Raw genomic sequence first — 57671 nt, forward strand, 5'->3', positions numbered from 1 at the left:
GCTTGTAATCCGTTGTTCCGTGTCAGTGGAGGCGCATTATAGGGAGTTATTTCAGGCTGACAAGGGGAAATTTAAAATAATCTTCCGAGTGCGTATTTTTTATTCTTTACGTTTATTTTAACGACGTTTTGTTGGTTAATTGGGCTATTTCCCGCGCGAATCTCGCAACCTGTTCCCAATCGGTATACACCACTTCTTTATTCGTATCCGTTTCACCACCTGACATCTTCATTATCAGTTGGATCATAACGCGGTCATACCAGCGATAGCGGGGATACAGCAAAGCACCCGCAATGACTGCACTGTGATCTGGTCGCCACGGCGAACTCATCAGGAACTTACGCGCATAGCTGTTGGTTTGCGGCGTACGTTTCTCCGGTTTACGGGCAACGAGGTTTACGGAGTAGAACGCACTCGGCATCGAATTCAGCCGTGTGGCATGCTTTTTCACAAACTCCTGAAAAGAAGCATGGTAATGACCATAGCGAATCGAGGCGCCAATCACCACGCTGTCATAATTTTGCCAGTCCGGCTCCGCGGTACGATGCAAATTAACAACATCTGCCCAAACGCCCAGCTCTTTGAGTTCAGAAGCCAGATATTCCGCGATTTCACGCGTTTGTCCGTCCCGGGAAGAAAAAAGAATCAGTGTTTTCACGTGTTACTCCATTATTCACGCCAGAAGGTAGGGGTAAAGAGCACCAGCAGAGTAAAGACCTCCAGACGACCAAACAGCATATTGGCAATCAGGATCCACTTCGCCACAGGGTTCATACTGGCAAAGTTGTCGGCAACAACCCCCAGTCCAGGCCCCAGGTTATTCAACGTTGCCACAACAGAGGCAAACGCGGAGAAGTCATCAACGCCGGTCGCAATAATCGCCAGCATACTGATAATAAAGACCAACGCATAGGCAGAGAAGAATCCCCATACGGCTTCAAGAATTCGCTCCGGCAACGCACGGTTACCCAGTTTGATACTGTAAACCGCATTCGGATGAACCAGTCGTTTCAATTCGCGGTTGCCTTGCTTAAACAGCAGCAGGATACGAATCACCTTCAAGCCCCCCCCCGTCGACCCGGCACAGCCGCCGATAAAAGCAGAACACAGCAGCAGCACCGGCAGGAACAGCGGCCAGCGGGCAATACTGTCCGTGGTAAATCCGGCAGTCGTCGCCATCGATACCACCTGGAAAAAGGCCTGGTTGATCGTCGTGAGCGCCGAGCCATAGGTATTGTGTATCCACAGCACCAACGTACAGACAGCCACCAGCGTCAACTGCACGCCGATGAACATGCGGAATTCCGGATCGCGCCAGTAAACCTTCAGACTACGCCCACTTAATAAAGAGAAGTGCAGACCATAGTTACAACCGGAGATCAGCAAGAAGATAGCAATAATCGTATTAATCGTGGGACTGTCGAAATACCCCACGCTGGCATCGTGTGTGGAAAAACCACCGATGGCAATCGTGGCAAAACTGTGCCCAATGGCGTCAAACGCGGGCATCCCGGCAAACCATAGCGCCAGCGCGCACGCCACCGTCAGTAATACATAGATAAGCCACAGCGTTTTCGCCGTTTCGGCAATACGCGGGCGCATCTTATTATCTTTCAGCGGCCCCGGCATTTCTGCCCGATAGAGCTGCATCCCACCCACGCCAAGAATAGGCAGGATAGCCACCGCCAGCACGATGATCCCCATCCCGCCGAACCATTGCAGCATCTGGCGATAGAAGAGAATCGCGTGTGGCAATGAATCCAGCCCCACCAGCGTCGTCGCACCGGTAGTGGTCAATCCGGAAAAGGATTCAAAAAAAGCGTCGGTTATCGTCAGGTTAGGGCTTTCCGCAAAGATGAACGGTAGCGCACCCACGCTGCCCAGAACGGTCCAGAACAAAACGACAATCAGAAATCCTTCGCGCGATTTCAGCTCGCCCTTCTCTTTACGGTTTGGCCACCACAGCATGGAGCCGATCGCCAAAGCAACGAAGAAAGTTTGGGTGAATGCACGCCCTGCCCCGTCACGGTAGATGAGCGCTACCAGTCCAGGGATAATCATTGTCCCCGAGAATAAGATGACCAGTAGTCCAACGATTCGGGTGATGGCGCGAAAATGCATCTCTGCCGCTTCCTTAGTTCTTTAAAATGAGGTGGGGATTATTCTTCAATCGCTAACAATTGCAATGAACCACGACTAAAATCCGCCAGTTTTGCCGAAAACTCATCCACTTTGGCAAAAGGAAGCGCCACCCTGAGTCGAACAAAAGCCTGGTAATCACTGGCAACAACTTTACCGTCAAACTGCCCCAGCAAGGCTTCAATGCCTGCCAGCTGACCGTACTCACACTGCAAAGTATATTCGGTTAATGGCGTCTTGCGCTGTGTCGTTAACTGGCGCAACGCCTGATTCACACCGCCGCCGTAAGCTTTTACCAACCCTCCAGTACCGAGAAGGATACCGCCGTAGTAGCGCACGACTACAGCGGTAATCTCACCGACACCGCTCCCCATCAGTTGCGCGAGCATCGGTTTACCTGCCGTACCCGCCGGTTCGCCATCGTCTGAAAATCCCAACTGCTGCGAGTCATTGGGCGCACCCGCCACCCATGCCACGCAATGGTGGCGGGCGTCCGGGTGTTCCGCTTTGACTGACTCAACAAACGCTTTTGCCGCTTCTACGCCGTCCGTATGGGCGAGCAGCGTAATGAAGCGGCTTTTTTTGATCTCTTCGACGACGCTAACCGGCGCCGCAGGGATTAACCAACTGTCCATTACGCCAGTTTCAAATCCCGCGTCATGTTTTCGATATTGTTTTCGTGGACCACCACGTTGTCTTCAATACGAATACCGCCGAACGGTTTCAGGGCTTCAATTTTCTGCCAGTTGAAGTGTTTGCTGAACTGCCCTTCACGCCATGGCGCCAGCAGAGATTCAATGAAGTAAATGCCCGGTTCGATGGTCAGAACCATGCCCGGTTGCAATACGCGGGTGCAACGCAGGTAAGGATACTTCGACGGCGCGGCCAGATGGGTACCACTGTCATCCTGCATAAAGCCAGCGACATCATGTACCTGCAGGCCCAGCGGGTGACCAATGCCGTGTGGCATAAACGGCCCGGTAAGATCGTTTTCTACCATCGCCTCTTCACTCATATCGGTGATGATTTGATGCTTACGCAGCAGCTTCGCGATGCGCTGATGGAACTGAATGTGGTAATCCACGTAGCTGGTACCTGCTTTCATGGTGGCAATCAGCGCCAGCTCTTCGTCGTTAACGTCTTTCACCAGATGCGCATAGTCGTTGTCGCTTTTCGCCGACCAGGTACGCGTCAGGTCTGCCGCATAGCCGTTGTATTCCGCGCCAGCGTCGAGCAGGAAGCTGCGGATTTCAGACGGCGCCTGATGATCCAGCTTGGTGTAATGAAGAACCGAAGCATGCTCGTTAAGCGCCACGATGTTGCTGTATGGCACGTCGGTGTCGCGGTGACCGGTGGCAGTCAGGTAAGCGAGGTTGATGTCAAACTCGCTCATTCCGGAACGGAACGCTTCTTCTGCTGCACGGTGTCCATTTACCGCCATTTTCTGCGCTTCGCGCATACAGGCCAGTTCGTAGTCCGTTTTATAGGCACGGTAATAATGCAGGTAGTCAATCACCCCTTTCGGGTTGATGTTGCTGGCCGCGATGTCCAGTTGCAGGGCACGTTCCGGAACCGGGCCAATGTAACCGATATTGCCGCGAGCAGCTGGCAGTTGGCTACCGATACCATCCGCTTTCGGCAGCGCGATGATCTCGATTTCTTCCGTCCAGAAAGAGGTAGGCAGCGGCTCAACGTTGTGCCAGTAATCGACCGGCAGGTAGAACCACAGTTTCGGCTTGTTTACGCCATCCACCAGCAACCAGCAGTTAGGAACCTGCGTGACAGGCACCCAGGCTTTGAATTGCGGATTGACCTTAAACGGGTACGGATGATCGTCGAGAAAGACGTTAACAAGTTCGCCTGAGTGAATAAGTAACGCATCCAGCTTGAAGCGCTCCAGCGCGTCGCGCGTCCGTTCTTGTAAGGTAACGATATGATTTTTATAGAGTGCGGCCAGTGATTCCATTTTCTACCCTTCTGTTTTTTTGACCTCAAGTCTCCGCATCTTAGCACATCGCTTTGTGAGTGCGTGATTTCTGCCGAGCGTGATCGAATCGTCATTTCTTTAATCATTCATTTGCATTTTATTAACATAAAACACACACTTCGATTCATCTGGTATGACCAGATCACCTTGCGGATTCAGGAGACTGACATGCTTTACAAAGGCGACACCCTGTACCTCGACTGGCTGGAAGATGGCATCGCCGAACTGGTGTTCGATGCCCCTGGTTCGGTCAATAAACTCGACACGGCCACCGTTGCCAGCCTGGGCCATGCGCTTGATGTGCTGGAAAAACAACCGAATTTAAAAGGGCTGCTTCTGCGCTCTAACAAAGCAGCCTTTATTGTTGGTGCCGATATCACCGAATTCCTTTCACTGTTCCTCGTACCTGAAGAGCAACTGAGCCAGTGGCTGCATTTTGCCAACAGCGTCTTTAACCGCCTCGAAGATCTACCTGTTCCGACCCTCTCAGCGGTAAATGGTTATGCGTTGGGCGGTGGCTGCGAGTGTGTCCTGGCAACCGATTATCGTCTGGCAACGCCGGACCTGCGCATTGGCCTGCCGGAAACCAAGCTGGGCATTATGCCGGGCTTTGGCGGCTCTGTGCGTATGCCACGTATGCTGGGTGCGGACAGCGCTCTGGAAATTATTGCGGCAGGTAAAGACGTTGGTGCTGAGCAGGCGCTAAAAATCGGTCTGGTCGATGGCGTAGTGAAGCAAGACAAACTGCTTGATGGCGCGATCGCGGTATTACGTCAGGCGATTAACGGCGACCTCGACTGGAAAGCCAAACGTCAGCCGAAACTGGAGCCGTTGAAACTCAGCAAAATTGAAGCGGCTATGAGCTTTACCATCGCCAAAGGCATGGTGGCACAGACGGCAGGTAAGCATTATCCCGCACCGATTACCGCGGTAAAAACTATTGAAGCAGCGGCTCGTTTTGGCCGTGAAGAAGCGCTGAATCTGGAAAATAAAAGCTTTGTGCCACTGGCGCACACCAGTGAAGCTCGCGCGCTGGTTGGGATCTTCCTTAACGATCAGTTCGTGAAAGCCAAAGCCAAAAAGCTCACCAAAAATATTGAAGCACCAAAGCAAGCGGCAGTGCTGGGTGCAGGCATTATGGGCGGCGGCATCGCTTACCAGTCAGCCTGGAAAGGCGTGCCGGTTGTCATGAAAGATATCAACGACAAATCATTAACGCTGGGCATGACCGAAGCGGCCAAACTACTGAACAAACAGCTTGAGCGCGGCAAAATTGACGGTCTGAAAATGGCGGGCGTGATTTCCACTATTCATCCAACCCTCGACTATAGCGGTTTTGAGCGTGTGGACGTGGTGGTTGAAGCGGTCGTGGAAAACCCGAAAGTGAAAAAAGCGGTACTGGCGGAAACCGAAGATCAGGTACGCCCGGACACCGTACTGGCGTCGAATACCTCGACCATCCCAATCAACGAGCTGGCCAGCGCGCTCAAGCGCCCGGAAAACTTCTGTGGGATGCACTTCTTTAACCCAGTACACCGCATGCCACTGGTTGAGATCATTCGCGGCGAGAAAAGCTCGGATGAAACCATCGCCAAAGTTGTCGCATGGGCAAGCCAGATGGGCAAAACGCCAATTGTGGTCAACGACTGCCCCGGTTTCTTCGTGAACCGCGTGCTGTTCCCGTATTTTGCCGGTTTCAGCCAGCTGCTGCGCGATGGGGCGGATTTCCGCAAAGTCGATAAAGTCATGGAAAAACAGTTTGGCTGGCCGATGGGCCCGGCTTATCTGCTGGACGTGGTGGGAATTGATACCGCACATCACGCGCAGGCAGTGATGTCCGCAGGCTTCCCTCAGCGTATGCAGAAAGATTATCGCGACGCGATAGACGCCCTGTTTGATGCTAACCGTTTCGGACAGAAAAACGGTCTTGGATTCTGGCGTTATAAAGAAGACAACAAGGGCAAGCCGAAAAAAGAAGAGGATGCCACCGTTGATGATCTGCTGGCAGAAGTCAGCCAGCCGAAACGCGAATTCAGTGATGAAGAGATTATCGCTCGCATGATGATCCCAATGGTCAACGAAGTGGTACGGTGCCTGGAAGAAGGCATTATAGCCAGCCCGGCAGAAGCCGATATGGCACTGGTGTATGGCCTGGGCTTCCCTCCGTTCCACGGCGGCGCGTTCCGCTGGCTGGATACGCTCGGCAGCGCGAAGTATCTCGATATGGCCCAGCAGTATCAGCACCTCGGAGCGCTGTATGAAGTTCCGGCTGGTCTGCGTGATAAGGCGCGCCATAACGAACCGTATTATCCCCAGGTTGAGCCTGCCCGCCCGGTTGGCAGCCTGAAAACGGCTTAAGGAGTCACAATGGAACAGGTTGTAATTGTTGATGCGATCCGTACCCCGATGGGCCGTTCAAAAGGGGGGGCGTTTCGTAACGTGCGGGCAGAAGATCTCTCCGCACACTTAATGCGTAGCCTGCTGGCGCGTAATCCGGCACTGGATCCAACCGCGCTGGATGACATTTACTGGGGCTGTGTGCAGCAAACGCTGGAGCAGGGTTTCAACATCGCCCGTAACGCCGCGCTGCTGGCGGAAATTCCGCACTCCGTTCCGGCGGTCACCGTGAACCGCCTGTGCGGTTCATCAATGCAGGCGCTGCACGACGCGGCACGTATGATCATGACCGGCGATGCTCAGGCGTGCCTGATTGGTGGCGTGGAGCATATGGGCCATGTACCAATGAGCCACGGCGTTGATTTCCATCCGGGCATGAGCCGCAACGTAGCAAAAGCGGCGGGGATGATGGGTCTGACCGCAGAAATGCTCTCCCGCATGCACGGCATCAGCCGTGAAATGCAGGATGCTTTCGCCGCACGTTCACATGCTCGCGCCTGGGCTGCAACACAGTCTGGCGCATTTAAAAACGAAATCATCCCAACCGGCGGTCATGATGCCGACGGCGTGCTGAAGCAGTTTAACTACGATGAGGTTATCCGCCCGGAGACAACCGTTGAAGCGCTCTCCACCCTGCGCCCGGCGTTCGATCCGGTTAGTGGAACGGTCACTGCCGGTACATCCTCCGCGCTCTCCGACGGCGCAGCGGCGATGCTGGTGATGAGTGAAAGTCGCGCCCGTGAGCTGGGTCTGACGCCACGAGCCCGTATTCGTTCGATGGCTGTTGTTGGCTGCGACCCGTCAATCATGGGTTACGGTCCGGTTCCAGCCTCAAAGCTGGCGCTGAAAAAAGCGGGACTCTCCACCAGCGACATCGGCTTGTTTGAGATGAACGAAGCCTTTGCCGCTCAGATCCTGCCGTGCATTAAAGATCTGGGACTGATGGAGCAGATAGACGAGAAGATCAACCTCAACGGCGGCGCGATCGCTCTGGGCCACCCACTGGGATGCTCCGGGGCACGTATCAGCACCACCCTGCTCAACCTGATGGAACGTAAAGACGTGCAGTTTGGTCTGGCGACGATGTGTATCGGGTTAGGTCAGGGCATCGCGACGGTATTTGAGCGAGTTTAATCAAAGATAAATTTCCCTAAATAATTCGCGCTGCATCGCGGCGGCAACTGAGCGAATCCCCGGGAGCATAGATAACTATGTGACCGGGGTGAGCAAAGGCAGCCAACAAAGAGGCAGTGTGAATTATGACGGGGAAAGGTTTAGTTGCCGTTCTTCCCGCCTGTCAGGGGCGGGTTTTTTATTTCCATGAACTACCACGCACCACTAACTGCACCGGCAACAGCAGATTCTCTTCCTGATTTTCTTCCAGCAATAAACGCAGCGCTTCACGCCCCAATTGTTGTTTATCAACCGCAATGGTGGTGAGTGGTGGATGTGACCAGGCCGCAGCATCAATATCATCAAACCCCACCAACGCAAGATCTTCCGGGATACGTATACCCTGCTGCGCACACACCCGTTGAACAACCAGCGCTGCCGCGTCGTTATAGGCAAAAATAGCGTCGGGCGGCTCTGGCAGACTGAGCAATTCATTAATCGCCTCCACCAAAGATTGCTCGGTATCCAGCAGTGGCGGCGCAATGGCTTCATACTCTGGCGGCATCAGCAAACGGGCTTCATACAATGCCTGACGGTAGCCCTTCTCGCGCTGACGGATGCTGTAGTGCGCAAGCGAACTGGCAAGAAAAGCGATACGGCTACGCCCTTGCGCAATCAGATGTTGCGTGGCCAGATAACCGCCCTGGGTATTGTCCGGGTTCACGCAAGGCAGGCCCGGCGCCCAGAGATCCACCAGCACCAACGGCAGTTTCATCTGTTGCAGCAAGCCAAGTAATTCAGGCTCAAAAAATCCCGCGCAGATCAGCGCATCAGGCTGGTGCAACATCACCTGCTCACTCACTGCATCGCCAGGACCAATGGAGAGAAAGCTCAGCGCAATACCATGGTCACGACAGTTATCTTCTATCCCCAGCAGCAGTTGAGAATAAAACGGCAATGCCCGGCTGATATTGTGCTGGCGGTGCAGCAAAAACAGGACGCGTTTGATCTTGTCTGCACGCAGGCGAGAAAAATCATAACCCTGCTGCTGCGCCACAGAAATAATGCGCAGCCGGGTATCTTCACGTAGCCCTGGCTGCCCTTTCAGGGCGCGGGAAACCGCGCCAACCGAGACACCACAAGCTTCGGCAATGTCCCTGATACGTACAGGTTTCGTCATGTCACTCTCATTGATTTACGCTGGCCTTTTGCGCCCCCAGCCAGGCCGCGCCGCGTACGCCGCTGCTGTCACCGTGTCGGGCCTGAACGATCGGCGTACGGCACTGTTTACCAAATACGTACTGCGCCACTCGCGCCTGCAAGCCTGAGTACAGTAAAGTGATATTGGATACCCCACCGCCCAGCACGATAACATCGGGATCGAGCGTATTCACCACCCCCGCCAACGCGCGCGCCAGCTGATCGCAATAGCGTTCCCATAACAAACAGGCATCTGCATCACCCGATTCTACCCGTTGCATAATATGTGGCACACCTGCATGTTGCGCGGTGTGATTCATATACTGACGCTCCAGGCCGCTGCCGGAAATAAAGCTCTCAATACAGTTCACCTGTCCGCAATAGCATGTCACTTCAGCCCCATCCCGAGATTCGTGGTAGCGCGGCAATGCATTATGTCCCCACTCTCCTGCACAGGCGTTAGGCCCAGAGATCAAACGGTTATCGATGCATAGTCCACCGCCGCAACCGGTACCGAGGATCACGCCAAATACCACGCTATGCCCGTTTCCGCTACCGTCCATCGCTTCCGACAGGGTAAAGCAGTTGGCATCATTAGTAACAGGCACGGGTATTCCTAACGCTCGCTCAAGGTCTTGAGCAAAAGCCTGCTGATTCAACACCAGGATGTTCGAATTCTTAATCAAACCTTCGCTATCCACCGCGCCAGGCACTCCAACACCAACCGATAAAGACTGATTAACGGCCAGTCTGGCCTTAGAAATCATCTCCGTCACGGCCTGGAAAAAATCACCGTAACTCTGCTTTGGTGTCGCACATCGCTCGCGGTAAACAATTTCACCCGCGTTATCAATCACCACCGCTTCAATTTTAGTCCCGCCGATATCCAGTCCGAGCCTCATGGTTTTCCCTCGTTGATGTCCAGCAATGTGATGCGATACAGCTTGCCTATTTTGTTTACTAAACAAAATGAGACCCGTCACAAAAAATCAGTTTTATGGTTAATAGATAGGAAAAACATGTTTACTAAAAATGTTCTGAAAAGAGGAGTTGTGAGACCAGGCTTGCACCCTGTTAGAAGAAGTAAGGTTGGTGATGGATGCGCCGGAAGGACTCCGGCGCACAGCGCTTAAATGAACGCGAACGCGTCGCCAAACAGGCGATCTTCACGTGCCTGACGCTCATTACAGAACAGGTCGCGCGCGATTTTTGCCATCTCAAAACGACCAGCAATGTAGATATCGTGTTCCGCCAGAGTACCGTAATCCTGCAATACTGCCGTTAACACGGTTCCCGTACGACCACGCCAGCCGTCTTCAGGCTGCTCTACCACCGGCTCAACACGCAGGTTCGGGTGATTCACCGACAATGCTTCCAGCTCTGAGAGATCGTAGAGATGCTTCTCTTCGCGCCCGCCCCAGTAAATCGTGATATCGCGGTTGGGATTGCGTGCCAGCGCGGTAAGCAGAATAGAACGCACGTAAGAGAATCCTGTACCTCCGGCAATCAGGATCAGCGGGCGCTCGTCTTCATCACGCAGCCAGGCTTCGCCATGCGGAATATCGACCTTGATTTCCCGGTCTTTCAGAATACGGTCCATCACGGCCATGGCGTAAAGATTTAGCTCAGAGGCGCCAACGTGCAGCTCAATGAATCCTTGCTCGTCCGGCGTTGATGCCATGGAGAACGGACGCTTATCCCTTTCGTCCATCACGACCATTAAATACTGGCCAGCACGAAAGGAAAACGCCGCGTCTGGCACTAAACGAACGCGATATACGGTGTCAGTTATAGCTTCTACCGAGGTCACTTTACAGCTTAAGGTTGTCATGCGCTCTCTCTGTCGGATCAATAGGCAAAACGATCGCGCCTCAGGCGCTTTTGCCGTCATTAAAGATGGCCAGTTCATCCCAAATTGCGTCAATACGCGCAGTCACTTCAGGATCTTTTTTAATCGGGCGTCCCCATTCGCGTTGGGTTTCGCCCGGCCATTTATTTGTGGCATCCAGCCCCATTTTTGAACCAAGGCCGGAAACCGGCGAGGCAAAGTCCAGGTAATCAATTGGCGTATTCTCTACCAGTACCGTATCCCGGGCGGGGTCCATACGGGTAGTAATAGCCCAAATTACATCATTCCAGTCGCGCGCGTTAACGTCATCATCGCAGACAATAACAAATTTGGTGTACATGAACTGGCGCAAAAACGACCAAGCCCCCATCATGACGCGTTTGGCATGGCCTGCGTACTGTTTTTTCATCGTCACCACGGCCAGACGATATGAACAGCCTTCCGGAGGCAGGTAAAAATCGACGATTTCCGGGAACTGCTTTTGCAGAATAGGAACGAATACTTCGTTCAGCGCCACGCCGAGCACTGCTGGCTCATCAGGCGGACGTCCGGTATAGGTAGAGTGATAAATAGCATCTTCACGCTGGGTAATGTGGGTGACGGTAAAGACCGGGAAATTATCTACTTCGTTGTAGTAGCCAGTATGATCGCCATAGGGCCCTTCTGGAGCCAGCTCGCCCGGTTCGATGTACCCTTCCAGTACGATTTCTGCGCTGGCAGGCACTTCCAGGTCGTTGGAAATACATTTGACCACTTCGGTCTTGGTACCGCGCAACAGCCCGGCAAATGCATACTCGGATAATGTATCAGGAACGGGCGTCACGGCCCCCAGAATGGTCGCAGGATCTGCCCCCAACGCCACTGAAACCGGGAAACGTTCACCAGGATGCGCCGCGCACCACTCCTGATAATCAAGCGCGCCGCCGCGATGGGACAACCAGCGCATAATAAGCTTGTTTTTACCAATCAGCTGCTGGCGATAGATGCCCAGATTCTGCCGCTCTTTATGCGGACCACGCGTGACGGTGAGTCCCCAGGTAATCAGCGGCGCGGCATCTTCCGGCCAGCAGGTCATAATCGGAATGCGGTTTAAATCAACGTCATCGCCTGAGTAGATTTTTTGCTGACAAGGCGCACCACGCAACCGCTTAGTCGGCATGTTCAACACCTGCTTAAACTGCGGCAGCTTATCAAACAGATCGCGGAATCCTTTCGGTGGCTCTGGCTCTTTCAAAAACGCCAACAGTTTACCGACTTCTCGTAGCGCCGAGACATCTTCTTGTCCCATCCCCATCGCAACACGCTTTGGTGTGCCAAACAGGTTACACAGCACCGGCATTGAATAGCCTTTCGGATTCTCAAACAGTAACGCAGGCCCACCGGCACGCAGAGTGCGATCGGCAATTTCAGTAATTTCCAGGTGGGGATCCACCTCAAGCGAAATGCGTTTGAGCTCGCCCTGCTGTTCAAGCAGCGTCAGGAAGTCGCGTAAATCGTGATATTTCATGGCGTCCATTGTGGCCTCTTCGTAAGCGCTTCATTATACGGCGTTCATCATTGTGATGCTGTATTTTTGTTAAATTAGCGTGAACTCTGGCGATACATATAAGCCCTGGGAGTATATACCCATTGGGTTTCAGCCTGCGTTGAGGCGGGTATAATTAACTTAACGCATGGCTTTTGCTATGCTGGCGCTCAGAACAAGCGGATAAGAGTTATTATGCAATCCTGGTATTTACTGTACTGCAAACGTGGGCAACTTCAGCGAGCCCAGGAACACCTGGAAAGACAGGCGGTGAACTGCCTGACGCCTATGATCACCCTGGAAAAAATAGTGCGCGGTAAACGTACCACAGTCAGTGAACCACTATTCCCTAATTACATGTTTGTCGAGTTCGACCCGGAAGTGATCCACACCACCACTATCAATGCCACGCGTGGTGTCAGCCATTTCGTCCGTTTTGGCGCGACGCCTGCGACAGTACCTTCTCCCGTTATTCACCAGCTTTCTATCTACAAGCCTGAAGGAATTGTTGACCCGCAAACTCCTCAGCCAGGGGACAGCGTGATTATTACTGAAGGGGCGTTTGAGGGGCTAAAAGCGATCTTCACCGAACCGGATGGCGAAGCGCGTTCCATGCTACTGCTTAACCTGTTGAATAAAGAGGTTAAGCAGAGCGTGAAAAATACCGGCTTTCGGAAAATTTAAGCCGTTTAGAAGGTCACTTCGAACAGCGTTCGGACGTTAGCATCAATGGTTGCTGACAGCCATTGAGGATTTTCACCGCGCCAGTGGGCAATACGCTCAAGAATATGTGGCAGGTGCGCCGGTTCATTGCGCCGTGACGTCGGTTTAGGCGTTAAGTCGCGAGGGAGTAGGTAAGGCGCATCGGTTTCAATCAGCAGCCTTTCCACCGGAATAAACGGCAGCAGTTCCCGCAGTTCCATCCCCCGGCGCTCATCACAGACCCAGCCGGTGATACCGATATAGAGTCCCCGGTCCACGCAGTCCTGCATCTCCTGTCGCGTTCCGGTAAAACAGTGCAGCACCGCGCCTGGGAGGCTATCCAGCCACGGCTCCAGCAACGTCAGAAAACGCTCGTGGGCATCCCGACAATGCATGAAAATCGGCATCTGCAGTTCAGCAGCAATGCGCAGCTGCGCTTCAAAAGCACGTTCCTGCTCCTGCGGCGTGGAGAAATTGCGATTGAAATCCAGACCGCACTCGCCAATAGCGACCACCTCAGACTGGTTTGCCAGCGCGATAATCTCGTCTTCCGTTGAGGACTGCCATTGGCTGCTGTCATGCGGGTGCACGCCAGCCGTGGACCAGCAATGCGGATAATGCTGTGCCAACTTTAGCGCCTGCTGGCTTTCGTGCAGGTTTGTTCCGGTCAGAAGCATACCGTTTACGCCCGCAGCAAAGGCGCGCGCCACAACATCATCCCTGTCTTTTGCAAATTGTGAACTGGTTAAATTAACGCCAATGTCAAACATGCTACCTCCCATATGACAACCGCCCTGACGGGCGGTTGAATTTACTCTTCTGTTTTCTCGGTGGCTTCGGCTTCTTTTGCTTCTTCAGCCTCGTTGTCCTCATCTCGCGTACGTCGCTTGCCGACATAGAAACGAGAGAAGAAAACGCCCACTTCAAACAGGCAGTACATCGGTATCGCCAACAACGTTTGCGAGAAGACATCTGGCGGGGTCAGTAACATCCCGACGACGAATGCTCCCACCACAACGTAAGGTCGTTTCTTACGTAAATCGTCTGGCGTCGTAATGCCCATCCAGCATAGCAGCACAATGGCGACAGGGACCTCAAAAGAGACACCGAAAGCCATAAATAGCGCCATTACAAAGCTGAGATAGCTGGCAATGTCCGTTGATACCTGCACGCCTTGCGGAGCCGTGTTAGCCAGAAAACCAAACGCCAACGGGAAGACGACAAAATAGGCGAATGCCATGCCGATGTAGAACAGCAACGAACTGGAGACTAGCAGCGGCACAACCAGGCGACGTTCATGTTTGTACAAAGCAGGCGCAATGAATGCCCATACCTGGTAGAGGATCACTGGCGCTGACAGGATCAGCGACACCATGAAGGTCAACTTGATTGGCGTAAAGAACGGCGAAGCCACATCGGTGGCGATCATCGTTGCGCCCTGCGGCATCTGTTTAATCAGCGGCGCTGCAACCATATGGTAAATGTCGTTGGCAAAATAAACCAACGCCAGAAAGATCACGATTACCGCAATAATGCAGTTCAGGAGTCGCTTACGCAGCTCAATAAGATGCGTGATGAGCGGTTGGGTATCTTCTACAGACATGTTTACGGTTTATCACTCGACGAGGGTGAGGATTCGACAACAGGTGCGGCAGCTTTCTTTTCTGCATCCATCAACGTGGCGGAAGCGTTTTCCGTCGGCTCTGGCGTTTTAGCACCCGTGGATTCCGGTTTTTGCTCCGGCGAACTGGCCTGATTTTCAGCGGCGGCAGGGGTGACCCCTTCTCGCTGCGCTTCACCTTCTTTCACCACCGGATTATGGATAGTGTGCGCTTCATCGCTCGCTTTCTCAGGATCGTGCACGCTGTATGAACGCTTCATCGATTCCGCCGCTTCACGCAGCTCATCCATTGACGCTTTCAGCTCCGGGGTCAGATTTGTCAGGCTCGCTTTCTCTACTTTCTTCAGGCTGTCCTGAAACTCCTGAAGCTTAAGCTCCTGGGTCAGTTCATTCTGAACAGTAGTTGCCAGGGAACGTAAAGCACGCACCCAGCCAGCCACCGTTTTTACCGCTACGGGTAATCGTTGCGGCCCCAGGACGATGAGGCCGATCACGAACACCAATAACAGTTCGCTAAAACCGATATCAAACACGGATTATACCTGCTCTTTATCTTGGCTTTTGGCGTCTTCCTTTTTCACTTCGCCCTGCTTATCGGTGATAGATTTAGCTGTAAAATCAGCGTCCTGGCTGGTTTTATCTTGCTTAGGCTCATCATCACCCATCGCTTTTTTGAAGCCTTTAATCGATGCGCCAAGATCGGAACCGATGGAGCCGAGTTTCTTGGTGCCAAATAGCAGTACAACGATGACGGCAATGATCAACAACTGCCAAATACTGATACCACCCATACATGTTCCTCTGTCATAGATGATGAATTAATAAGGCCGTAGTATACGTTACACGACCTGCCTTGGGCGATGAAAAATTCAGCGCATTTTGCGCCAGCCGATTAACCAGGCTAAGACGCCGCCTGCCATTAACCAGCCCGGCATAAGCCCCCACTCAGGACGGCTTACCAGCAGGAATGTTCCACTTAGCAACAATGTTGCGCCAATGCCCAATAAATAACGGGATTGTCCCTGGCGTACATGATTCGCGTGAAGCTCGCGGGCAATCTTATCAACACTGTGCTGTAAATATTTGCCCTGGCGCAAACTGTCATACACCAGTTCAGGTATTTCTGGCATTTTTTCGACCCAGAACGGTGCTTTTTCTTTAAATGCCCTAACGAGCGCCGGAATACCGACCTGATCTTTAATCCAGGATTCAAGGAATGGCTTAGCCGTTTTCCACAAATCTAACTGCGGGTAGAGCTGTCGCCCGACACCCTCAACGTACAGCAGCGTCTTCTGTAGCAATACCAGTTGAGGCTGGACTTCCATATTGAAGCGGCGTGCAGTGTTGAACAGATTCAACAACACATGGCCAAAGGAAATCTCCGCCAGCGGTTTTTCAAAAATCGGCTCGCACACGGTACGAATGGCAAATTCAAACTCTTCTACGTTGGTATCCGGTGGAACCCAACCAGAATCCACGTGCAGTTCAGCAACTTTGCGGTAATCGCGGTTAAAGAACGCAATGAAGTTTTCAGCCAGGTAACGCTTATCTTCTTTGTTTAAAGAGCCCACAATCCCACAATCAATACCAATGTATTTCGGGTTTTCAGGGTGCTCATAACTGACAAAAATGTTCCCGGGGTGCATGTCCGCATGGAAAAAGCTGTCGCGGAAAACCTGAGTAAAGAAGACCTGAACACCACGTTCAGCCAGCAACTTCATATTGGTGCCGTTCTTCTCAAGCGTGGTGACATCTGAAACCGGGATACCGTAAATGCGCTCCATCACCATCATGTTCTGACTGCAATAGTCGGAATACACTTCCGGGATGTACAGCATCGGGCTATCTTCAAAATTACGTCGTAGCTGAATGGCGTTCGCCGATTCGCGCAGCAGATTTAGCTCATCAATCAACGTTTTTTCATATTCACGGACGACTTCTGTTGGTCGCAGGCGACGCCCATCTGGCAGCAGACGAGGAACCCAACGAGCCAGGCGGTAGATCAGTTTTAAATCCGCTTTGATGACCGGCAGTATGTCCGGGCGAATAACTTTGATCACCACCTCTTTGCCATTCGATTTCAATCGCGCAGTGTGAACCTGAGCAACAGACGCAGATGCCAGCGGCGTGATTTCAAAATCATCAAACCATTCCTCGACGGGCAGCCCGCCCATGGCCTCTTCGATTTGTTTTTTCGCTCTAAGCCCATCAAACGGGGCAACACGATCCTGCAATAGCGCAAGCTGATCGGCGATGTGCGGAGGGAAAAGGTCACGACGGGTGGAGAGCATCTGCCCAAACTTGATCCACACCGGGCCGAGTTCCTGTAAAGCCAGTCTCAGCCTTTCTCCCAGCGGTTTGTCTTTATGTCGGTTAGGCATCCAGAACAACGAGTAACGCCACAACCGAAGCGGCAGCGTGATTCGCATTTTGGGGATGAGTTCATCAAGACCGTAGCTTAAAAAAGTGCGAATGATGAAATAAAGGCGCCGTACTTCACCTGGCGTCATTTGGCCTCCAGTTTTTCCAGCCGTTTGGCCAGAGATTCGACCGCGCGCTCAACGGCTGCCGTTTCTTCAGCAAACCATGCAACCTCTAGTGGGCCAGGAGCCATGCGCCACTCTTCGGTGATCGCTTCGGCGACATAGCGCTGCTGGCGCTGAAAGTTATGGCACAGGAACTTCGCTCCACCACGCAAGACTTTGCTGACCCCTTCCGCGACGACATCGCCGGTATAGGGTGCTAACAGTTCTGCAGGATCCAACTCCGCCAGATCGGCCAGCACAACAAAGTTCTGTACTACCTGGATATCACCCTGGACTTCCAGTTCACCGCTGCGGATAAGCGTGGTGAGTTGCTGTCTGTCACGCAATTTCGGTAACACACTGGCATATGTGATTACGGTGCAATCGGCTTCGCCTTCCCACGCCCCCAGCACATCGACCTGGCGCTCACTAAACACCAGGACTAACGATGTTGAAAATCCTTTGAGATCAACACGTAGCACTTTGCCCTGTAAACGCGTTCTGGCTGACTTGAGCGCAGGAGAGCGGTACAGAAAGGTGTTGAGCAGATTTTCAACGCCTGCGGTCACTAAGGGTTTTAAAGGCATCCCCACTCTCCTGTCAGAACTTGTAACCACGATGCAGCGCAACGACACCTGCTGTCAGGTTGTAGTAATCAACGCTTTCGAACCCGGCATCTTGCATCATTGCTTTTAAGGTGTCCTGATCGGGATGCATGCGGATGGATTCCGCCAGATAGCGGTAGCTGTCCGCATCGCTTGCTACCATTGAACCTATACGCGGCAGAACATGGAAAGAGTACGCGTCGTAGGCTTTGCTCAACGGTTCGATAATCGGCTTGGAGAATTCCAGCACCAGTAGACGTCCGCCCGGCTTCAATACGCGGTACATGGAGCGTAATGCTTTGTCTTTATCCGTAACGTTGCGCAGACCGAAAGAGATGGTGATGCAGTCAAACGTGTTGTCAGGGAAAGGTAGTGCTTCCGCATTCGCCTGAACGTACTCAACGTTACCCACCACACCAATATTGCGCAGCTTTTCGCGACCCATTTTGAGCATTGAGTCATTGATATCCGCCAGCACAACTTTGCCGGTTTCGCCTACCATGCGAGAGAATTTCGCCGTCAGATCGCCGGTACCGCCTGCTAAATCGAGAACGGTTTGCCCGCGACGCACGCCACTGCAGTCAATGGTGAAGCGCTTCCACAAACGATGAATGCCGAATGACATTAAGTCATTCATAACGTCATATTTAGAGGCCACAGAATGAAAAACGTGGGCCACCATGTCAGCTTTCTGCTCTTTAGCGACGGTCTGAAAGCCAAAGTGCGTCGTTTCTTGTGAATTATCCACCATCTCAGTGCCTGCTCATTCAAAAAATGTTCGAGAAGTGTAACAGATTGGGCCAATTTGCCCTACCCTTCTGCCGGGTTCAACTACCCCAAATGGACTAGTTTGATTGCTGATTTACCGCTTCACCATCAGGGTAAGACGCATCTTGTTGCGTCTCAGGGACCGAGCGCAAACGGTACTCTTCATCCTGCGTAGTGGCTTGTTCAGCCAGCTCAGGATTAATCTCACGCTTAATTTCCACCCCTAAACTGCGAAACGCTTCTGCCTGCGACAGGACGTTTCCACGGCCTGAAGAGAGTTTTTTCATCGCCTGTCGGTAGTTGTCCTGGGCTTTGTCCAGGCTTTGACCTATTGCCGACATATCATCCACAAACAACCGCATCTTGTCATAAAGTTTGCTGGCCCGATCGGCAATTTGTTGCGCATTACGACTCTGATGCTCGTAGCGCCACAGATTGGCGATCGTGCGCAATGCCACCAACAGCGTGGTAGGACTCACCAGCATAATGTTATTTCTAAGCGCTTCGGTAATCAGTTCGGGCTGTCTGTCGAGCGCCAGCAAAAAAGCGGGCTCAACGGGGATAAACATCAGCACATAGTCAAGCGTACGCAGCCCCGGAAGCTGCTGATAGTCTTTGCGGCCCAGCAGACGAATGTGGTTGCGCACCGAGGCGATGTGCTCCTGCAACGCGCTCTCACGGGTGAATTCATCTTCAGCGTTAAAATAGCGTTCATAGGCGACCAGCGTCATTTTCGCATCAATCACCACATCTTTGCCCTGCGGTAATCGGACAATAACATCTGGCTGCATCCGCGAACGGGCGTCGTTTTCGATGCTGACCTGGGTTTCGTATTCATAGCCTTCGCGCAGACCAGAAGCCTCAAGCACCCGCGTGAGTACCACCTCGCCCCAGTTCCCCTGCGTTTTGTTATCACCTTTTAATGCCCGCGTCAGGTTTACCGCTTCCTGTGCCATCTGCGCATTCAGCTGCTGGAGATTACGAATTTCGTGCGCCAGAGTATGACGTTCCTGTGCCTCTTTACCAAAGCTGTCCTGAACCTGGCGTCGAAAACCGTCCAGTTGTTCGCGAAGCGGTGCCAGCAGGCTGTTCAGGCTTTGGCGATTTTGCTCATCTACGCGGCGATTGCTGTGCTCGAATATACGGTTCGCCAGATTTTCAAACTGCTCGCTCAGGCGCTGTTCGCTGTTGATCATCTGACGGATCTTATCTTCCGCATGCTGTTGCGTTGCTTCCAGCCGGGTAGTGACTTCACGGAGATCAGCTTCCAGAGAGGTGTTGATACTGTGCAGGCTGCGCAATTCGTTATTAAGCAGTTCGCACTCATCACGCCAGTGGGCTTCCTGTGAGAGTTGTTGCCGGGCGGCACTTAGCGCGATATCCAGTTCACGTCGTTCTTCGATGAGATCGGCACGGATTCTGTCGGCGTGCGCTTTTGTTGCCAGCCACCCAACCAGCAGCCCTGCGGCTAACGCCAACACGGCACTCATCATAATTGAAATATCCACAACGCCCCCTTACAGCAACGACTTACCCGCACAAAATAGAATTGTGCTGTATAAACGTCCAGTTTAAAAGGAATTTCCTGCGAGGTACTACGCAAAATAAAAAGGCCGAACGCGTCGGCCTTTTTGAATAGACGGGAGAATTACAGTAAACGACGCGCAGCTTCCACCACGATTTTTACCGCATGGCTTTCTGTTTGTTTCATCGTTTCCGCATTAGGGATCTCTTGCTGAGTACGGTTCACGATAACACCCGCGACCATACCGGCACGCAGACCCTGGCTTGCGCACATGGTCAGCAGCGTGGCAGATTCCATTTCGTAGTTCATAACGCCCATAGACTGCCACTCTTCCATCGAGCCTTTGAAACGGCTCACGACGCGACCAGAGAAGGTGTCGTAACGTTCCTGGCCCGGGTAGAAGGTGTCAGAAGACGCGGTAACGCCAATGTGGGTAGTGGCGCCGATAGATTTCGCCGCTTCCACCAGCGCGGTGGTGCACTCGAAGTCCGCAACGGCCGGGAACTCCATTGGCGCGAAGTGCAGGCTTGCGCCGTCCAGACGGACAGACGCCGTGGTGACCAGGACATCGCCCACGTTGATATGCGGCTGGATAGCGCCAGTCGTACCGATGCGCAGGAAGGTACGAATGCCCAGCTGTGCCAGTTCTTCTACGGCAATAGAGGTTGACGGGCCGCCGATACCGGTAGAGCAAACGATCACGGCTTTACCATCCAGCTCAGCACGCCAGGTAGTGAACTCGCGATGAGATGCCAGCTTAACCGGCTTATCCATCAGCGCGGCGATCTTTTCCACACGCTCCGGGTCGCCAGGGACGATAGCAAGCGTAGCCCCTTGTAAGTCGCTCTTAGTGAGGCCGAGATGAAAAACATCAGACTTAGACATAAAAACTCCTCTGTGAATCGGTTTTGTCAGAAGAAGCAAAAACACACTTTACCGAAGGCATGAACATATTTTCGTGACAGCCATCACTCTGATGTAAATCAATTGCATTCAATTACCATCAAGCAGTGATGCATATCACATAAATGATGCGATGTAAGGAAGCCCTGCACAAAAGATAGCCCGTTTAAGGCAATGTGGTTCGTTGCATGTGTCTATAGTTAACAATGCGCTTTTTGGCTGAATATTTAAGGGTACGGAGAATACCATGACAACACGACTATCTGGCTTTGCACCTGCTGTATCTCCACCGACGTCTACCACGGTTCACACTCCGGATAACGAAATTATCGCCGGTGTAACGTCCATACCTTCACAAGGCGATGATATGCCAGCGTATCACGCACGACCAAAACAAACCGATGGCCTGCTTCCCGTGGTCATTGTCGTGCAGGAGATTTTTGGTATTCATGAGCATATTCGTGACGTTTGCCGCCGTCTGGCTCTGGAAGGGTATCTGGCTATCGCCCCAGAACTCTATTTTCGCGAAGGCGATCCCAATGACTTTGCCGACATCCCCACGCTGCTCAGCGGCCTTGTCGCCAAAGTGCCTGACTCTCAGGTACTGGCCGATCTGGACCACGTCGCCAGTTGGGCCTCCCGTAACGGGGGAGATGCGCACCAACTGATGATCACCGGATTTTGCTGGGGTGGACGCATCACCTGGCTGTATGCCGCACATAATCCGCAGTTAAAAGCGGCGGTGGCGTGGTATGGCAAACTGGTGGGTGATAAAACCCTCAACTCGCCGAAACATCCCGTTGATATCGCAACCGATCTTAACGCCCCCGTTTTGGGACTTTATGGCGGCCAGGATACCAGCATTCCGCAAGATACCGTTGAAACAATGCGTCAGGCGCTACGCGCCGCCAATGCTAAAGCGGAAATCGTGGTCTATCCCGATGCCGGACATGCGTTCAACGCCGATTATCGCCCGAGCTATCACGAAGAGTCCGCGAAAGACGGCTGGCAGAGAATGCTGGAGTGGTTCGCGCAATACGGTGGGAAGAAATAATTCCCGCCAGGCAAACCAATAAACAAAACGGAGGCATCAGCCTCCGTTTTGTTTTTAAGCCTGACGCAGATTCTGCGCCGCTTTAACCATGTTTGCCAGCGCGGCGCGGGTTTCCGGCCAACCGCGCGTTTTCAGACCGCAGTCCGGGTTCACCCACAGACGCTCTGCCGGAATACGCTGCTCGGCTTTCTTCAGCAGAGCTTCAATCCACTCCACGCTCGGGACGTTCGGCGAGTGAATGTCGTAGACGCCCGGCCCGATTTCGTTCGGATAGTCGAACTCTTCGAACGACTCCAGCAGCTCCATATCAGAACGTGAAGTCTCAATAGTGATCACGTCCGCGTCCAGCGCCGCAATGGAGTCCATGATGTCGTTGAACTCGCAGTAACACATGTGGGTGTGGATCTGGGTTTCATCCTTCGCCACTGCCGCGTTAATGCGGAAAGCCTCCACGCCCCATTCCAGATACGCCGCCCAGTCGCTGCGACGCAGCGGTAAACCTTCACGCAGTGCCGGCTCATCAATCTGGATGATGCCGATCCCCGCTGCTTCCAGATCCGCAACTTCATCACGCAACGCCAGCGCAATCTGCTTCGCGATGGTTTCACGCGTCACGTCTTCACGCGGGAATGACCAGCAAAGAATGGTCACCGGACCGGTCAGCATACCTTTTACCGGTTTGTCGGTCAGCGACTGGGCATACTTCGCCCACTCCACGGTGATCGCTTCCGGGCGGCTGACGTCGCCAATGACTACCGGTGGCTTCACGCAACGGGAGCCATAGCTCTGCACCCAACCGTTCTGGGTAAAGACAAACCCGTCCAGATGCTCACCAAAGTATTCCACCATGTCGTTACGCTCGGCTTCACCGTGTACCAGCACGTCGAGCCCCAGACGCTCCTGTTCGGCGATCGCCTGTTTGATATGTTCCGCAATACCGGTGCGGTAGTTACCGGCATCCAGGTTGCCCTTTTTGAAGTCCAGACGCAGACCGCGTATTTCGGTAGTTTGCGGGAATGAGCCGATAGTCGTGGTCGGCCATGCCGGCAGATTAAAGCGGGCACGTTGAGCCTCGGCGCGAACCGGGTAAGCGTTGGCGCGCTGGCTGTCCTGGGCGGTGATTGCCGCCAGACGTTTTTCCACTGCGGCGTTGTGGACACGAGTAGAGTGACGACGAGCCTGAATCGGTGCGCTCCATTCGACAATTGCCGCCGTATCACCGCTGTTCAACGCATCACGCAGCAGCGCCAGCTCGCCGCATTTTTGCAGGGCGAAGGCAAACCAGCTCTTCACCTCTGCATCAAGGCGGGTTTCCACGCTGAGATCGATGGGGCTGTGCAGCAGGGAGCAGGAAGAAGCCACCCACAGGTCACGTTTCCCAACGATATCTTTAATTTGCGCATATTTTTCGCTGAGATCGGCGCGCCAGACGTTGCGTCCGTTCACCAGGCCCGCTGACAGCAGCCAGTCGGCAGGCAGACGTTTGTGCAGCTCGGCGACATCATCTTTACCGTGCACGAAGTCAACGTGCAGTCCCTGCACCGGCAGCGCGGTAATGGTATTCAGGTTTGGCGTTACGCCTTCGAAGTAGGTGGTCAGTAGCAGCTTCACCTGGCCCTGCAGGGCATCATAAGCCGGTTTAAAGACATCCAGCCACGCTTGCGGCAGCTCCAGTACCAGTGCCGGTTCATCAATCTGCACCCACTCAATACCCCGTTTTGCCAGCTCAGACAGCACCTGCTGGTAAACCGGTAGAATGTCGTTCAACAGACTCAGGCGGTCAAACTGTTCGCCCTTCACTTTCCCCAGCCACAGGTAAGTTACCGGCCCCAGCAGCACAGGTTTCACCTTATGGCCAAGCGCCAGCGCTTCGTCTACTTCATCCAGCAGTTGCGTCCAGGTCAGTTTGAACTGCTGACCTTTGGTGAACTCCGGCACCATGTAGTGATAGTTGGTGTTAAACCATTTAGTCATTTCTGCCGCCGCCGCTGGCTCACCAGTCGGTGCGCGGCCACGGCCAATGCGGAATAAGGTATCGATATCAACCGAACCGTCTTTGTTCTGATGACGAGCCGGAACGTTGCCGAGCAGCAGGCTGGTGGTCAGAACATGGTCGTACCAGGCGAAATCACCTACCGGCAGCAGGTCAACACCCGCCAGTTTCTGCTGATCCCAATGGCGGGCACGCAGCTCGCGGCCAACGGTCAGCAAATCTTCACGGGAAGAATTTCCCGCCCAGTAACTTTCTTGCGCTTTCTTCAACTCGCGACGCAGGCCAACGCGAGGGAAACCGAGGGTGTGATTCAATATTGTCATTTTTCTTCCTCTAATTACATGTAAATCCTATGGATTTTGAATTTAGGGAAGGCGGCAAGTTTACTCATCCCCAGGAGCTTACTGAAGTAAGTGACTGGGGTGGGGAAACGAAGCCAACGCACCATAAATTTAAAAGACGAAGGATTTTAGCCGTCCAGATGTTTACACATCTATATTTGGCAGTTACTGTATATTCCTCAAGCGCAATTTGTTCATGCCGAAGTGAAGGACTTTCATGATCGAGATTAAACACCTGAAAACGCTCCAGGCGTTGCGGAATAGTGGTTCGCTGGCAGCCGCCGCGGCGACGTTGCATCAGACCCAATCCGCCCTTTCTCACCAGTTCAGCGATCTGGAGCAGCGCCTTGGCTTTCGACTTTTTATCCGTAAAAGCCAGCCTCTGCGCTTTACGCCGCAGGGAGAAATCCTGCTGCAGTTAGCCAATCAGGTGTTGCCGCAAATTGGTCGTGCGCTGCAGGCTTGCAACGAACCGCAGCAAACCCGGCTGCGAATCGCCATTGAATGCCACAGCTGTATCCAGTGGCTGACGCCCGCGCTGGAGAATTTTCGTGCCAACTGGCCGCAGGTGGAGATGGACTTTAAATCCGGTGTAACGTTTGATCCGCAACCGGCGCTACAGCAAGATGAGCTGGATCTGGTATTAACCTCCGACATTCTGCCGCGCAGTGGACTGCACTACTCACCGATGTTCGATTTTGAAGTCCGCCTGGTACTGGCGCCGGATCATCCGTTAGCCAGCAAAACGCAAATCACGCCGGAAGATTTGGCCAGCGAGACGCTGCTCATTTACCCAGTGCAACGGAGTCGACTGGATGTATGGCGGCATTTCCTGCAGCCTGCAGGTGTTAGTCCGTCGCTGAAGAGCGTGGATAACACCCTGCTGCTGATTCAGATGGTTGCAGCCAGAATGGGTATCGCGGCGTTACCGCACTGGGTGGTGGAGAGTTTTGAACGCCAGGGTTTAGTAGTGACTAAAACCCTGGGTGATGGGTTGTGGAGCCGACTGTACGCCGCCGTGCGTGATGGCGAGCAGCGACAGCCGGTCACAGAAGCGTTTATTCGCTCAGCGCGGAATCACGCCTGCGATCATCTGCCGTTTGTGCGGAGTGCGGAACGACCCACTTTCGATGTACCCACAGTGAAGCCACTATCACAGCCGCACCAATGATGAAGCTTGGCCAGTGAGGTTGTTGATGCCAGATAGCCAGGTTAACCAACAGCCCGGCCGGGACATGCATATTGTTCATGATGCCCAGCGTGCCCGCATCCACCTGGGTCGCGCCGTAGTTCCACATAAAGTAACCAATGCCGGACGCTGCCACGCCAAGAAAGACCAGAATTCCCCACTGTAGCGTGGTTGCAGGCATTTTCTGCGCATTGCCCAGCATGAACCAGGCCACTACCGCCACCATAAAGGCCCCCATGTAAAACCAGGCAAAGGCGTTGTGCTGCGGCATTGGCCGCGTTTCCATCAGACGTTTATAGCCCACCATACCAATAGCAAAGCTGATATTGGACAACTGTACCAGCAGCAGACCGGTCCAGAAGTGGCTGGTCACCTGATCGTAACGAATTATCCCCGCGCCAATCACCGCCAGTAACGCACTAAAGGCATAACTCCAGCGCAGACGACGTCCGCTCATCAGGTCATAAATCAGCGTGATGTAGAGCGGCGTCAGCACGGTGAAAAGCAACAGCTCTGAAACCGTCAGATACAGGTAGGCGTGAAAACTCAGCATATACATAATGCCAAGCTGCATGGCCCCCACCAGCATATACAGCGCGATCGTTTTTACGCTGTGCCCACGGGTTCGTAAAAACGGCAGGAACACCAGCGCCGCGAGTCCAACGCGCACCAGCACCGCAAAATAGCTATCGACATGACCGGCAAGGTACTCGCCAAACAGGCTGAAGGAAAATGCCCACAAAATAGTGGTAATGATGAGTAGCGCCACAATGGATGTCTCTTAGAACAGGGAACATCCATTGTAGCGGAGAGTTTAGTTGACAACTGGTCAACTAAAGAACAATCACTTTAAAAAGAGATCGCGCAGGTAGTGCGGCACGGCATCGTCGGCGTTGAGTCCGATGACTTCCAGCTCCGGATGCAGATCCTTCAGGCGCTGATGGGCATTGCCCATGATGTAGCCTTTGCCCGCCATGGAGAGCATTTCCGCGTCGTTCATCCCGTCGCCAAAAGCGATGCAGTCTTTCAGGCTGTAGCCCATCGCTTTCGCTACCGCTTCCAGCGCATGACCTTTCGACACGCCGCCCGCCATGACTTCCAGACAGGTAAGCGTAGAGAAGCTGACGTTGACGCGATCGCCCCAGCGGGCGTTAATCGCCTGCTCCAGCGGTAGCAGTCTTTCGTGAGAGTCGGTGGTGAAGAACACTTTGCTGACGCCTTCAGGCTCCAGTAATGCAGGTTCAAACAGGGAATAATTAAACACTGCTTCTTTGAAGAATCGCATTTCGTCCGGACGATGGCGATTCATAAACCATTCATCATCGCGATAAACGTTGGTCACGATGTCCGGGTTTGCATTCACTACGCCAAACAGGTCGCTGGCAATGTCGCGATCCAGGTTATGGGAAAAAACCAGATTCCCGTCAGAATCATGCACCCGCGCGCCGTTGGACGTGATCATGTAGGTTTTAATGCCGAGGTTATCGCGAATTTGCCCCACATCAACATGATGACGGCCAGTCGCAAACACGAAGTTAACGCCGCGAGCGGTCAATAACTTCAGCGTCTCTTTGGCATAAGGGGACAGAGTATGGTCGGGGGAAAGCAGCGTACCGTCTAAATCAGACGCAACAACCTGATACATAAGAAAATTCAACCTCTAGGCAAAGCGGGTTCCGCTGGATGAGTTATGCTTGTCGAAAAATTCGACAATAGCGTTAAGCGCGACTGAGCGCATGGCGTCCTTTTCAAAAAGGATCTCATGGTACGCGCCTTTTATGACAAGCGGCTGACCTCCTTCTACAGGATGGCCCGCTGCGGCGCGGAGTTCACAAAAACGATCGTGCATGCGGTTATCCACTACACGTTCTTCTTCAGCCTGAATCAGCAGCGTCGGCGTCGCATCATCCCCAGCGCCAGCCAAAACCTGTTCACCAGCCAGAATCCCTTCGCGTACCCAGTGATAGGTGGGACCGCCAACGCGCAACCGCGGCTCATCAGCATAGAAGCGTAGATTGCGCCGATAGCGCTGTCGACTATGGGTTAACGCATTCATACCGAACGGCAGCGCCCGCCAGCGCCCGGTTCCCATCGCATAGCCTTCGCGAATCCGCGGGTGCCCTTCAGCCCAGTCCAGAATGTGGCGCACCATCCAGTCGGGAAAGCGCATCACAATACCAAACATCGGTGCACAAAGCGCGATGGCATCACACTGATTCGGGTGGCGCTGCAGGAATAACGTGGCAATCGCCCCGCCCATTGAATGCGCCAGGATATAGCGTTTTCTCCACGGGCCGGGTAGCACCTCCTGCTGCCAGAAGGCGGTTAGATCGTCGACATAGTCATTAAAGTTATCGACATGACCGCGATGTGGATCCGAAAGCATTCGCCCGGAACGCCCCTGACCACGGTGATCGATAATGAGCACGTCAAAACCAGAATGAAACAGGTCATACGCCAGTTCAGCGTATTTCACATAGCTTTCAATGCGTCCAGGACAGACGACGATGACGCGATCGTTTTTTTCTGCATGAAAACGCACAAAATGTACGGGGATATCATCCACACCCGTAAATTCCGCTTCTTCCCGCTGACGCCAGAAATCTGTCAGTGGCCCCATGGAAAAAGCAGCAAACGCGTTTTCTCTTGTTTCCCAGTCCTTTTGCTGCTGAAACATCGGGTATCCAGCCTCGCTGACCAAGTAAAATCGTTTTTTTCGCCGTCGCTGATACAACCTAACGGCAGTAGCGTATTGTGGCATAAAAATAGACAATCCGGGAGTTTCTCATGACCTTTGAATGGTGGTTCGCCTACCTGCTGACCTCTATTATTTTGAGCTTGTCTCCAGGCTCTGGCGCAATCAACACTATGACCACTGCCATCAGCCATGGTTATCGCGGTGCCAGCGCGTCGATTGCAGGTTTACAGACAGGGCTGGGCATTCATATCGTTTTGGTAGGCGTGGGGCTAGGAACGCTATTTTCACGTTCGGTGATCGCGTTTGAGGTGCTGAAGTGGGCGGGAGCGGCCTATCTGATTTGGCTGGGTATTCAACAATGGCGGGCTGCGGGCGCTATCGATCTGAACACCATAGCGAATACACAATCACGCAGCCGCCTGTTCAAACGCGCGGTCTTTGTGAATCTGACCAACCCCAAGAGCATTGTTTTTCTTGCCGCCCTGTTCCCGCAGTTTATCCTGCCGCAGGAACCGCAACTGATGCAGTACGTGGTGCTTGGCGTTACGACCATCGTGGTCGATATCATTGTGATGATCGGTTACGCAACGCTGGCCACGCGCATTGCTGGCTGGATTAAAGGGCCAAAGCAAATGAAGGCGCTGAACAAAGTGTTCGGCTCGCTGTTTATGCTGATAGGCGCCCTGCTGGCATCGGCAAGGCATGCTTAAAAGCAGATAAAAATACTGGGCCCACCCAATACCGAGTGGGCCAATCACTTAGCGCGAAATAATCAGATGGATGCCGAAACCCGCGAACAGCGCGCCAGCAAAACCATCAATCCACTTCGCCAGACGCTGATAGCCACGACGCATCTTCGGTAGCGCAAACAGGCTGGCGACCACGGTAAACCACGCCAGCGTTTCCACGATAATCAGAGCAAAAATCCCCCAACGCGCGCCCGTTCCGACGTTGTCGCCAACGAACAATGAGAAGACGGAGCCAAAATAGATAATGGCTTTAGGGTTCGCCAGATTGGTCAGCAGACCTTTCAAGAAGCTGCGTCCGCTCTGCGCCAGCTCCACCTGTGGTGTCGGGGTCGCAACATCCTGTTTTTTAAACGCGCCGCGCAGCATCTGGTAGCCCATCCAGCACAGATACAGACCCCCGCCGACCATAATAATGGTGTGCAGCCAGGCCATTTTTTCGATAATCAGATGCAGGCCGAGCAGTGCCACGCCAGCCCAGACCATGACGCCACAGGTAATACCCAGCACGCCCATCATCGCTTCTTTGCGCGAACGGCTAACCGCAGTTTGAGAAACAAAAAAGAAATCGGGACCGGGGCTCATCAGCGCAACGATATGCACCAACGCAACGGTGAAAAATAGCGTTAACATAAAAATGACTCGCGGGGGAATAGTTCAGTGAGTCACCATCCTGGCACTTTTTTGCCCGGCTGACTACTCTTCGTCGTCACCATCAACATGTGCGCGAATAAGCGCCATAAACTCTTTGCCAAAACGCTCAAGTTTACGCATTCCCACGCCGTTGACGCTCAGCATTTCACTCGGTGAAACCGGCATTTGTTCGGCCATTTCAATCAACGTAGCGTCGTTGAACACCACGTACGGCGGGATGTTCTCTTCATCGGCAATGGCTTTACGCAGCTTACGCAATTTGGCGAACAGTTTGCGGTCATAGTTGCCGCCGAAGGATTTCTGCATCGCGCGCGGTTTCAGCGCCACAATACGCGGTACGGCAAGCTGTAGTGGAACGTCACCGCGTAGCACCGGACGCGCGGCTTCGGTTAACTGTAACGCGGAGTGATGAGCAATATTCTGCGTCACCAGGCCCAGGTGAATAAGCTGGCGAATAACGCTCACCCAGTGTTCGTGGCTTTGCTCGCGACCAATGCCATAGACCGGCAGTTTGTCATGGGCCAGTTCGCGAATACGCTGGTTATTCGCTCCGCGCAGCACTTCCACGACGTACCCCATGCCAAAGCGTTGGTTAACACGGTAAATCGTCGACAGCGCTTTACGCGCATCCATGAGTCCGTCGTACTGTTTTGGCGGGTCAAGACAGATATCGCAGTTACCACACGGCTCCTGACGCCCTTCGCCAAAATAATTCAGTAGCACCAGGCGACGACAGGTTTGCGCCTCGGCAAATGCCCCCATCGCATTGAGCTTATGCCGTTCGATATCCAGCAACTGTCCGGCGGGTTTCTCTTCGAGGCAACGGCGTAGCCATGCCATATCAGCCGGATCGTAAAACAGCATCGCTTCCGCCGGTAGGCCATCACGCCCGGCGCGGCCGGTTTCCTGGTAATAGGATTCGATATTGCGCGGAATGTCGAAATGCACCACGAAGCGTACGTTAGGTTTGTTGATCCCCATACCGAACGCCACGGTCGCCACCACGATTTGCAGGTCGTCGCGCTGGAATTTCTCCTGCACCTCGGCGCGTACGGCATTTTCTAGCCCGGCATGATAAGCCCCGGCGCTGATGCCACGGCTTTGCAGACGCGCGGCGGTGTCCTCGACTTTAGCGCGACTGTTACAGTAGATAATGCCAGACTTACCGCGCTGCTCTTGCACGTAGCGCATCAGCTGATCGAGCGGCTTAAACTTCTCCATCAACATGTAGCGAATGTTCGGGCGGTCAAAGCTGCTGATCTGAATTAACGGGTCGTTGAGTCCCAGCAGACGCACAATGTCCAGCCGGGTTGTCTCATCCGCGGTCGCGGTCAGCGCCACAAACGGCAGGGTTGGGAAACGTTGGCGCAACTGGCCCAGCGCCGCGTATTCGGGGCGGAAATCATGCCCCCACTGCGAAATACAGTGCGCTTCATCAACCGCCAGCAGCACCGGATTCCAGTGCGCCAGATGCTCAAGGAAGTTATCCAGCATCAGGCGTTCGGGCGCAATGTACAGTAAGCGAATCTGTCCTGTACGACAGCCTGCCATCACCTCAAGCTGCTGCTCACGACTTTGAGTAGAGTTAAGGCACGCCGCCGCCACGCCGTTGGCCAGCAGTTGATCGACCTGATCCTTCATCAAGGAAATCAGCGGAGAAACAACAACGGTGAGTCCGTTTAGCAATAATGCGGGAATTTGATAGCACAGGGATTTACCGCCGCCGGTCGGCATAACGACCAGGCAGTCGCGACCAGAGAGCACGGTATCAATGATTTCTTCCTGACCAGGGCGAAACTGTTGGTAGCCAAAGGTTTCTTGCAAAACCTGTTTAGCGCCCATTTCCAGATTCAACACTTCCGCCTGCGCCACATTAACCCCATTAGCCTGAAATAAAAACAGGCGCTATTTTCAGCGCCTGAGAGAGAAACTGCAATGATTAAAATACTCTCAATACTTATCAGAAGATATCGTTGAGCATCACGCCCACACCAACACGGGTCTGATTGAAGTTATAGTCAATCAGCGATTCGCCGTAACCGCTGTAAACCTGGGTGTAAAGACGCACATGCTTCGTAATAGGGTAACTGACACCCAACTCAGCGCCGCCGTAACCGGTATTCCAGTTGTACTGACCTTTCGCACTTAAGACGGCGTCACCGAGGTGATAACCCAGTTTGAGCTGATAGTAGCCCATATATTTTGTGATATCAGGGTTATCGTCAGTGCTACCGATGACGTACCACGGCTTAACTTCCACCAGCCAGTTACCGTTTTCAGCCATCAGACGAGTATAAAGACGGTTCCAGCTACGTGAAGTGGGATCGGAGCGGCCGTTGGAATCATGGTTATAGCCCATTTCGACATCACGAAGCGTCCAACCGGCAAAGCGGTAGTCGGTGGCGAAACCGAGGAACAATTGCGGTTCGTAGTTGGTTTCGCGAAACGGTGAAGACTCTTCACTGTTAGAAAGCTGCCACCAGGATTTCTGGGTATAGGAGCCGCCGAGCACCGAATTTGGGCCTAATATCCCGCGCCAGAGCGGAAACGCCAGGCTTAGCTGAAACTTAACCTCATCTTTGCGCGCATTTTCGGACCAGCTATAGCTGCTGATCGCTTCTTTGTTCATGTCGCTGGTATTGGTGTAGATAAGATAGTTGGTGTCATAAGGATAAAGCGTGAAAGGATTGTCATGCTCCTGCAGCATGTTGGCGATAATACTGCCGCGAACCGCCGGTGCATCATGAATCTCTTTCACTGTCGCTTCCTGCGCATACGCGGTCAACGGCAGCATGACTGCTGGTAGTAACCATCCCAGAATCGCCCGCATCGGTACTGTTCTCCTGAACCAAAATATTGATGAATTGTATAATTATCTGGCAAGTATTCTACATACTTAGCGAGTTCCTCGTTAGTTATCCCGTCCTAAAGTAGAAAACAACAAATAATAAGCATAATATCAACATTTCATTAACCATTAGGATGTAGGGATCATATGTCTGCCGTACTTACTGCTGAGGAAGCGCTGAAGTTAGTGGGTGAAATGTTCGTCTATCATATGCCGTTTAACCGGGCACTGGGACTGGAGCTTGAACGCTATGAGAAAGAATTCGCTCAATTAGCCTTTAATAACCAACCGATGATGGTCGGCAACTGGGCGCAAAGCATTTTGCATGGCGGCGTGATCGCCTCGGCGCTGGACGTCGCCGCCGGACTGGTGTGCGTTGGCAGTACGCTAACCCGCCATGAGACAATCAGTGAGGACGAACTGCGTCAGCGGATGTCACGCATGGGAACCATCGATTTGCGCGTTGATTACCTGCGTCCAGGGAGAGGGAATCGCTTTACCGCCACCAGCAGCCTGCTGCGGGCGGGTAATAAAGTCGCCGTGGCACGCGTGGAACTGCATAACGAAGAACAGCTTTATATTGCCAGCGCAACCGCCACTTATATGGTGGGGTAAGCGGCCAAAAAAAGGTAAACTGCTGTTACATTTCTGCAATGAGTTTTCCCGATGGATGCTAAACAAACGCGGCAGGGCGTGTTACTCGCTCTTGCTGCTTATTTTATTTGGGGTATCGCACCTGCCTACTTCAAGCTGATTTACTATGTCCCGGCGGATGAGATCCTGACGCACCGCGTCATCTGGTTATTTTTCTTCATGGTGGTGCTGATGAGCATCAGCCGCCAATGGTCGGGTGTCAAAACGCTGCTCCAAACGCCAAAGAAGATCTTCCTGCTGGCGCTCTCGGCGGTGCTCATCGGCGGAAACTGGCTGCTGTTCATTTGGGCAGTCAATAATCACCATATGCTGGAAGCCAGCCTCGGCTATTTTATTAACCCGCTGGTGAATATTGTGCTGGGAATGCTATTCCTCGGCGAACGCTTTCGCCGCATGCAGTGGCTGGCGGTACTGTTAGCCGCCTGCGGCGTGCTGGTACAGCTGTGGACCTTCGGATCGCTGCCAATCATCGCGCTGGGACTGGCGTTCAGCTTTGCGTTCTATGGCCTGGTGCGCAAGAAGATTGCGGTCGAAGCACAAACCGGCATGCTGATCGAAACCCTGTGGCTTTTACCCGTTGCAGCCATCTATCTGTTTGGCATTGCCGACAGCCCAACCAGCCATATGGGGCAAAACCCGATGTCGCTCAATCTGCTGCTGATTGCTGCGGGTGTCGTGACCACCATACCGCTGCTGTGCTTTACCGGCGCGGCAACCCGCCTGCGTCTGTCGACGCTGGGTTTTTTCCAGTACATTGGCCCTACGCTGATGTTCCTGCTGGCGGTAACGTTCTACGGTGAAGTACCGGGTGCGGACAAGATGGTCACTTTCGCGTTTATCTGGGTCGCGCTGGCGATTTTCGTAATGGATGCGATTTATACGCAACGACGGGTTCGTCGGAGCTAGGGGATTGCCGGATGGTGCTTCGCTTATCCGGCCTACAAAAGCACATCACCGTAGGCCGGATAAGTCACCGCCATTACAGCCAGTTCTTGCGCTTAAAGTACAGATACGGCGCCAGACCGGCGAGCATCATAAAGACAATCGCCCCAGGATAACCAAAGCTCCAGTGCAGTTCCGGCATGAACTCAAAGTTCATCCCATAGCTGGACGCCACCAGCGTCGGGGGCAGGAACACCACAGAAACCACCGAGAAGATCTTGATGATGCGGTTCTGCTCGATGTTGATAAAACCCATCGCCGCCTGCATCAGGAAGTTAACCTTCTGGAACAGCGATTCATTGTGCGGCAGCAGAGATTCGATATCGCGCAGGATCTCACGCGCCTGCTCCAGCTGACTGCCCGGCAACCGCGCTTTACGCACTAGGAAGTTCAGTGCGCGTTGGGTATCCATCAGACACAAGCGTACCTTCCAGCCGATATCTTCCAGTTCCGCCAGCGTCGACAGCGCTTCGTCATATTCATCGCCCTGACGCCCTTCCATGATCACACGGCTGAGTTTTTCCAGGTCGCTGTAGATGTTTTCGATCTCATCCGCCAGCTGTTCAATTTTGGTTTCGAACAGGTCGAGCAACAGCTCGTAGGCATTGCCATCCACCATAGCCTGGTTGCGCGCACGCATGCGGTACAGGCGAAAGGCCGGCAATTCGCGCTCGCGCAGGGTAAACAGACGGCCTTCGCGAATAGTAAATGCGACGGTTGAGTTACCCGCGTGATCGTCGGCGTCTTCATAAAAGAAGAAGGAGTGAATGTGCAGACCGTCTTCGTCTTCAAAAAAACGCGCGGATGCTTCGATGTCTTCCAGTTCAGGGCGCGTAGCCAGATTCTGGCCCAAGTCCTTTTGCACACGGTTTCGTTCTTCGTCATCCGGCTCGACTAAATCGACCCAAACCGAACTGGCAAGGTGCTCGATCTCGTCTGCTTCAAGGCGAGTTAAACGATTGTTTTCCAGTTGAAATGCGCTCAGCATGACCGGGACTCCCAATGCAAAAAATTATCGGACAGTTCGGAGGGCACACAGAAACAAATTGGGTTTCAGACCATTAAACAGCCTGACTCAGCGCGACGGGAAAAACAGAAGGTCGCTGACAACCGCGAAGGCTATCAGCAAAAAGGGATAGCCTTAGGAGTTGATCCTGGATGACAGGATAATGAGCCAGTATCTACTGGGTGTGTCCAAGGCGAATGTCCTCTTAGCGTAATCGTGCGCGCATGTTACGCCAGCAAAATTTTGACGTCAACACGCAACGAAACGCTAGCCTGGATAAATTACCTGCTCATCAGTAAGGCTAGCAGATCGTTACAAAATAATGATATTTTTCTGAAAGTTATACCGTTTCCAGTCGGGCATAGGCCGCCACCAGCCATTTGATCCCCTGCCCCTGGAACGCGACCTGCAAACGACTGTGCTCGCCGCTGCCTTCCAGATTGACAATGGTGCCCTCGCCAAACTTGGCATGGCGTACGCGCTGGCCAAGCTTATAGCCGGTATCGTTTTCCGCCATTGGCGTGCCCATTCGCTGATGGCTTACCGGGCGGCTGACCGTGGCGCGCAGACGTACCTCTTCAACACACGCTTCCGGTAGTTCACCAATAAAGCGCGACGGGCGATGGTAAACCTCTTTGCCGTACAGACGACGCGTTTCGGCGTAGGTCAGCGTCAGCTTTTGCATCGCGCGGGTCACGCCGACGTAGGCCAGGCGGCGTTCCTCTTCGAGACGTCCGCCTTCGTCCAGCGACATCTGGCTGGGGAACATGCCTTCTTCCATGCCGACGATAAACACCTGCGGGAACTCCAGACCTTTCGCCGAGTGCAGGGTCATCAGCTGAACCGCATCCTGCCAGGTATCCGCCTGCCCTTCGCCCGCCTCCAGCGCGGCGTGAGACAGGAACGCCTGCAGCGGCATTAAGTCTTCATCTTCCTCGTTGTAGCTGAACTGGCGCGTTGCCGTCACCAGTTCGTCTAAGTTTTCGATACGCGTCTGGCCCTTCTCGCCTTTTTCCTGCTCGTACATCATGCGCAGGCCGGAGTCTTTAATCACCCGGTCAGTTTGCACGTGCAACGGCATATCGGCGGTCTCCTGGGCCAGGGCGTCAATCAGCTCCATAAAACGCTGTAAGGCGCTGGCAGCGCGCCCCGCGAGGGCTTTTTCCTGCAACAGCTCACGACAAGCCTGCCACAACGTTAGCTGGCGGTCACGGGAGGTCTGACGCACCACATCTAAAGTACGATCGCCAATCCCGCGGGTCGGTGTATTCACCACGCGCTCAAATGCGGCGTCGTCATTGCGATTAGCGATCAGGCGCAGGTAAGAGAGCGCATCTTTGATTTCCTGGCGTTCGAAGAAGCGCATCCCGCCATAAATCCGATACGGCATGCTGGCCTGTAACAACGCCTCTTCCAGTACGCGCGACTGGGCGTTGCTGCGATAAAGAATAGCGCATTGCTCCAGCGCACCGCCGTTGTCCTGCCAGGTCTTGATGCGGTTAACGACAAAGCGCGCTTCATCGAGCTCGTTGAACGCGCAGTACAGCGAGATCGGTTCACCGTCGACGCCGTCGGTCCACAGCTTTTTACCCAGACGTCCGTTGTTGTTCTCAATCAGGGCGTTAGCTGCGCTGAGGATATTGTTGGTCGAGCGGTAATTCTGCTCCAGGCGAATAGTTTCTGCGCCCGGGAAATCGGTGAGGAAGCGCTGGATGTTTTCCACCTGTGCCCCGCGCCAGCCGTAGATCGACTGGTCGTCATCACCCACGATCATCACTTTACCGGTATCGCCCGCCAGCAGGCGGATCCAGGCGTATTGAATGTTGTTGGTATCCTGAAATTCGTCCACCAGGATATTGGTAAAGCGTTCGCGATAGTGCTGCAGGATATGCGGCTTGTTGAGCCACAGTTCATGGGCGCGCAGCAACAGCTCGGCGAAATCAACCAACCCGGCGCGGTCACACGCTTCCTGGTAAGCCTGATACACTTTCTGCCAGGTTTGCTCAACCGGGTTGCCATAGCTCTGTAGATGGTGCGGGCGCAGCCCTTCGTCTTTCTGACTATTAATAAACCACATCGCCTGACGCGGCGGCCACTGCTTCTCATCCAGGTTCATCGCCTTGATCAGGCGCTTGAGCAGACGCAGTTGGTCTTCGCTGTCGAGGATCTGGAAATCCTGCGGCAGGTTGGCATCCATATGGTGCGCGCGCAGCAGACGGTGCGCCAGACCGTGGAACGTCCCCACCCACATACCACCCTGGCTGGTTCCCATGATCTGACCAATACGGTGGCGCATTTCCGCCGCCGCTTTGTTGGTAAAGGTTACCGCCATAATCGAATACGGCGAGTTGTTCTCTACCGTCAGTAACCAGGCGATACGGTGTACCAGCACGCGCGTTTTACCACTCCCCGCGCCTGCCAGAACCAACATGTTGCTGCGTGGCGCGGCCACAGCCTGGCGCTGTTCGTCATTGAGGCTATCGAGCAGGTAAGAAACGTCCATTGGCACCGCCGGAATCAACAGGGCCCAGCCGGACCCCTGGGAATTTATACAGAGTTGTTGGTGATTATATCAGCGAGGTCAGAGATGCCAACTGTGAAATTTCGATATGCGGCAGCAAACGACTGTCTGCAGTGTGCATCAGGTCGGCATTTTCTGGTTTGATCCAGCAGGCCTGCATACCACAACGGATGGCGCCCGCGACGTCTGTCGTCAGGTCATCACCCACATGCAGGATCTCACCTACAGGCATTTTCAGTTTTTCCGCCGCCAGCGTGTACATGTCGCTGAACGGTTTTGATCGTCCGTCGGGACCGGCGCGCAGCACAAACTCAAAGTAATCACCCAGGCCAAACAGTTCCGGCTGCGCGTTACCGTTGGTGATCGCCACCAGCGGCCATTTGCGAGCCAGCGCTTTCAGCGTGTCATGCGTCGTCTGTGGGACTTCAATGCGGCTACGCCATTTGGCAAAATTCATCATCGCCGCATTCGCCCCCATTCTGGCTTCTGCCGCTGACAAACCCGCCTCCAGCATAGCGCGTTCTACGGCCCGGTGACGCCATTGGGTAACATCGTGATAGATTTCCGGCTCGGCGTCGCGAACGGCCTGACGCAAGCGCTGTAGGTCGCTATTTTGCAGCGAATTCAACGCCGGATGATAATTTTGTACAAACGCGAGCGCTTCCTGCTCGGTGCGTGTGATAACGGGACGGTTATCGTAAAGGGTGTCATCAAGGTCAAAGGTGAGCGCAGAAATGCGCCCCAAAGGCCGGTAAAAACGCATTATTTCCCCCGTTTGGCGCGCGGATGCGCCGCATCGTACACTGAAGCCAGGTGTTGAAAATCAAGATGGGTATAGATTTGAGTTGTGGAGAGATTGGCATGACCCAATAACTCCTGCACTCCGCGCAGATCGCCGCTCGACTCCAGCATATGCGTCGCAAAGGAGTGGCGTAATTTGTGGGGATGTACGTGGCTGTTCAGCCCCTGCTTGATACCCCATTCAGCAAAGCGTTTCTGCACGTTACGCGCCGAGATGCGTTTGCCCAGTTTTGACAGAAATAGCGCATCGTCATCGCAGCCAAAGAGTCCGCGTAGATCCAGCCAGTGCTCAATCCACGCCACCGCATTGCGGCCAATCGGCAGGCGACGCTCTTTACTGCCCTTACCCATCACCCACACTTCGCCGGTGTCGAGATCGAGATGTTTAATATCCAGCCCAACCAGTTCAGATAAACGCAGACCCGCGCCGTACATCACTTCCAGCATCGCTCTATCACGCACGGCAAGGGGGTCGTTGAGATCGATATCCAGAAGACGATTAACGTCGTCGACATCGATATTTTTAGGCAGATGACGCGGTGCTTTCGGCGCGGAAACGCTTTTTGCCGGATTGGCTTTCAGTTCGCCCTGATTAACCAGCCAGTCGAAGAAACTGCGTAACGCGGAGAGACGCAGTGCCAGACTCGCCGGCCCCAGTCCTTTACGACGGCTGCGAACAGCAAAACTGCGGACCATGAGCGCATCACATTGTTGCCAGCTTTGCAGACCGGTCTCTCCGGCTAACGCAATGATGGCATCAAGCTGACGCTGATAATTAAGCAAGGTGATCGGGCTAAGCTGACGCTCAACGCCCAGATAGCGCAAAAAGCGCGCCACATCCTGAGAAAGGGGTGAATCGGTCATACGCGTTCAATCCAGCGCTCCAGCAGCTCCGGCAACATCAGCGAGATTTCCTGCAGCAATTGCGTGCCTTGCCCCTGCTGGTAATGATTAACATCACGACTGCTAAACAGCATCACGCCAAGGGATCCATCCTGCCCGAGCATCGACATCGCGACTGAGCCGATGGCTTTCGCCTCCGGCATCATGACCAGCAATTCAGGACCATTGAGCGGCCCAAGATAGTGCTGCGACTGGCCCAAACGCTGGATACGCAACGGTTCAAAAGCCTGACGGCTTAATGCCAGATGGGTGAATTTTGAGGGCGCGCCTAGTCGCCAGCGATCCGGGAACAGACGAACCGTCGCTCCTGCCAGCCCTAACTCACGCGCCCAGCGATGAAATCGCATCAGCATATCGTCAAGGCTGCTGGCCGCCACCAGACGTCCTTGCAGATTTAACAGACGATAGAACAGGCTTTCATTGGCGTTGGCTTGTTCCATCAACAACGCCATGTTCTCTTCCAGCACGTTAATATGATTACGCGCCCGCGCCATATGCCATTCCACTAAAGAGACCGTGCCCCGCACTGGGTGCGGAACTCGCATCGCTTCAACGGCCTGGGCATTACGGATAAAAAACTCAGGATTACGTTGCAGATAATCGACGACCGCCCGATCGTCGAGCTCCATGAGCGTTTCCTGTAGTTCTTCCCCTGGTTGCTTCATAAGTGAATAAATCCGTCGTAGACATGTGCCGCCGGGCCAGTCATATACAGCGGATGACCCGGACCTTTCCAGGCGATATCAAGTCGACCGCCCGGTAATTCCACCCTCACTTCTTCTGCCAGCAGCCCCTGCTGGATACCGACTGCAACGGCGGCGCATGCACCGCTGCCGCAGGCCTGCGTTTCACCCGCGCCGCGCTCATAGACGCGCAGTCGGATATGCTCGCGTTTTACCACCTGCATAAATCCGATGTTGGCGCGTTCAGGGAAGCGTTCATGGCTTTCCAGAACCGGTCCCAGTGTTTCTACCGTGGCCGTATCAACATCATCAACCTGAATCACGCAGTGCGGGTTCCCCATTGAAACCACGCCGCACAATACTGTCTGTTCGGCCGCGCGCATAATATAGGTCTTCTCTGCTTTGTTAGCGCGAAAAGGCACCTGCGAGGGTTCAAAATTGGGTTCGCCCATATTCACCCGCACCAGCTCGTCGTCGGTTACGGTTAATACCATACGACCATTCGCGGTACTGACGCGAATATCGCGCTTATTGGTCAGCCCTTTCAGGCGAACAAAACGAGCAAAACAGCGGGCGCCATTGCCGCACTGTGACACTTCACTGCCGTCGGCATTAAAAATACGGTAGTGGAAATCCAGCTCCGGATCATACGGAGGTTCAACCACCAGCAGTTGATCAAATCCAACGCCGAGATGTCTGTCGGCCAGGCGGCGGATCAGCTCTGGTGAGAAAAAGACATTCTGCGTTACCGCGTCGACGACCATAAAATCGTTGCCAAGGCCATGCATTTTAGAGAATTGCATCATTCACTCCGTTCACGCGGGTACAGAAATGTAAAATCTATTCCTGCCGTTAGTAATTCACCTGAGAAGGCCCATCACTAATCCCACGATCGTTTTTCTCAGGCGTGGTGGATTGCGATTGCGGCTGAACGCTCTTGGTCGGAGGCGGCGCGGTTTTATCAGCTGGCGGGAAATAGAGCGGGCCTTTTAGCCCACAGCCCGTCAGGCTGAACAGAGTAAAAATGACAGCGAGTGGCTTTAACACGTTTTTCATTATTGATTGCCTGTAAAGTTCATGCTTTCTGTTTTCTATCATCGCAGGAGAAGGCGTAAAAGCAAGAGTTTGGCTAAAAACTGCATCGCGATTTATTCCACGTTATACTGCGGGCATCACGAAAAATAGGATAAGAAAATGAACGACAGTGAATTTCATCGCCTTGCTGACACCCTGTGGATGACCATTGAAGAACGTCTGGATGACTGGGATGGCGACAGCGATATTGATTGTGAGATCAACGGCGGCGTTCTGACCATCAGTTTCGAAAACGGCAGCAAAATTATCATTAACCGTCAGGAGCCGCTGCACCAGGTATGGCTGGCGACCAAACAGGGCGGCTACCACTTTGACCTGAAAGGCGACGAGTGGATCTGCGACCGAAGCGGCGAAACGTTCTGGGATCTGCTGGAACAGGCGGCAACGCAGCAGGCAGGTGAAGAGGTGAGCTTCCACTAAGTGTGATTGCCGGATGCGCTTCGCTTATCCGGCCTGGGTATCTCGCGCATTTGGAGGCCGGATAAAGTGTTTACACCGCCATCCGGCACTATGCTTAAGAGAAGTACTGCTGCAACTGCGGCGCGTCGTTGTCCTGATTGACGGGCGGAACAGCGCTAATCGGCTGGGTGCGGAACGGAATCACCTGCGCGCGCCCGTCGGTTTTCACAATCTGATAGAACTGCGGCAGGTTAAAGTTGATGAAGCTGGAGCCGTAGGTAAAACGATCGTGCGACGATGAGTAGAAACGGCTGACGTCGCGTACCAGTTCCTCTTTACTACCTTCGCAGTGGTGATACACCTCAGCCCGATTGCTTTCGTCCAGAATGTAGATATTAAAGCCCTGCTCATCACCCGTTTCTTCGAAAAAGAACTGAATAATCCCTTCACTGGCAAAACCGTCTACCACCGACGGCAGTTTCACATGGTTGGTCTCAACCTGGACGGAAAGCCCGTGCAGTTTGTTATGTGAAATCGCGCCATAGAATTCAATCGCGTTTTCCAGCTTCTGTACCGAGACGTTCAGGCGCTCGAAGAACAATCCCCACGTCTGGCCGGAAACACGTAGCGCTTTGAAACGTCCGGTTTCCTGACGGGTGCTGGAGAGGCGTAATTCAATGCACTCAGACACCAGTTGCTGAACGCGGGTGCGAATTAAACCGCGCAGATGCTGGCTATAGCAGAAAACCTCGACGCTATCTGGCGGCGCGGCATCCTGGTGCATTTTGCCCAGAATCGTTTTTAACGCTTCAATCATCGCCTGCTCGCCGTTGAAGTGCAGCGTACGCACTTCATTCCACGAGTTGCGGTACAGCAGGTCTACGCTACCCACCAGGCATTTTTGCTCTTCACCAAAACTGAAGACGTCCAGCTTACGGAAATCAAAATGCACCACCTGATTGCGAAACGCTGCCGTCGGGTCATATTCGAGGTTAACGATAATCGCCAGATGGCGAATTTCGCATGGGCTATAGAGCGCTTTCGGCGTTGGCGCAGGCAGTCGCAGCGGGAAGTGGTGCGACACATCGGCGACCATTTCCTGCAGCTTCGGCAAATCAACAATGCCGTTACCCTTAATAAACAAATGCGTACGCGAGGTCAGCAGGCCATTGAACCAGGCCCACGCCACCAGCTTGTTGAGATAGCGGTTATATTCCAGCGGCTGATGGCTGATGATCGAGTCCATGTTAGGCGCGCGGTTGTAGAGATACCAACCCGAACGGTTGGCACGACCCGGCGGTACATGGATAAAGGTCAGATTCGGTTCCGAGAGATCCGGAGATATCTGCGGGTTCACCAGCGTGACCTTACCCGGCAACGCTTCAAACGCAGCATACAGCTTACGGGTCAGCACACCGATATCCTGCGGACTGGCGCTGACGCTGAGGTTATTGCGCCGCGCAAAGCGGATCAGGTTACGATAGCTCTGCATCATCGCATCGAGCAGTTCGTTATGCGCTTCACGTACCTGGTCAATCTTCCAGTTAGCGCGGTTATCCAGCATGGTCAGACGAGTGTCATCCCAGCCCCACTCTTTCACTAACTGACTTAATACTTCACGACGCCAGCCCACGCAGGCGCGCTCACGGCTCAGTTTCTCGCACACTTTTAAGTAGAAACATCGACGTACTAAATCCAGGCGCGTCGGATCTTCGATCGCCGTGAGGTACTCGGTAACGCGCTCCAGCATCATGCAGTAAGGGTCGAGACCAAAAGAGACGATCTCGCCGTCATGCAAGCGCTGTTTAATGTCTTTCGCCAACAGTCGTGGGTTGGGATATTCCCAGGAATAGGCTTCCAGCAACAGCGTTTTCAGTACCGCTTTGTACGGGGAGTCGATACTCTTGTACAACTGCCAGAGGCTGGCGCCAAAGTACTCTTCGGCGGAAAGCGAACTGAGTCCGCCGAGATCCAGCCATTCGTTTGGCGTTAACACCCCCTGTGCGTAGAGCGTCATGACGTAATCGTCGTAGTGCTCTTCTTCGTCGCCCGGCACCATATTCCACAGAATACGTTTACCCGCGAGGCGCACAGCGGTGCGATAGAATTCATCCAGCAACAGGATATGCTGCGTCGAGCCACAGTCTTCACCCCCCAGACTGCCGCTTTCATTGTGACGGAAACGGTTTTCGTCAATCAGGAAGAAACTGACTTCCACGCCCAACGAGGCCGCCCAGCTTTCCAGCAGGCTACATTTACGCTGCAGCAGTTGGCGCTCTTCGCTATCCAGCCAGGATTGATGGCAGACCCAGATATCAAGGTCAGACGAACAACTTTGCCCTACCGAAGAGGTACTGCCCATCGAGTAAACGCCGGTGATCGGCAGTTCGCCCTTCGGCGGGTCCTGCGGCGACATACCGCGGTACAGTTCCAGTTCGTTCAGGTAGTGGCGTTGGGTTTCATCAGGCGTGTAAAGGCATATGCCTTTGGGAACGTTACCATCAAGGTAACCCGGCATCAGCGGATGATGGTAGTGCAATAATGTCGGCAGCAGACTGTATACCTGCTGGAAAGCAGGTCCCATGGCAGCAAGCGCGCGATCCACACGCAGTTGATTTATGGCATCCAGTCTCTGTTTCAGAGTCTCAATATAGAGGTACAAGACGTATCGCCTGATGTTGCATCCGTCATGGCGTCGATAGCGGCGGCGCAAACGCTTACCACCCTCGTCATCAGTCCGGATAAACCGTATGTCAAAAATTACCGTTACCTTTTTCCCCTGCACTTTTATTAGTTACAGATGAAAAAATGGTCTAAAACGTGATCAATTTAACACCTTGCTCATTGACCGTAAAGAAAGATGCGCTACATACCAGTGTAGCACCGTTCGTTACGTGTAAATTCCTTCATACGGTCGGGAGGTTTTTCTCGTCATTATTCACTGACAGTGATGATGCAGCGCCTTTTCCTCTCACTTACGTTTGAGCGTAACGCTGACATCCCTTTGATAAGGATGTTAGGATGGTCAATGATTGATAATGACGGTAACAAGCATGTTAGACAATGTTTTGAGAATTGCCACACGCCAAAGCCCCCTTGCGCTCTGGCAGGCACATTATGTCAAAGACGCCTTAATGGCAAACCACCCAGGTCTGATCGTGGAACTGGTTCCTATGGTAACCCGTGGCGATGTGATCCTTGATACCCCGCTGGCGAAAGTCGGAGGGAAAGGGTTGTTTGTTAAAGAGCTGGAAGTCGCGCTGCTGGAAAAACGCGCCGATATCGCCGTGCATTCCATGAAGGATGTGCCGGTTGAATTCCCTGACGGTCTTGGACTGGTCACCATTTGCGAGCGAGAGGATCCGCGTGATGCTTTCGTCTCAAATAAGTACAACACGCTGGATGAACTCCCCGCAGGCAGCATCGTTGGGACATCCAGTTTGCGTCGCCAGTGCCAGTTGGCGAAGCGTCGCCCGGATCTCGTCATCCGTTCGCTGCGCGGCAACGTAGGCACGCGCCTTAGCAAACTGGATAACGGCGATTATGACGCCATTATTCTGGCGGTCGCTGGATTAAAACGTTTAGGTCTTGAGTCGCGAGTCCGTACCGCTCTGCCGCCGGAAGTCTCCCTGCCCGCTGTCGGACAAGGCGCAGTAGGCATAGAATGTCGACTGGATGATATGCGCACTCAGGCGCTGTTAGCGCCGCTCAACCATGAAGAAACCGCGCTACGCGTCAAAGCAGAACGCGCCATGAACACCCGCCTGGAAGGGGGATGTCAGGTACCTATTGGTAGCTATGCCGAAATCATCGACGGTGAGATTTGGCTACGTGCGCTGGTCGGCGCGCCAGACGGTTCACAGATGGTATGCGGAGAACGTCGCGGCGCCACACAGGATGCCGAACAGATGGGCATCTCTCTGGCAGAAGAACTGCTGGAGAACGGTGCGCGCGCCATTCTGGCTGAAGTTTATAACGGAGAAGCACCCGCATGAGTATTCTGGTCACCCGCCCGTCTCCCGCTGGGGAAGAGTTAGTGAGCCGTCTGCGCACACTGGGGCAGGTGGCCTGGAGTTTTCCGCTCATCGAGTTTTCACCTGGTCGGGAACTGGCAACGCTTGCTTCCCGACTGTCGGCGCTGACGGAGAACGATCTGGTCTTCGCCCTCTCGCAGCACGCCGTTACCTTTGCAGATGCCGAGCTTCAGCAGCAAGAGAAAAGCTGGCCATCCCTTCCGCGGTATTTTGCCATTGGCCGTACAACGGCGCTGGCGCTGCATACTGTTAGCGGCTTCAATATTCACTACCCTCTGGATCGGGAAATTAGCGAAGTCTTGCTACAATTACCTGAATTACAAAATATTGCGGGAAAACGCGCGCTTATATTACGCGGCAACGGTGGCCGTGAGCTGATAGGTGAAACCCTGACGGCACGCGGAGCCGATGTCGATTTTTGTGAATGTTATCAACGCAGTGCAAAATATTACGATGGTGCAGAAGAAGCGATGCGCTGGCAATCCCGTGGCGTAACCACGGTGGTTGTCACTAGCGGAGAGATGCTACAACAACTCTGGACGCTCATTCCACAGTGGTATCGTGAGCACTGGTTACTACGCTGTCGGCTGCTGGTCGTCAGTGAGCGTCTGGCGCACCTCGCCCGGGAACTGGGCTGGCAAGATATTAAGGTCGCTGATAACGCCGACAACGATGCGCTACTACGCGCATTACAATAACTCTCATAATGGGATGCCATAATGACGGAACAAGAAAAATCCTCCGCCGTGGTTGAAGAGACCAGGGAGGCCGTGGAAACCACGTCACAGCCAGTTAATACTGAAAAAAAGAGTAAGAACAGCACCGCGCTGATTCTGAGCGCTGTGGCGATTGCTATTGCGCTGGCAGCAGGCGTTGGGCTGTACGGCTGGGGGAAACAACAGGCAACAACACAAACGGCAACCAGCGATGCGCTGGCGAACCAGCTGACGGCACTGCAAAAAGCGCAGGAAAGCCAAAAAGCTGAGCTGGAAGGCATTATTAAACAGCAGGCAACGCAGCTGGATGAAGCCACTCGCCAGCAGGCCGCGCTGGTCAAACAGCTTGATGAAGTCCAGCAAAAAGTCGCCACCATCTCCGGCAGCGATGCTGGAACATGGCTGCTGGCGCAGGCTGATTTCCTGGTGAAACTGGCTGGTCGCAAATTATGGAGCGATCAGGACGTCACTACCGCCGCGGCGCTGCTGAAAAGCGCCGATGCCAGTCTGGCAGATATGAACGACCCGAGCTTAATTACCGCGCGACGTGCGATTACTGACGATATCGCGAGCCTCTCCGCGGTGACTCAGGTCGACTATGACGGCATTATCCTGAAAGTGAATCAACTCTCTAATCAGATCGATAACCTGCGTTTGGCCGACAACGACACCGACGATTCACCGATGGACTCGGACAGCAGCGAGCTTTCCAGCTCTATTAGCGAATGGCGCGTCAATCTGCAAAAAAGCTGGCAGAACTTTATGGACAGCTTTATCACCGTGCGCCGTCGTGATGAAACTGCCGTACCGCTGCTGGCACCGAACCAGGACGTTTACTTACGTGAAAATATCCGTTCCCGCCTGTTAGTGGCTGCCCAGGCCGTGCCGCGTCATCAGGAAGAGACATACCGCCAGGCGCTGGAAAATGTCTCCACATGGGTGCGTGCTTACTACGACACCGACGATGCAGCGACCAAAGCGTTCCTTGAAGAAGTAGACCAACTGAGCCAGCAAAGCATCAGTATGGATGTCCCGGAAACGCTGCAGAGTCAGGCTATTCTCGACAAGTTAATGCAGACCCGCGTACGTAATTTACTGGCGCAACCTGCCACAGCACCGGTAGCAGCAGCGCCAGCGCCTTCGACAGACGCTCCGGCAACCGCGCCGCAAGGAGAATAATGATGCTAAAAGTATTGTTGCTCTTTGTGCTGTTGATCGCCGGGATCGTCGTCGGTCCGATGATAGCCGGTCATCAGGGCTACGTGTTGATCCAGACGGATAACTACAATATCGAAACCAGTGTGACGGGCCTGGTGATCATACTGATCGTCGCCATGGTCGTCCTGTTTGCGATTGAATGGCTGTTGCGCCGAATTTTCCGCACCGGCGCACATACCCGTGGGTGGTTTGTGGGTCGTAAACGTCGTCGCGCCCGTAAGCAGACCGAACAGGCGCTGCTCAAACTGGCAGAAGGTGACTATCAGCAGGTTGAGAAGCTGATGTCGAAAAATGCCGATCATGCAGAACAGCCAGTAGTGAATTACCTGCTGGCGGCAGAAGCGGCTCAGCAGCGCGGTGACGAAGCTCGCGCCAACCAACACCTTGAGCGTGCTGCCGAACTGGCGGGAAATGATACGATCCCGGTAGAAATCGCTCGCGTTCGCCTGCAACTGGCGCGTAATGAAAATCACGCCGCACGCCACAGCATAGACAAACTGCTGGAAGTAACGCCACGTCATCCGGAGGTGCTGCGTCTGGCTGAGCAGGCCTACATTCGCACCGGCGCATGGAGTTCCTTGCTGGATATCATCCCATCCATGGCAAAAGCGCATGTGGGTGATGACGAGCACCGCGCTATGCTGGAACAACAGGCATGGGTTGGCTTGATGGATCAGGTCCGCGCCGATCAGGGCAGCGAGGGGCTGCGTGCATGGTGGAAAAACCAGAACCGTAAAACTCGTCATCAGGTTGCTTTGCAGGTAGCAATGGCTGAACATCTGATTGAGTGTGACGATCACGATACGGCGCAGCAGGTCATCATTGATGGTTTGAAACGTCAGTACGATGACCGTCTGGTGCTGCCGATCCCGCGTCTGAAAACCAATAATCCGGAACAGATAGAAAAAGTGCTGCGCCAGCAGATTAAAGCCGTGGGCGATCGCCCGTTGCTGTGGAGTACACTGGGTCAGTCGTTAATGAAGCATGGGGAATGGCAGGAAGCCACGCTCGCCTTCCGTGCCGCTCTCAAACAGCGCCCGGATGCCTATGACTACGCCTGGCTTGCTGACGCGCTGGACAGACTGCATCAGCCGGAAGAAGCCGCCACCATGCGTCGTGATGGCCTGATGTTGACGTTGCAGAACAACAATCCCCCGCAGTAACTCCTGAATGCCCGGTAGCGCTTTCGCTTACCGGGCCTACATATTTTTCAATCGTATACACAAAATCATTCGAGAAGCAGTTCGAAGGTTTTTGTGTATGCATAAAAAAACGCCCGCTCGGTAAGGAGCAGGCGTTAAACAGGTCTGTATGACAACATAAATGGGTGCTTCACTCAACGTTATGTCCATGGTGTTTGATGAGGCTACGCGACATCTGTCTGTGGACGATAAGCACCGTAAATGGCTCTGCATCATTCCTGAGTTTATGAGGCCAGAGGGCGAACATAAGAGATGGAATGAGCATCTACCCGCATATTATTGCACAAGGCATGCCACGATTGCACTGCAAAAACCAGGTATTCGGACTTTTTAAGACATCAGGTAATTCGCGGGAATAAAGGCTGAGAAGGGAAAATCAGAAAACAAAAAACCCCGCCGAAGCGGGGTTCAAAATTGGTCGGCGAGAGAGGATTCGAACCTCCGACCCACTGGTCCCAAACCAGTTGCGCTACCAAGCTGCGCTACTCGCCGTTTTACTGCTTTTTGAATTTTTAGTTCAATTCTTTAAGTCGTGGTGCGAGGGGGGGGACTCGAACCCCCACATCCTAAGGACACTAACACCTGAAGCTAGCGCGTCTACCAATTCCGCCACCTTCGCATTTCACAACTTTAAACTAATGGGGTGGCTAATGGGATTCGAACCCACGACAACTGGAATCACAATCCAGGGCTCTACCAACTGAGCTATAGCCACCACTGCAAATCTTTTACGCGGTATTAAAACCACCGCAGCTCTGGCACCCTACTAAATGGTGCGCCCGACAGGATTCGAACCTGAGACCTCTGCCTCCGGAGGGCAGCGCTCTATCCAGCTGAGCTACGGGCGCTTAGCGCCGTTGCGGGGCTGGATATTACGGAGGTCTCGGTCTTCTGTCTAGTGCTTTTTTAAAATAAATTATCGTTTGGTCATGGTTTGTGCGTTTTGTCGCTTATTCCCGCAATTTATGGGCTGTGCCATGACGATTCAGACCAAAAACCTTATAAATGAACGTCACGGCCAGTAAGAAACCCATGCCAACAAAAAGCGACATTCGGGTATCTTCATTAAAGTACATGCCAATTAATACGCAAATCAGGAACGCCATCGTCAAATAATTCGCCCACGGGAACAGAATGGAGCGGAATGGATGACTGGCAATCGCCGCTTTATGCGCCTGACGGAAACGCAGCTGGCTTATCAGGATCACAAACCACGGCACCATCCCCGGCAACACGCTGGCGCTATAGACATAAACAAACACGCGCTGCGGATTGGGAATGATGTAGTTCAGGCACGAACCAATCAGCAGGATCGCGATAGAAATGGCCACGCCGGCAACCGGTACACCATGGCGAGAAACTTTCCCAACAGCGGCGGGGAGCTGGCGATTCTTGGCTAGCGCGTAGAGCATACGCCCACAGCTGTACATGCCGCTGTTACAACCCGACAGCGCCGCCGTCAGGACCACAAAGTTAATAATCCCCGCCGCGGCGGTAATACCAATCTTGGCAAAGGTGAGAACAAACGGACTGCCGTTGCTGCCAATCTCATTCCACGGGAAAATAGTGACGATAACAAAAATTGCGCCAACGTAGAAAATCAGGATACGCCACAGCACTTTACCTACCGCGCTACGCAGCGTGACCTGTGGGTTCTTCGCTTCACCTGCAGTAATGCCGATCAGCTCCACGCCCTGGTAAGAAGCCACGACAATACACAATGCCGTCAGGAAGCCCTTCCAACCACCAGCAAAGAAACCGCCGTGTTCGGTCAGGTTGCCAAAGCCGATCGCCTGACCGCCATTACCAAAACCGAAGAAAATCACCCCTAACCCAATGACGATCATCACAATGATGGTGGTCACTTTGATCATGGCAAACCAGAACTCAATTTCACCATACAAGCGAACTGCGGCGAGGTTCGCCAATGCAACCAATCCGACCGCGATCAGTGCGGGTATCCATTGCGCCATTTCCGGGAACCAGAACTGGACGTACACCCCGATGGCGGTAATCTCTGAGATCCCCACCGCCATCCACATAAACCAGTATGACCAGGCGGTGAGATAGCCAAAGAAGGGGCTCATATAACGGTGAGCGTAAACAGCGAATGAACCGGCAACCGGCTCGAGGAATAACATCTCCCCCATAGAACGCATAATGAAAAATACGAACAGCCCGGCGACGATATACGCCAGCAGAACCGAAGGTCCCGCCCATTTCAGGGTACTGGCGGCCCCCATAAACAGCCCGACGCCAATAGTGCCCCCGAGGGCAATTAATTCGATGTGACGAGCCTCCAGCCCACGCTGTAGCTCAGGTTTGTTCTCGGCCATAAATCCTCTTGTTGTGTTTGCATACTGTCCGGTATTACCGGTTCTCGTTATGGGTACATCTTGTTATGTCATAACAGGCCATACGACACCGACCGCTTAGCGGTTGGCGTCAAAACTCCACGGCACTGGAATGATTGTTGCGAATGGTTTCCTAAAATCGCTTAAATGGCAATTAAAGCATTCAAAAAATGAATATATTGTGCGAGAAAGCAGCGATTATGTTGTAAATAAGTAGCGTAATTAGCAGATCACGCTACTTATCAGAGGAGAGAGGGCGTCAGAGGTTGCCGGTATAGTGCCAGCGGAGATAGCGTAATAAGCGAAGTTGTCGAGTAATACGGCTCGGTTGCGACAATAAGCGATACAGCCACTCCAGCCCCAGATTTTGCCAGATTTTAGGCGCACGCTTAACGTGACCGGTAAAGACGTCGTAGGTGCCGCCCACGCCCATATACAGCGCGTCGGGGTGAGTCTTGCGGCAATCACGCATAAAGATCTCTTGTTTCGGCGAACCCATCGCCACCGTCACAATTTGCGCGCCGCTGGCGTGAATACGCTCAAATAACGCCTGACGCTGCTCTGGGGTAAAATAACCATCCTGGCTACCCACAATGTTCACACGCCACTGTGCACGTAGTTTTGCTTCTGTTTGCGCCAGAACTTCAGGCTTGCCACCAACCAGGAAAACAGGCGTTCCGTTTTGCCCAGCTCGCGCCATCAGCGCTTCCCAAAGATCAGCACCGGCCACACGTGAAACCTGCGCCTGCGGGAATTTTTTGCGCACCGAACGCACCACGCTAATCCCATCCGCATATTTGAACTCCGCGGCGTTGATCAGCTCCCTCACTTCAGGATTATCTTCTGCTGTCAGCATTTTCTCAGCGTTGATAGCCACCAGCGTTCCTGACCTGAGGTGTCCTTCGGCAAACAGGTAATTCAGCGCATGTTGCATATCGCGCCAGCCAATCAGTTGTAATCCGCGCAGCGAATACAGCGGCGCAGTTGTGTTATCTGTCATTACGATCCTTCAATTTGTGTCCGGGGCAGCGACTTGATTCGTTTATGGATGAGTCCTGCGCTATCGAATAGCCAAAACAGCAGTTTTGCCATCAGTAGGCAAACGCCAAAAATCACGAGGAAAAAGACCACTCGCGAGACAAACGAATCCAGCCCTTCACGTGCCAACACGATCATATTGAAAATGGCACCAAAACAGAAACTGTGCAAAATCGCTGCCTTATAGCGATTGGTTTCTTGGTTACCTAGCTCATACAGCCAGTCGAACCACTTGATAATGAGTCCAACGACAATCGCGCCTAATGGTATAAAAAGCGCCCCGCCCATCACCACCAGTGAACCAATTAACGTCGGCGAAATCGCCAGTCCTGAGTGGTTGTTCAACACTTCCCAGGTAAAGTAGTTCGCTGAGTTGAGTACAATACTCGGCCGCCCTGGCCACAGCCAGGAAGGAATAAAGACGTAGAAGTCACGGACGATCGGCGCCAGCCCCTGGAACTCAATATTGTGGTAATTCTGCAGCAACAGCGCCAGGTTCTCCCACGGCGAGAAGGTGTCGCGCGTAAGGTACAGGAACGTATAGAACGCCTCATCGCCGCTAACGCTCATTCCGTAGCGCTTCAACGCCAGCCAGAACATCCCGACAATACCCAGCACGCCTGCTGCGACCAACATCCACAGCGAAATCCAGCCGCGAATAATGCCGATAAACAAGAAGATGGCAAACGCGATAATGATATTGGCGCGCGTCCCACCCACAATCATATAGGTCAGCAAACCAAACGCGACGGTACTCACCAGGAAGAACAACCACGCTTTGCTGTCCTGACGCAGGAAATAAACCACCAGCATGGCCGGAATGAAGAAGTAGAAGAAACGCTTCAGAGCGACCCCAGAGACTTCGCTGGAAAAAATCTGGCTATAGGATTGCAGTCTGAACAGCAGGAATCCGTTGTGCATAAAGAAGACGCCCACGCTCACCAGCGCAATCGCCATCAGGATAACCCAGGTCAAATGGGCTTCAACGCGATTGATGGTAAACAGCGGCCTGCGCGGCTTACCCTCTACTCGCTTACGCAATCGCGTTTTATACGTCACGTAGTAGACGGCATAGAAACAGGCTGCTGACAGCAAGGCCTGCAGCAGGATCTCCGGCGGAGCCACTGCCACATCAAAGCGGAACACCAGGATGCTGGTTAACGGGAATCCGAAGAAGAACGTCAGCAAGAACAACAATGAGAAGAAAACATTGAAGTTAAAACGTACGCGGCGGAACTCAAACCAGGTCAGCGTGGCGATAAATAAGGTAGAGAGCAGCCAGACTACCAGCAGACCGCTGAATTGCATCAGGCTCATACGGTTTCTCCTGAAGCAATGCGCAGCGCGTTATACCACGGCTGCAGATAATTCGGGCTAAAGAAGGTAATCGTGTTTTTATCTACCGATGCCAACTGGCGCTGCGCTTCACGTACGACGCCTTCATTGAGATCATCCGTGGTAAATAACACTGGAAGATTCTGTTCCACCATATCCTGCCAGAAGGGATTTTCACGGTTGAGCACGCACGGGATACCCGCCTGGATCAGCAAACACAGGGTACCGATCCCCTGCTGCCGGGCAAAAATAAAGTAACCCAAATCGCATTGCCGCAATAATGTTAGATAGGCATCAAATTCCAGCTTTTCACTTAAAATTTGCAGATTATCAGCGCTAAATAATGCCATACCGGCCTGGCGAACCTCGTCGATATAGGCCTCATTATTGGCGGGGTAACCCATCGGCACAATCACGTTCACCGTGTCGCCGAACTGCTGATGGACAGCACGCAGCGCGGCAACATGCTCATTGCTGCGATCGCCAGAGTTGCCAACCAGCACCGTCATCTTGCCGCTGCGCTGACAATCATTGCTCATGTTATTGAGTGAAGGATCCATTCGCGTTGGGAAATAGAGCAACTCACCCCGTACATGCGGATGTTGCTCGGCGAAATAACGTAAATCGCCCCGCGTGGCAAATACGCAGCCCACGCGGTTCTGCGCCATGCGGCGAATCGGGTAAAACAGGCGGAATTTCAGCCCACTGGAGACTTCGTATAAATCAGCACCCCAGATATGCCAGTAAAACTGCGTCGGTTTAATTCCCCCGCTCAGCAGCGCCAACCACAGGCTGGTGTTGAACTGACCGTGGAAGAAGAATCGCTGTTGGCGATTCGCTTTTGCTTTCGCAATAACTGCTTCGGCTAACGCTTTTTTCCCGCTGTAGAAACTCAGCGATAACGCCGGGCAGCTCTCACTGAATCCCGCATCCTGACCGGCAACCATAAACGTGCGCGCGTGCTCGCTCGTCGCGGCAAGCGAGTCGTTGAAAAACCGCAGCACGGTTTGGTTATGGTGAGGGATATCCGATCCCAGAACGTGAATCAGTACAGTCATGCCCGCCTACGCCAGAGTAAAAACACGCCACAACAAAGAGAAAAATAGACGATGTACGTTGCCATATAAGCCTGTGCCGCTCCCAGCGCACCATGTGCAGGGATCAGCCAGTGAGCAAACACCGTCAATAACATGAACTGGCTAATTTCAGCCAAAATATAAAACCGCAGTGATGCTTTCGCGATCACCAGATACCCAAAGACATACGCCCCAACTTTTAGTACATCGCCAACCAGTTGCCAGGCAAACAGATCGCGCATGGCGGTGAATTTTGCGGAGAAAAGCAGCCAGATAGCAAAGTCACGCAGCAGCCAAACGGTAAAGCTCGCAGCGGCAACTGCTGGTAACACGAACTTCAGCGACTTAACCACCTCGCGCGTAATATCGCGCTTTTCAGTCAGTCGCGACAACGTCGGCAGCAAGTAAACGCTGAATGAAGCGGTAATGAATTGCAGATAAGCATCAGAGATACTGCTTACCCCCTGCCAAATCCCCACATCATCCCAACTGTACTGCGCCGCCAGCAGGTTTCGCATCATCACGTATGCCACAGGCAACGTTACGGAGGTAATCAGCGCCATCAGCGTAAACTTGCTTAGCTGTCCAGCCAGACCGTTATCCCACGAGGGTTTCAGGTAATGCAGAGGAATCGCCCCGCGCTTAATCAGCATAATAGCGGCAGGGATAACGACCAACGCGGGCACTAACGCCAGACCCAGCAAAGCGCCTTCATACCCTCCCAGGCGATAACAGCCATAATAAGCCACTACGCCCACCAGACTACCCACAATCAGCGACAGCGCGTTACCCGCCGCATCGCGAAACCCCTTCATCAACGCCAGCAGCAGATTCGCCCAGGCAATGCCCATCTGCACCAGCGCAACCAGTCTTACCAGCCCCTGATAATGAGTATGACCAAACAATCCCTGACTGATTGGTGCGGCCGCCAGCAGAAAAATCACAGCCATCAGCGTAGAGAATCCCAGCACCATCGCGGAAGATGTACCGACGACCTTGCAGAGCCGGGTCGGATCGTCATGGTGCTGCGCAACATATTTCGTGACGCCGTTGAAAATGCCGGCCCCCGCCAGGACACCAAGCACGGTGACCATCTGGCGGAAGTTACCCGCCTGCCCCACGCCTGCCGGGCCAAACGACACCGCCAGCAGCTTCACGACCAGCAAACCCGCACCAATTTTTACCAGCGTACTGGCTGCCGTCCATAAGGACGCTTTAGCAAGCGACATTTCAGGCGAAGTAGTTGAGTAAGGTCGAAATTACCGTTCGCTGGTTGACCGGCGACAGGTTGTAGAACAGCGGTAAACGCAGCAAACGCTCGCTCTCTTTGGTGGTGTAACGATCAACACCGGCAAATACGCCGAATTTGTCGCCAGCTGGGCAATCATGCAGCGGGATATAGTGGAACACCGCCATAATTTCAGCTTCTTTCAGGAAGTTAATCAACGCTGTGCGATCGTCGATATCGCGCAGCTTGATGTAAAACATATGGGCGTTTTGCACGCAGCCGTCTGGTACAGAAGGCAGCTCGATACGTCCGGCACGCGCCAGCGGTTCAAGAGCATCATAGTAGTTCTGCCACAGCGTCAGACGCTGCTGGTTAATGCGGTCAGCTGCTTCCAGCTGCGCCCACAGATAGGCGGCCTGTAGATCGGACATCAAATAGCTGGAGCCGATATCACGCCAGGTATATTTATCTACCTGGCCACGGAAAAACTGGCTGCGGTTTGTCCCTTTTTCACGGATGATCTCTGCACGCTCGACTAATTTTATATCATTAATCAGCGTCGCGCCGCCTTCACCACCTGCGGTATAGTTTTTGGTCTCATGAAAGCTAAAGCAACCAATGTGACCAATCGTCCCCAGCGCCCGACCTTTGTAAGTCGACATAACGCCCTGGGCTGCATCTTCCACCACAAACAGGTTATGTTTGGTCGCCAGCGCCATAATAGTATCCATTTCGCAGGCCACGCCCGCGTAATGCACCGGCACAATAACGCGGGTCTTGTCGGTGATCGCCGCTTCAATCAGCGTTTCGTCAATGTTCATGGTATCCGGGCGGATATCAACAAAGACAATTTTCGCGCCTCGCAGCACGAAAGCATTGGCCGTGGAGACAAACGTATAGCTTGGCATAATGACTTCATCGCCAGGCTGGATATCCAGCAGCAATGCCGCCATCTCAAGCGATGCGGTGCAGGAAGGCGTCAGCAATACTTTCTCGCTGCCAAAATGCTGTTCCAGCCACTGCTGGCAGCGACGGGTAAAACCGCCGTCGCCACACAGTTTGCCGCTGTTCATCGCAGACTGCATGTAATCGAGTTCAGTGCCCACCACCGGCGGTGCGTTAAATGGAATCATCGTGTCACCTGTATAACCAATACGCGGTGCTTTCCACATTCGCACCACTGTGTATATAACGTTTAAGCGCGGCGGTATTGCCCATTTGGGTCGCCACACGTAGTGCTGTTTTACCGTGAGCCTGCGCCCAGCAAAGCGCGGCCTGCATCAGTTCTGCTCCCGCCCCACGCCCGGCTAGCAGGCCAATTCGCGCCTCGGTCGCATTCAGTTCACGCAGCGAGACATAGCCACGAATCTCACCTGTTGGTGTACGAAAAACGAGGCATTGATGATCGAACGTCCCCAGCACCGCGTTTTCAATCCACTGCGCATAAAAACGCGCGCTGGCATCTGCGGCATACCACGGGGCGCGAAAACGACTTTGCGCGAACGCCTGTCCTGCCAGATGGCGTAATGCAGGGATATCCGTAGTTTGTGCGACCTGCGCACCGGGGTCACCATGCGCACACGTCACTGGCAGCACAAAATCCACTTCACCTTCAACCAGTGAGAAGCCCAGCTGTTGCAGGGCATCTAATGCTTGGGTATTGGCGGCAGGTATTTTTGCCTGTACCCGCGACCAGGGCTGCAACGCATCCGCAGTCAGAACCGACGCGTGTTGGTCAAAACGCACAATGGCGCTATGCACGCCAAAGAACGTATTTTCCCAGCTAAGCGGCTCAATACTGGCGCGGATTTTCACCGCCAGACCCCTTTGGTATCAACGACATATTGCTGGTGAACCGCATCGCCTTTAATGGCTTTAAATTCATTGTGGTCGACCAGCAAGACCAGCACATCGGCGCTTCCCAGGGCATCGTCCAGCGTTGCCAGTTGGCACAGACCGTCCAGTTTTTTCGGCAGTTGATGGATATTCGGTTCCACTACCAATGTTTCGCCTTTGTGCCAATGCGCGATACTTTGCGCAATTCCCATCGCCGGGCTTTCACGTAAATCATCAATATTCGGTTT

The 57671-nt window shown here is 53.5% G+C and carries 54 protein-coding genes and 4 tRNA genes (1 of these 58 running past the window's edge); 13 read left to right on the top strand and 45 right to left on the bottom strand.

Annotated elements, in window-relative coordinates; translation table 11 throughout:
- Positions 1 to 112: 112 nt before the first annotated feature.
- The 4 genes from hemG to pepQ are packed head-to-tail and all read right to left on the bottom strand — an operon-like array spanning position 113 to position 4105.
- Positions 113 to 658, bottom strand: a complete 546-nt coding sequence (gene hemG / locus OGV74_RS03645) for a menaquinone-dependent protoporphyrinogen IX dehydrogenase (protein ID WP_086504717.1) — start codon at positions 656 to 658, stop codon at positions 113 to 115.
- Positions 659 to 669: 11 nt separating this feature from the next.
- Positions 670 to 2121 (bottom strand): Trk system potassium transporter TrkH, encoded by a 1452-nt coding sequence (gene trkH / locus OGV74_RS03650; RefSeq protein ID WP_003017848.1) that lies wholly within the window; start codon positions 2119 to 2121, stop codon positions 670 to 672.
- Between the two features lie 38 nt (positions 2122 to 2159).
- Positions 2160 to 2774: an IMPACT family protein gene (locus OGV74_RS03655; protein ID WP_003017851.1), complete on the bottom strand. Its 615-nt coding sequence runs from the start codon at positions 2772 to 2774 to the stop codon at positions 2160 to 2162.
- The gene (gene pepQ, locus OGV74_RS03660) at positions 2774 to 4105 is read right to left on the bottom strand and encodes a Xaa-Pro dipeptidase (RefSeq protein WP_032950648.1); all 1332 of its coding nucleotides are present in this window, start codon (positions 4103 to 4105) and stop codon (positions 2774 to 2776) included. Before pepQ ends, OGV74_RS03655 begins: the two co-directional genes overlap by 1 nt.
- Before the next feature lie 189 nt (positions 4106 to 4294).
- Between pepQ and fadB the strand changes: the two genes are divergently transcribed.
- Positions 4295 to 6484 carry a fatty acid oxidation complex subunit alpha FadB gene (fadB, locus tag OGV74_RS03665; protein ID WP_003017855.1) on the top strand — a complete coding sequence of 730 codons (2190 nt, stop codon included), beginning with the start codon at positions 4295 to 4297 and terminating at the stop codon, positions 6482 to 6484.
- Positions 6485 to 6493: 9 nt separating this feature from the next.
- Positions 6494 to 7657 carry an acetyl-CoA C-acyltransferase FadA gene (gene fadA, locus OGV74_RS03670; RefSeq protein ID WP_003017858.1) on the top strand — a complete coding sequence of 388 codons (1164 nt, stop codon included), beginning with the start codon at positions 6494 to 6496 and terminating at the stop codon, positions 7655 to 7657.
- 178 nt (positions 7658 to 7835) lie between these two features.
- Here the strand turns inward: fadA and OGV74_RS03675 are convergent, their stop codons facing one another.
- The 4 genes from OGV74_RS03675 to ubiD all read right to left on the bottom strand — a co-directional run bounded on the left by OGV74_RS03675 (position 7836) and on the right by ubiD (position 12201).
- Positions 7836 to 8816, bottom strand: a complete 981-nt coding sequence (locus OGV74_RS03675) for a LacI family DNA-binding transcriptional regulator (protein WP_071696838.1) — start codon at positions 8814 to 8816, stop codon at positions 7836 to 7838.
- Positions 8817 to 8823: 7 nt separating this feature from the next.
- The gene (locus tag OGV74_RS03680; RefSeq protein ID WP_086504716.1) at positions 8824 to 9738 is read right to left on the bottom strand and encodes an ROK family protein; all 915 of its coding nucleotides are present in this window, start codon (positions 9736 to 9738) and stop codon (positions 8824 to 8826) included.
- 227 nt (positions 9739 to 9965) lie between these two features.
- The gene (gene fre / locus OGV74_RS03685; RefSeq protein ID WP_003017873.1) at positions 9966 to 10667 is read right to left on the bottom strand and encodes an NAD(P)H-flavin reductase; all 702 of its coding nucleotides are present in this window, start codon (positions 10665 to 10667) and stop codon (positions 9966 to 9968) included.
- Between the two features lie 40 nt (positions 10668 to 10707).
- Entirely contained in the window at positions 10708 to 12201 is a 1494-nt protein-coding gene (gene ubiD, locus OGV74_RS03690) for a 4-hydroxy-3-polyprenylbenzoate decarboxylase (RefSeq protein ID WP_086504715.1), read from the bottom strand.
- 204 nt (positions 12202 to 12405) lie between these two features.
- On the opposite strand from ubiD, the gene rfaH reads away from it, so the two are divergent.
- A complete protein-coding gene (gene rfaH / locus OGV74_RS03695) occupies positions 12406 to 12894 on the top strand; it encodes a transcription/translation regulatory transformer protein RfaH (RefSeq protein WP_003017881.1) in 489 nt (162 codons plus the stop codon).
- Positions 12895 to 12899: 5 nt separating this feature from the next.
- Here the strand turns inward: rfaH and tatD are convergent, their stop codons facing one another.
- From tatD to udp, 9 genes are all read right to left on the bottom strand, one after another.
- Positions 12900 to 13682 (bottom strand): 3'-5' ssDNA/RNA exonuclease TatD, encoded by a 783-nt coding sequence (gene tatD / locus OGV74_RS03700; RefSeq protein WP_003017882.1) that lies wholly within the window; start codon positions 13680 to 13682, stop codon positions 12900 to 12902.
- A 41-nt stretch (positions 13683 to 13723) separates the two neighbouring features.
- The gene (tatC, locus tag OGV74_RS03705) at positions 13724 to 14515 is read right to left on the bottom strand and encodes a Sec-independent protein translocase subunit TatC (protein WP_003017884.1); all 792 of its coding nucleotides are present in this window, start codon (positions 14513 to 14515) and stop codon (positions 13724 to 13726) included.
- A 2-nt stretch (positions 14516 to 14517) separates the two neighbouring features.
- A complete protein-coding gene (gene tatB / locus OGV74_RS03710) occupies positions 14518 to 15066 on the bottom strand; it encodes a Sec-independent protein translocase protein TatB (RefSeq protein ID WP_003017886.1) in 549 nt (182 codons plus the stop codon).
- A gap of 3 nt (positions 15067 to 15069) precedes the next feature.
- Positions 15070 to 15324 (bottom strand): Sec-independent protein translocase subunit TatA, encoded by a 255-nt coding sequence (gene tatA / locus OGV74_RS03715; RefSeq protein ID WP_003017888.1) that lies wholly within the window; start codon positions 15322 to 15324, stop codon positions 15070 to 15072.
- A gap of 78 nt (positions 15325 to 15402) precedes the next feature.
- Positions 15403 to 17043 (bottom strand): ubiquinone biosynthesis regulatory protein kinase UbiB, encoded by a 1641-nt coding sequence (ubiB, locus tag OGV74_RS03720; protein WP_003841233.1) that lies wholly within the window; start codon positions 17041 to 17043, stop codon positions 15403 to 15405.
- Complete coding sequence (gene ubiJ, locus OGV74_RS03725; RefSeq protein WP_003844641.1) at positions 17040 to 17645, bottom strand: ubiquinone biosynthesis protein UbiJ; 606 nt, start codon at positions 17643 to 17645, stop codon at positions 17040 to 17042. Before ubiJ ends, ubiB begins: the two co-directional genes overlap by 4 nt.
- 13 nt (positions 17646 to 17658) lie before the next feature.
- Positions 17659 to 18414 (bottom strand): bifunctional demethylmenaquinone methyltransferase/2-methoxy-6-polyprenyl-1,4-benzoquinol methylase UbiE, encoded by a 756-nt coding sequence (gene ubiE, locus OGV74_RS03730; RefSeq protein ID WP_003017897.1) that lies wholly within the window; start codon positions 18412 to 18414, stop codon positions 17659 to 17661.
- A 94-nt stretch (positions 18415 to 18508) separates the two neighbouring features.
- Complete coding sequence (rmuC, locus tag OGV74_RS03735) at positions 18509 to 19939, bottom strand: DNA recombination protein RmuC (RefSeq protein WP_003017901.1); 1431 nt, start codon at positions 19937 to 19939, stop codon at positions 18509 to 18511.
- Between the two features lie 140 nt (positions 19940 to 20079).
- Complete coding sequence (gene udp / locus OGV74_RS03740) at positions 20080 to 20841, bottom strand: uridine phosphorylase (protein ID WP_057064426.1); 762 nt, start codon at positions 20839 to 20841, stop codon at positions 20080 to 20082.
- Positions 20842 to 21106: 265 nt separating this feature from the next.
- On the opposite strand from udp, the gene OGV74_RS03745 reads away from it, so the two are divergent.
- Positions 21107 to 21913 (top strand): dienelactone hydrolase family protein, encoded by an 807-nt coding sequence (locus OGV74_RS03745; RefSeq protein WP_086504714.1) that lies wholly within the window; start codon positions 21107 to 21109, stop codon positions 21911 to 21913.
- Between the two features lie 54 nt (positions 21914 to 21967).
- On the opposite strand, the gene metE is transcribed toward OGV74_RS03745, so the two are convergent.
- Complete coding sequence (gene metE, locus OGV74_RS03750) at positions 21968 to 24229, bottom strand: 5-methyltetrahydropteroyltriglutamate--homocysteine S-methyltransferase (RefSeq protein WP_086504713.1); 2262 nt, start codon at positions 24227 to 24229, stop codon at positions 21968 to 21970.
- Between the two features lie 235 nt (positions 24230 to 24464).
- On the opposite strand from metE, the gene metR reads away from it, so the two are divergent.
- Positions 24465 to 25418, top strand: a complete 954-nt coding sequence (gene metR / locus OGV74_RS03755; RefSeq protein WP_003017908.1) for an HTH-type transcriptional regulator MetR — start codon at positions 24465 to 24467, stop codon at positions 25416 to 25418.
- On the opposite strand, the gene OGV74_RS03760 is transcribed toward metR, so the two are convergent.
- The 3 genes from OGV74_RS03760 to pldB all read right to left on the bottom strand — a co-directional run bounded on the left by OGV74_RS03760 (position 25306) and on the right by pldB (position 28113).
- Positions 25306 to 26205 (bottom strand): carboxylate/amino acid/amine transporter, encoded by a 900-nt coding sequence (locus OGV74_RS03760; RefSeq protein ID WP_003017909.1) that lies wholly within the window; start codon positions 26203 to 26205, stop codon positions 25306 to 25308. The genes metR and OGV74_RS03760 overlap by 113 nt on opposite strands.
- Before the next feature lie 75 nt (positions 26206 to 26280).
- Positions 26281 to 27081, bottom strand: coding sequence for a sugar/pyridoxal phosphate phosphatase YigL (yigL, locus tag OGV74_RS03765; RefSeq protein ID WP_086504712.1), 801 nt, complete (start codon positions 27079 to 27081; stop codon positions 26281 to 26283).
- A 15-nt stretch (positions 27082 to 27096) separates the two neighbouring features.
- The gene (gene pldB, locus OGV74_RS03770; RefSeq protein ID WP_003017911.1) at positions 27097 to 28113 is read right to left on the bottom strand and encodes a lysophospholipase L2; all 1017 of its coding nucleotides are present in this window, start codon (positions 28111 to 28113) and stop codon (positions 27097 to 27099) included.
- A gap of 110 nt (positions 28114 to 28223) precedes the next feature.
- Between pldB and rhtB the strand changes: the two genes are divergently transcribed.
- Positions 28224 to 28844, top strand: coding sequence for a homoserine/homoserine lactone efflux protein (rhtB, locus tag OGV74_RS03775; RefSeq protein ID WP_003017913.1), 621 nt, complete (start codon positions 28224 to 28226; stop codon positions 28842 to 28844).
- A gap of 48 nt (positions 28845 to 28892) precedes the next feature.
- Here the strand turns inward: rhtB and rhtC are convergent, their stop codons facing one another.
- From rhtC to pldA, 3 genes are all read right to left on the bottom strand, one after another.
- On the bottom strand, positions 28893 to 29513 hold the full coding sequence (rhtC, locus tag OGV74_RS03780; RefSeq protein WP_016155134.1) for a threonine export protein RhtC: 621 nt from the start codon (positions 29511 to 29513) through the stop codon (positions 28893 to 28895).
- 63 nt (positions 29514 to 29576) lie between these two features.
- The gene (recQ, locus tag OGV74_RS03785; protein WP_003017915.1) at positions 29577 to 31406 is read right to left on the bottom strand and encodes an ATP-dependent DNA helicase RecQ; all 1830 of its coding nucleotides are present in this window, start codon (positions 31404 to 31406) and stop codon (positions 29577 to 29579) included.
- A gap of 88 nt (positions 31407 to 31494) precedes the next feature.
- Positions 31495 to 32364 carry a phospholipase A gene (pldA, locus tag OGV74_RS03790; RefSeq protein ID WP_003017916.1) on the bottom strand — a complete coding sequence of 290 codons (870 nt, stop codon included), beginning with the start codon at positions 32362 to 32364 and terminating at the stop codon, positions 31495 to 31497.
- A 165-nt stretch (positions 32365 to 32529) separates the two neighbouring features.
- Between pldA and yigI the strand changes: the two genes are divergently transcribed.
- Positions 32530 to 32997: an acyl-CoA thioesterase YigI gene (gene yigI / locus OGV74_RS03795; protein ID WP_003017917.1), complete on the top strand. Its 468-nt coding sequence runs from the start codon at positions 32530 to 32532 to the stop codon at positions 32995 to 32997.
- 51 nt (positions 32998 to 33048) lie between these two features.
- Positions 33049 to 33942 (top strand): EamA family transporter RarD, encoded by an 894-nt coding sequence (gene rarD, locus OGV74_RS03800; RefSeq protein WP_286520345.1) that lies wholly within the window; start codon positions 33049 to 33051, stop codon positions 33940 to 33942.
- A 73-nt stretch (positions 33943 to 34015) separates the two neighbouring features.
- Here rarD and corA read toward each other — a convergent pair whose 3' ends face one another.
- From corA to lptM, 8 genes are all read right to left on the bottom strand, one after another.
- Positions 34016 to 34966, bottom strand: coding sequence for a magnesium/cobalt transporter CorA (gene corA, locus OGV74_RS03805; protein WP_003017920.1), 951 nt, complete (start codon positions 34964 to 34966; stop codon positions 34016 to 34018).
- 153 nt (positions 34967 to 35119) lie between these two features.
- Positions 35120 to 35176, bottom strand: a complete 57-nt coding sequence (gene ysgD / locus OGV74_RS03810) for a YsgD/CorL family protein (protein WP_212723238.1) — start codon at positions 35174 to 35176, stop codon at positions 35120 to 35122.
- A 148-nt stretch (positions 35177 to 35324) separates the two neighbouring features.
- On the bottom strand, positions 35325 to 37487 hold the full coding sequence (gene uvrD / locus OGV74_RS03815) for a DNA helicase II (RefSeq protein WP_003017922.1): 2163 nt from the start codon (positions 37485 to 37487) through the stop codon (positions 35325 to 35327).
- Positions 37488 to 37551: 64 nt separating this feature from the next.
- The gene (yigB, locus tag OGV74_RS03820; RefSeq protein WP_003017925.1) at positions 37552 to 38268 is read right to left on the bottom strand and encodes a 5-amino-6-(5-phospho-D-ribitylamino)uracil phosphatase YigB; all 717 of its coding nucleotides are present in this window, start codon (positions 38266 to 38268) and stop codon (positions 37552 to 37554) included.
- Positions 38268 to 39170, bottom strand: coding sequence for a tyrosine recombinase XerC (xerC, locus tag OGV74_RS03825; RefSeq protein ID WP_003841210.1), 903 nt, complete (start codon positions 39168 to 39170; stop codon positions 38268 to 38270). The genes yigB and xerC overlap by 1 nt, the downstream gene beginning before the upstream one ends.
- Entirely contained in the window at positions 39167 to 39874 is a 708-nt protein-coding gene (locus OGV74_RS03830) for a DUF484 domain-containing protein (protein WP_003841208.1), read from the bottom strand. The genes xerC and OGV74_RS03830 overlap by 4 nt, the downstream gene beginning before the upstream one ends.
- A complete protein-coding gene (dapF, locus tag OGV74_RS03835) occupies positions 39871 to 40695 on the bottom strand; it encodes a diaminopimelate epimerase (protein WP_003017933.1) in 825 nt (274 codons plus the stop codon). The genes OGV74_RS03830 and dapF overlap by 4 nt, the downstream gene beginning before the upstream one ends.
- 49 nt (positions 40696 to 40744) lie before the next feature.
- Entirely contained in the window at positions 40745 to 40948 is a 204-nt protein-coding gene (lptM, locus tag OGV74_RS03840) for an LPS translocon maturation chaperone LptM (protein ID WP_003017937.1), read from the bottom strand.
- A gap of 138 nt (positions 40949 to 41086) precedes the next feature.
- On the opposite strand from lptM, the gene cyaY reads away from it, so the two are divergent.
- A complete protein-coding gene (gene cyaY / locus OGV74_RS03845) occupies positions 41087 to 41407 on the top strand; it encodes an iron donor protein CyaY (protein ID WP_003017943.1) in 321 nt (106 codons plus the stop codon).
- 94 nt (positions 41408 to 41501) lie between these two features.
- Here the strand turns inward: cyaY and cyaA are convergent, their stop codons facing one another.
- The gene (cyaA, locus tag OGV74_RS03850) at positions 41502 to 44048 is read right to left on the bottom strand and encodes a class I adenylate cyclase (protein WP_003017946.1); all 2547 of its coding nucleotides are present in this window, start codon (positions 44046 to 44048) and stop codon (positions 41502 to 41504) included.
- A 391-nt stretch (positions 44049 to 44439) separates the two neighbouring features.
- Between cyaA and hemC the strand changes: the two genes are divergently transcribed.
- Genes hemC through hemY form a run of 4 tightly spaced genes read left to right on the top strand, consistent with a single transcriptional unit; the run spans position 44440 to position 48517 of the window.
- The gene (hemC, locus tag OGV74_RS03855; protein WP_003841203.1) at positions 44440 to 45381 is read left to right on the top strand and encodes a hydroxymethylbilane synthase; all 942 of its coding nucleotides are present in this window, start codon (positions 44440 to 44442) and stop codon (positions 45379 to 45381) included.
- Positions 45378 to 46118: a uroporphyrinogen-III synthase gene (hemD, locus tag OGV74_RS03860; RefSeq protein WP_005133323.1), complete on the top strand. Its 741-nt coding sequence runs from the start codon at positions 45378 to 45380 to the stop codon at positions 46116 to 46118. Before hemC ends, hemD begins: the two co-directional genes overlap by 4 nt.
- 21 nt (positions 46119 to 46139) lie before the next feature.
- The gene (gene hemX / locus OGV74_RS03865; RefSeq protein WP_003017955.1) at positions 46140 to 47315 is read left to right on the top strand and encodes a uroporphyrinogen-III C-methyltransferase; all 1176 of its coding nucleotides are present in this window, start codon (positions 46140 to 46142) and stop codon (positions 47313 to 47315) included.
- A gap of 2 nt (positions 47316 to 47317) precedes the next feature.
- Positions 47318 to 48517 carry a protoheme IX biogenesis protein HemY gene (gene hemY, locus OGV74_RS03870; RefSeq protein ID WP_003017958.1) on the top strand — a complete coding sequence of 400 codons (1200 nt, stop codon included), beginning with the start codon at positions 47318 to 47320 and terminating at the stop codon, positions 48515 to 48517.
- 454 nt (positions 48518 to 48971) lie between these two features.
- Here hemY and OGV74_RS03875 read toward each other — a convergent pair.
- The 12 genes from OGV74_RS03875 to wecC all read right to left on the bottom strand — a co-directional run.
- A tRNA-Pro gene (locus tag OGV74_RS03875) sits at positions 48972 to 49048 on the bottom strand.
- 41 nt (positions 49049 to 49089) lie between these two features.
- Positions 49090 to 49175, bottom strand: a tRNA-Leu gene (locus OGV74_RS03880).
- Positions 49176 to 49195: 20 nt separating this feature from the next.
- Positions 49196 to 49271 (bottom strand) — tRNA-His (locus OGV74_RS03885).
- A gap of 56 nt (positions 49272 to 49327) precedes the next feature.
- Positions 49328 to 49404: transfer RNA gene (locus OGV74_RS03890), tRNA-Arg, on the bottom strand.
- A 102-nt stretch (positions 49405 to 49506) separates the two neighbouring features.
- The gene (gene thrP / locus OGV74_RS03895; RefSeq protein WP_003017961.1) at positions 49507 to 50892 is read right to left on the bottom strand and encodes a bifunctional threonine/serine APC transporter ThrP; all 1386 of its coding nucleotides are present in this window, start codon (positions 50890 to 50892) and stop codon (positions 49507 to 49509) included.
- A gap of 277 nt (positions 50893 to 51169) precedes the next feature.
- A complete protein-coding gene (gene wecG / locus OGV74_RS03900) occupies positions 51170 to 51910 on the bottom strand; it encodes a lipopolysaccharide N-acetylmannosaminouronosyltransferase (RefSeq protein WP_003017964.1) in 741 nt (246 codons plus the stop codon).
- The gene (gene wzyE, locus OGV74_RS03905; RefSeq protein WP_003017967.1) at positions 51910 to 53265 is read right to left on the bottom strand and encodes an ECA oligosaccharide polymerase; all 1356 of its coding nucleotides are present in this window, start codon (positions 53263 to 53265) and stop codon (positions 51910 to 51912) included. Before wzyE ends, wecG begins: the two co-directional genes overlap by 1 nt.
- Entirely contained in the window at positions 53262 to 54341 is a 1080-nt protein-coding gene (locus OGV74_RS03910) for a TDP-N-acetylfucosamine:lipid II N-acetylfucosaminyltransferase (protein WP_054528917.1), read from the bottom strand. The genes wzyE and OGV74_RS03910 overlap by 4 nt, the downstream gene beginning before the upstream one ends.
- Positions 54338 to 55588 carry a lipid III flippase WzxE gene (gene wzxE, locus OGV74_RS03915; protein WP_286520348.1) on the bottom strand — a complete coding sequence of 417 codons (1251 nt, stop codon included), beginning with the start codon at positions 55586 to 55588 and terminating at the stop codon, positions 54338 to 54340. Before wzxE ends, OGV74_RS03910 begins: the two co-directional genes overlap by 4 nt.
- A gap of 1 nt (position 55589) precedes the next feature.
- Positions 55590 to 56720 (bottom strand): dTDP-4-amino-4,6-dideoxygalactose transaminase, encoded by a 1131-nt coding sequence (gene rffA, locus OGV74_RS03920; protein ID WP_086504709.1) that lies wholly within the window; start codon positions 56718 to 56720, stop codon positions 55590 to 55592.
- A gap of 4 nt (positions 56721 to 56724) precedes the next feature.
- Entirely contained in the window at positions 56725 to 57402 is a 678-nt protein-coding gene (gene rffC / locus OGV74_RS03925; protein WP_003841192.1) for a dTDP-4-amino-4,6-dideoxy-D-galactose acyltransferase, read from the bottom strand.
- A protein-coding gene (gene wecC, locus OGV74_RS03930; protein WP_071696993.1) for a UDP-N-acetyl-D-mannosamine dehydrogenase crosses the window boundary here: on the bottom strand, positions 57399 to 57671 show its end. It continues 990 nt past the right edge of the window; the window shows 273 of its 1263 coding nt (coding positions 991-1263); its start codon lies off the right edge, out of view — the gene reads right to left on this strand; it ends in the stop codon at positions 57399 to 57401. Before wecC ends, rffC begins: the two co-directional genes overlap by 4 nt.

Source organism: Citrobacter sp. Cf116 (assembly GCF_030336505.1).
Taxonomy (GTDB): Bacteria; Pseudomonadota; Gammaproteobacteria; order Enterobacterales; family Enterobacteriaceae; genus Citrobacter; species Citrobacter freundii.

Bases quoted from the DNA above. Each gene is read 5' to 3' on its own strand.
- trkH (WP_003017848.1), bottom strand. From the start codon at position 2,121: ATGCATTTTCGCGCCATCACCCGAATCGTTGGACTACTGGTCATCTTA.
- OGV74_RS03655 (WP_003017851.1), bottom strand. From the start codon at position 2,774: ATGGACAGTTGGTTAATCCCTGCGGCGCCGGTTAGCGTCGTCGAAGAG.
- pepQ (WP_032950648.1), bottom strand. From the start codon at position 4,105: ATGGAATCACTGGCCGCACTCTATAAAAATCATATCGTTACCTTACAA.
- fadB (WP_003017855.1), top strand. From the start codon at position 4,295: ATGCTTTACAAAGGCGACACCCTGTACCTCGACTGGCTGGAAGATGGC.
- fadA (WP_003017858.1), top strand. From the start codon at position 6,494: ATGGAACAGGTTGTAATTGTTGATGCGATCCGTACCCCGATGGGCCGT.
- OGV74_RS03675 (WP_071696838.1), bottom strand. From the start codon at position 8,816: ATGACGAAACCTGTACGTATCAGGGACATTGCCGAAGCTTGTGGTGTC.
- OGV74_RS03680 (WP_086504716.1), bottom strand. From the start codon at position 9,738: ATGAGGCTCGGACTGGATATCGGCGGGACTAAAATTGAAGCGGTGGTG.
- fre (WP_003017873.1), bottom strand. From the start codon at position 10,667: ATGACAACCTTAAGCTGTAAAGTGACCTCGGTAGAAGCTATAACTGAC.
- ubiD (WP_086504715.1), bottom strand. From the start codon at position 12,201: ATGGACGCCATGAAATATCACGATTTACGCGACTTCCTGACGCTGCTT.
- rfaH (WP_003017881.1), top strand. From the start codon at position 12,406: ATGCAATCCTGGTATTTACTGTACTGCAAACGTGGGCAACTTCAGCGA.
- tatD (WP_003017882.1), bottom strand. From the start codon at position 13,682: ATGTTTGACATTGGCGTTAATTTAACCAGTTCACAATTTGCAAAAGAC.
- tatC (WP_003017884.1), bottom strand. From the start codon at position 14,515: ATGTCTGTAGAAGATACCCAACCGCTCATCACGCATCTTATTGAGCTG.
- tatA (WP_003017888.1), bottom strand. From the start codon at position 15,324: ATGGGTGGTATCAGTATTTGGCAGTTGTTGATCATTGCCGTCATCGTT.
- ubiB (WP_003841233.1), bottom strand. From the start codon at position 17,043: ATGACGCCAGGTGAAGTACGGCGCCTTTATTTCATCATTCGCACTTTT.
- ubiJ (WP_003844641.1), bottom strand. From the start codon at position 17,645: ATGCCTTTAAAACCCTTAGTGACCGCAGGCGTTGAAAATCTGCTCAAC.
- ubiE (WP_003017897.1), bottom strand. From the start codon at position 18,414: ATGGTGGATAATTCACAAGAAACGACGCACTTTGGCTTTCAGACCGTC.
- udp (WP_057064426.1), bottom strand. From the start codon at position 20,841: ATGTCTAAGTCTGATGTTTTTCATCTCGGCCTCACTAAGAGCGACTTA.
- OGV74_RS03745 (WP_086504714.1), top strand. From the start codon at position 21,107: ATGACAACACGACTATCTGGCTTTGCACCTGCTGTATCTCCACCGACG.
- metE (WP_086504713.1), bottom strand. From the start codon at position 24,229: ATGACAATATTGAATCACACCCTCGGTTTCCCTCGCGTTGGCCTGCGT.
- metR (WP_003017908.1), top strand. From the start codon at position 24,465: ATGATCGAGATTAAACACCTGAAAACGCTCCAGGCGTTGCGGAATAGT.
- yigL (WP_086504712.1), bottom strand. From the start codon at position 27,081: ATGTATCAGGTTGTTGCGTCTGATTTAGACGGTACGCTGCTTTCCCCC.
- pldB (WP_003017911.1), bottom strand. From the start codon at position 28,113: ATGTTTCAGCAGCAAAAGGACTGGGAAACAAGAGAAAACGCGTTTGCT.
- rhtB (WP_003017913.1), top strand. From the start codon at position 28,224: ATGACCTTTGAATGGTGGTTCGCCTACCTGCTGACCTCTATTATTTTG.
- rhtC (WP_016155134.1), bottom strand. From the start codon at position 29,513: ATGTTAACGCTATTTTTCACCGTTGCGTTGGTGCATATCGTTGCGCTG.
- pldA (WP_003017916.1), bottom strand. From the start codon at position 32,364: ATGCGGGCGATTCTGGGATGGTTACTACCAGCAGTCATGCTGCCGTTG.
- yigI (WP_003017917.1), top strand. From the start codon at position 32,530: ATGTCTGCCGTACTTACTGCTGAGGAAGCGCTGAAGTTAGTGGGTGAA.
- rarD (WP_286520345.1), top strand. From the start codon at position 33,049: ATGGATGCTAAACAAACGCGGCAGGGCGTGTTACTCGCTCTTGCTGCT.
- corA (WP_003017920.1), bottom strand. From the start codon at position 34,966: ATGCTGAGCGCATTTCAACTGGAAAACAATCGTTTAACTCGCCTTGAA.
- uvrD (WP_003017922.1), bottom strand. From the start codon at position 37,487: ATGGACGTTTCTTACCTGCTCGATAGCCTCAATGACGAACAGCGCCAG.
- yigB (WP_003017925.1), bottom strand. From the start codon at position 38,268: ATGCGTTTTTACCGGCCTTTGGGGCGCATTTCTGCGCTCACCTTTGAC.
- xerC (WP_003841210.1), bottom strand. From the start codon at position 39,170: ATGACCGATTCACCCCTTTCTCAGGATGTGGCGCGCTTTTTGCGCTAT.
- OGV74_RS03830 (WP_003841208.1), bottom strand. From the start codon at position 39,874: ATGAAGCAACCAGGGGAAGAACTACAGGAAACGCTCATGGAGCTCGAC.
- dapF (WP_003017933.1), bottom strand. From the start codon at position 40,695: ATGCAATTCTCTAAAATGCATGGCCTTGGCAACGATTTTATGGTCGTC.
- lptM (WP_003017937.1), bottom strand. From the start codon at position 40,948: ATGAAAAACGTGTTAAAGCCACTCGCTGTCATTTTTACTCTGTTCAGC.
- cyaY (WP_003017943.1), top strand. From the start codon at position 41,087: ATGAACGACAGTGAATTTCATCGCCTTGCTGACACCCTGTGGATGACC.
- hemC (WP_003841203.1), top strand. From the start codon at position 44,440: ATGTTAGACAATGTTTTGAGAATTGCCACACGCCAAAGCCCCCTTGCG.
- hemD (WP_005133323.1), top strand. From the start codon at position 45,378: ATGAGTATTCTGGTCACCCGCCCGTCTCCCGCTGGGGAAGAGTTAGTG.
- hemX (WP_003017955.1), top strand. From the start codon at position 46,140: ATGACGGAACAAGAAAAATCCTCCGCCGTGGTTGAAGAGACCAGGGAG.
- hemY (WP_003017958.1), top strand. From the start codon at position 47,318: ATGCTAAAAGTATTGTTGCTCTTTGTGCTGTTGATCGCCGGGATCGTC.
- thrP (WP_003017961.1), bottom strand. From the start codon at position 50,892: ATGGCCGAGAACAAACCTGAGCTACAGCGTGGGCTGGAGGCTCGTCAC.
- wecG (WP_003017964.1), bottom strand. From the start codon at position 51,910: ATGACAGATAACACAACTGCGCCGCTGTATTCGCTGCGCGGATTACAA.
- wzyE (WP_003017967.1), bottom strand. From the start codon at position 53,265: ATGAGCCTGATGCAATTCAGCGGTCTGCTGGTAGTCTGGCTGCTCTCT.
- OGV74_RS03910 (WP_054528917.1), bottom strand. From the start codon at position 54,341: ATGACTGTACTGATTCACGTTCTGGGATCGGATATCCCTCACCATAAC.
- wzxE (WP_286520348.1), bottom strand. From the start codon at position 55,588: ATGTCGCTTGCTAAAGCGTCCTTATGGACGGCAGCCAGTACGCTGGTA.
- rffA (WP_086504709.1), bottom strand. From the start codon at position 56,720: ATGATTCCATTTAACGCACCGCCGGTGGTGGGCACTGAACTCGATTAC.